The organism is Cellulomonas endometrii, assembly GCF_949769265.1.
GTDB classification, from domain to species: Bacteria; Actinomycetota; Actinomycetes; order Actinomycetales; family Cellulomonadaceae; genus Cellulomonas; species Cellulomonas endometrii.
The window spans coordinates 1-57,671 of the sequence record NZ_CATKPC010000018.1 but is presented as its reverse complement, the minus strand read 5'-3'; the positions used below and the strand labels follow the sequence as shown (position 1 = coordinate 57,671).

Below are 57,671 nucleotides of genomic sequence, written 5' to 3'. Positions count from 1 at the left end.
ACCGGGTCGCCGTTCTCGTCCACGACGAAGCAGCGGTCCGCGTCCCCGTCGAACGCGAGGCCGATGTCGGCGCCGTGCTCCACGACGGCCTTCTGCAGGTCGCGCAGGTTCTCCGGCTCGAGGGGGTTCGCCTCGTGGTTCGGGAACGTCCCGTCGAGCTCGAAGTACAGCGGCACGACGTCCAGCGGCAGCTCCGGCAGGCCCGCACCGGTGCCGAGCACCGCGGGGGCCGTGAAGCCGCCCATGCCGTTGCCCGCGTCGACGACGACCTTGAGCGGGTGGATGCCGGACAGGTCCACCAGCCCCCGCAGGAACGACGCGTAGTCGGTGAGCAGGTCCTGGTCGGAGACCTCGCCGACCGACGCGCCCTCCGCCGCGGCCGGGACGCCGCCGCCCAGGTAGCGGGACGCGAGGTCGCGGACCTCCGCGAGGCCGGTGTCCTGGCCGACGGGCCGCGCGCCGGCGCGGCACAGCTTGATGCCGTTGTACTCGGCGGGGTTGTGGCTGGCGGTGAACATCGCACCGGGGACGTCAAGCTTGCCCGACGCGAAGTACAGCCCGTCGGTCGAGCACAGCCCGATCCGGACGACGTCCACGCCGCGCGCGGCGAGCCCCTCGGCGAACGCGCCGACGAGCTCCGGGCCCGACGGGCGCATGTCGTTGCCGACGACCACGCGGGGGCGCGCGCCCTCGGCGGCCTCGGGGATCACGACGACGTCGGCGAACGCCGCGCCGATCGCGCGGGCGACGTCGGCGTTCAGCTGGTCCGGGACGGTGCCCCGGACGTCGTACGCCTTGATCAGGCCGGTCAGGTCGGGCAGGTCGCTCGTCTCGGGCACGGCGTCACGGTATCCCATCGGCGTGTCGCGCAGTCGAGGTGGCGGCCCCGCAGCGCCTCAGCCCCTGCTGGACCGCCGGACGACCTCGTCCCGGCTCAGCGCCGTCCCGTCGCCCGCCACGGGGAACCACGCGCGGTGCTCGCACTCGTGGCACGACACGAACGTCACGTCGGTGCCGTCGGCGAGCGCCAGGTGCAGCCTGGTGAGCCGCTCGGACCCGCACACCTCGCACGTGCTCGTGCCGGGGGCGTGCGTCTGCCCCGTCTGGCTCAGGGACCCCAGGGGCGCTGCCTCCGGCTCGGCCCGGCGGCCCTTGCGGCGTCCCGGTGCGCCGCCCCCCGCGGTCGCCACCGCGCTAGTCCTCGTCGCTGCGCAGGACGCGCAGGTGCCCGCGGCGGCGGGTCTCGGTCTCGGCGAGCTGCGAGGCCGCCGGCAGCCCGTCCGGGACGGCGGCGGCGTGCCTCGGCGCGGGCCGGCCCGCCTCCCGCACGGCGTCCGCGAGGGCGAGCAGGTCGTCGTGGCTGGGGCCGGACTCGACGAACTCCGGGGTCAGCCGGACGACCTCCCACCCGCGGGGGGCGGTGAGGCGCGACGCGTGCTCGGCGCACAGGTCGTAGGAGTGCGGCTCGGCGAGCGTCGCGAGCGGGCCGAGCACGGCGGTCGAGTCCGCGTACACGTACGTCAGGGTGGCGACCGCCGGACGACCGCACGCGGTGCGGGAGCACTGGCGGACTGGTCTCACGGGGTAGACCGTACCGCCGCATCCCCCCGGCGACGCGCGCGACCCGCGTTGTCACCCGGATACAGTGCCCGGATGGCTCTCCGTCGGTCCGTCCCCGCCCTCCCGGGCGACCGTCGCCCCGCCCCGACGGGCTCGGTCCGGCGTCGCGACCGGCGCGGGCGCGGCATCCGCGGGCCGCTGCTGCCGGCGACGCTCCCGGCGCACCGCACGCGGGCGGAGCGGTTCGACGACCTGGTGCTCGACTCCGTCGAGCGGCTGGAGGCCCGCTGGGGCACGTACCTGGACGGCGTGGAGTTCGCCGTGGAGGACGTGCCGCCGTCGAACCCCGCGCCGTGGGAGGGCGGCGGCGTGCCGCTGGGCCGGTACTTCCCCGCCCAGCCCGGGCTGCCGCCGCGGATCGTCGTCTACCGGCGACCGGTCGAGAGCCGCGCCGGCGACGCCGACGAGCTGGCCGACCTGGTGCACGAGGTGGTCGTCGAGCAGGTCGCGCACCTGCTCGGCCGGTCCCCGGACGAGGTGGACCCCGAGGCCGGCGACGGGCGATAACCTGACCCGGCCATGACGATCCCCGCCCCGGACCCGCGCCGCACCGACGCCGACGACCCTGCCGACGCCCCGGCCGCCCGCCCGGCGGTGCGCGTGGTGAGCATCGTGTTCCACCCCGGCGACGAGCTGGCGGACTTCACCCGCTCCCTCGCCGCGGCGACCACCGCGGACGTCGACCTGGTCCTCGTGGACAACGGCACCGACGGCGCGGTCGCGGACCGCCTGGCGGCGGAGGCCGGGGGCCGCGTGGTCCGCACGGGCGAGAACCTGGGGTACGGCGGCGGCGCCAACGCCGGCGCCCGCGGCGCGACCCAGCCGTGGCTGGTCGTGGCCAACCCCGACGTGGTGTGGGAGCCGGGCTCGCTCGACACCCTGCTCGCCGCCGCGGAGCGGTACCCGCGGGCGGGGGCGCTCGGACCGGCGCTGCTGAACGAGGACGGCACCGTGTACCCGTCGGCGCGCGAGCTGCCGTCGCTCACGCAGGGCGTCGGGCACGCGGTGTTCGGCAAGGTGTGGCCCGGCAACCCGTGGACCCGGGCGTACCAGCGCCGGCAGGAGACCGCCGGCCAGGAGCGCCCCGCCGGCTGGCTGTCGGGCGCGTGCCTGCTGCTGCGCCGCGAGGCGTTCGAGGCCGTCGGCGGGTTCGACGAGTCGTACTTCATGTTCTTCGAGGACGTGGACCTGGGCGAGCGGCTGGCGCTCGCCGGCTGGGAGAACGTGTACGTGCCGTCCGCCCGCGTGGTGCACGTCGGCGGCGTGTCGTGGAAGGCCCGGCCGGCCCGGATGATCTCGGCGCACCACGCGTCCGCCGAGCGGTACCTGCACCGGCGCTACCACCGCTGGTACCAGTGGCCGGTGCGCGCGGCGATCTCCGTGGGGCTCAAGGCCCGCGAGGTCGTCGAGCTGCGCGCCGCCCGCTGAGGCCCGCCGGCGCAGCCCGCTGAACGGCCGTCAGCACAGCCCGCTGAAGGGCCGTCAGCCGACCCCGAGCCGGCGCCCCTCGCGGACCTCGGCCTGCGTCACCGCGTCGGCGTCGGTGAGGGGCCCGACGACGGACAGGAAGGCCCCGTCCGGCCGGGACACCGACGCCACCAGCGACCACGCGACGTCGACGGCGTCGTCGTCCGGCGCCAGCACCTCGACCCCGACCACCCCGGTGCCCAGCCGGCGCACGTCGATCGTCACGGTGGAGCCGACGGGTACCTCGACGTCCTGCTCCGCGACCACGCCGGTCGCGCCGTAGGCCCGCACGGTCACCGTCACGGCCGGGCCCTGGGGCTCGGCGGTGGCGGCCGGGTCGGGTCGCTGGCCCTGCGTCGGCTCGGGGGTGGGGGTCGTCGAGGGCGTCGGGGTCGGCGCGGCACCGCCGTCGTCGCCGGTGGGGACGGCCCCGAGCGCGAGCGTCCCGACGGTCCCGGCGGGGGCCGCGGCCCGGCCGCTTGCCCGGCTCGTGCCGGGGGCCCCAGGCGCGCTCGAGCCGCGGCTGCTCGTCGAGCTCGCCGGGGTCGCCCGTCCGCGCGACCATCCCGCCGGCGACGACCGGCGCGGACGGCGCGAGGGCGGCGGGGTGGGGGCGGGCCGCCAGCCCGCCGAGCGACAGGTCCGTCACCTCGCCGGGTGCCAGGTCCACCGCCTCCGCGCCGGGCAGGACGACGTCGCCGTCCGGGCCGAGCAGCCGCACGGACACGGTGGCGGGCTCCTCACCCGGGGCGAGCAGCCGCAGGGCGCCGGCGTCGGCGGCGTCGACCGCGGTGCCCGGCACGGACAGCCCGGGGACGACCTGGGTCGTCGCGGGGGCCGCTCCGCCGGCGACCAGGTCGGTGCCGCGCGGGGTGAAGCCGTCGAGCAGCGAGTCCTGCACGTACGCGGAGACCTGACCGCCGGAGGCAGCGACGTGCACGACCGTCCGGCGCTGCTCCGCGGCGACGCCCGGCAGGACGACGACCTCCTGCGCGCCCGGTGCCACGAGCATCCGGCCGCCGTCCGCGAGCTCGACCCGGCCGGACGGCCCCCACACCTCGACGGTGACGTCGGCGGCGGTCGCCCCGGGGTTCACGACGACCAGGTCCGCGGTGCTCTGCAGCTCGGTGCTGCCGCCGACCAGCCAGACGTCGGCGGTGGGCGGGGCGCAGGACGCGGCCGACAGCCCCCGCAGGTCGCCGTCGGTGACGATCGACGAGGTGGCCCCCGCGACCCGCGCCGGCTCGCCGTCCAGGGGCTCCGCCCGCAGGATCACCGGCGCGGTCGGCGAGGCGAGGCGCCAGGTCCCGGCGTCGAGCGCCACGCCCGCGCCGTCGAGCGGCGTGAGCGACGCCGTGCCGGACGACGCGGTGTCGAACGCGCTGACGGACTCGTTCGGCGCGACCGGGACCCGGTCGAACGCGGAGTCGCCGGACGTCGTGTCGTCAGGCAGCTGCAGCGGGCCGGGGCACACGAGGGTCGTGGCGGCGGCCGGCACGTCGACGGTGCTCGCGGGCACCGGGTCCGTGCCCGCCGGGGGCGCGGCCACCGCCAGGGCGACCACCCCACCGGTCAGGCCCAGCACCAGGACGCCGGACAGCGCGCGCGCCACCCGGCCCGCGCGGGAGCGCCGCGGCGGCGGCGCGCCCGGCTCCTGGTGGTCGCTCGCGTTCACGTCCGCGGTCATCGTCTCCCCGCCCGCCTGCGCCGGACCGGCAGCGCCAGCAGCACCGCGAGCAGCAGCACCACCCCCTGCGCCACCGTCCACATGGTCCGGTCGGGGGTGCTGTGCACGACGACCAGCCGGCCGCCGTCCGCCCCGACCTCGAAGGTCTGCCGCCACCCGTCCGTCACCGCGCGCAGCGGGACGCCGTCGAGCGTGGCGTGCCACCCGGCGTCCGCGCGCTCGGCCAGCACCAGCAGCCGGCCCGCGTCGCCGGCCCCGATCCGGGTGTCGACCCGGCCCACCACGCCCGGCACGGCGGGCACGGCGGTGGCGTCCGCGCCGGCGAGCCCCGCGGCGTCCTGCGCGGCGGTGGCGTCCGGCACCAGGCGCGCCCACGCGGCCACCACGGGGGCCGCGGCGCCGCCCTCCGCGTCCGCGCCGGCGCCCGTCTCGGCGTCCTGCCCGTCCTCGGTGTCGCCGGCGTCCTCGGCGTCGGCCGTGTCGGCGGCGTCGGCGGTGTCCGCGCCGACGGCGGCGCCCGACGGCTGCACCCGCCAGATGACCCCGGCGACGCCCTCCGTGATGCGCTCGAGCCCCGGGGTCGCGTCGAGCCGTCCGACCAGCGCCGTGCGGGCCTGGTCGAGCGCGACGTCGCCCGCCTCCGCCTCGGTCAGCGGCGGGACCAGCACGTCGGCGACGGCCAGCGCCGCGAGGTCGGCGGCCACGTCGGTGCTCGACCCGACCGACAGCGCGCCGACGACGCCCTGCAGCTCCGCGGTCGCGTCGTCGGGGTCCGCGACAGCCGGGTCGGCGAGGGACCCGCGCAGCTCGCGGGTGCGGACCGCCGCGGCGTCCTCGACCACCTGGGGGCCGTTGCCGCGGAGCAGCTGCCAGTCGACGACCTGGCCGGTGGTCGGGACGAGCGCGAGCACGCGCGGCGCGTCCTCGGACTCCTGCGTCTGGCGGCCGATCGCCGGCACCACCGCGCGCGACATCGTCGTGAGGTCGGTCGCGCCGGCACCCCCCGCCCAGCCCGCCCAGGCGGCGAGCGGGAGCAGCACGACGACGAGCGTGACGACGCCCGCCGTCACCTGGCGCCAGCCGAACGACGCGCGGTCGAGCCACGCGCGCAGCCCGCGGGTGCCGGTGACGGCGGCGGCGAGCAGGCCGGCCATCGCGAGCGACACGCCCGACCCGGCCCAGCCGGGCACCAGCGCGCCGTCGTCCTGACCGACGGCCACCCGGCCGGCGACCAGCGCGACGGCCAGCCCGACGGCCCCGGCGCACCAGCCGATCCGCACGACGCGCGCCTGCGGTGCGCCGCGCAGCAGGGCCAGCACCGCGAGGAGCAGCACCGCCCCGCCGGTCGCGGCCGGCCACCAGTCGCCGACCACGTCCGGCACCCAGGACGGCAGCCACGACGGGACCAGGCCCGGGGCGTCGACCGGCACGCCGAGCAGCGTGGCCAGCGGGGAGGCCGGCACGGACGCCAGGGGCGACCCCGGGTCGGCGAGCAGAAGGCGCAGCCCCTGGACGCCGCGGGACCCCGCCTCCGCGAGCGCGGGACCGAGCAGGACGAGCGCGGGGACGGCCGCCAGCACGACCCGCAGCCGCCGGCCCCGCGGGGCGCAGGCGGCCACCAGCAGGAGCAGCACGACGCCCGGGAGCAGCAGGGCGGGCGCGCCCGCGGCGACGGCGGCGAACGCGAGCGACGCGGCGGCGGCCGCGGCGATCGAGCCCGACGGGCGGGCGGGCGCGGCCGGCGCGGGGCCCTCCGGGGTCGGGCTCGCGTCGGCGCCGAGGGGCGTGGCGACGGGCTCCGCGACCGCCGTGGGCGCCTCGACGCCGGACGTCTCCCCGCGGGACGGGTCGCCGCCGCCGGCAGGACCGTCCGCGGCAGGCGCCGCGGCACCATCCGGAGCAGGCTCCGCGGCAGCGTCCGCACCGTCGACCCGGGCGGTGACCGACGTCCGGGCCGGCGGGCTCACGACGGCGCGCGTTCCCCGCACGGGCGTCACGGCGTCGAGCTCGCTGGCCGGCGCGGCAGCCACGTCGCGGTCGCCCGGGAGGCCGTCGCGCGCGTCGTCGCCGTCGGCCCCCGTCGCGCCGTCCGGCGTCGTCGCGGCATCCGGCGTCGCGTCGTCTGGCGTGGTGGCCTCGTCCGGCGTCGTCGCGTCGTCCGGCGTCGCGGCGGCGCGGTCGTCCTCGCCCGCCCGCCGCCGGCGGCGCCCGCGCGGGGCCTCGCCGGCCCGGGCCCACGCCTCGGGGTCGGGCCACTCCTCCGCGCCGGGGTCCCGCACCGCACCGGCGGCGTCGTCCGTGCGCGCGGCGGTCGCGACGCCGGACAGCACCTCGTCCACCTGCTGCACGCCGACCGCCCGGGCGAGCGCCAGCACGAGCCACGGCAGGGCCGCGTGCACGAGCACGGCGCCCGCACGGCCCTGGCCGGCGGCGAGCAGCAGGCTGGGCAGCGCGGCCCACACGATCGCCGCCCACACCCGGACGGTCACGGAGCGGGTGGCGGCACCGGCGGCGAACCACGCGCCGAGCCCGGACAGCAGCATCCCGCCGAGCACGAGGGCGGCGAGCGCGACGCCGAGGCTGCCGCCGGCGACCGCGGTGCCCGGCAGCAGGGCGCTGAGGAAGGCGTCGGCGGGGCCGGGCGCGCCGAGCTCCCCGGAGACCCACCCGCTCGTCGCGGCGTCCCAGAGGTCACGAAGCCCGGCGGCCGCGGGCAGCAGCGCGCCGCCGGCGAGGGTCTCGCCGCTCAGCACCCCGAGCACGAGCGGTCCGAACGCGGCGGCGGTGACGGCGACGAGCGCCACGAGGACGACGGCGAGGCCGGCGCGGCGACGCACCGCCAGCGCCGCGAGCTCCCGCAGCTCCAGCTCCGAGGGCGCGCGGACGACGCGCCGGGCCTCGGCCCGGGTGAGGCGCCGGTCGCGCCACTGCTGCCACACCGTGCGCAGGTCCGCCTGGAGCGGGCGCAGCGTCCGCCGGGGCACCTTCCGCGTGCGGCGGGCCTGGGCCCGGGCGCGCACGACGGCGGCGGGCCGGCCGAGCGCACGCAGCGGCGCGGCGACCTCGGCGGCGGCGAGGGCGGGCTCCTTGGTGGCGATCCGGACGAGCACCCGGACGACGCCCGCGAGCACGGCCATCACGGCGACGAGCGGCAGCAGCGGCAGGGGCGCCCAGACGAGTCGCTGGTGCAGCAGCGCCGTGCGGCGGGCGGCGTACGAGCGGCGGGGCTCCGCGACGTCGGGCTCGCCGTCGGCGTCCAGGTCGACGAACGCGCCGAGGTCCTCGCCGTGGTCCCGCAGCCCGTGGTACGACGCCTGGGCGTGCCGCACGACGGCGGACGGCACCACGACGACGCGGTGCCCCGCGAGGCGGGCGCGGCGCGACAGGTCGAGCCCGTCGCCGAACGGCCCGAGGGCGGGGTCGGTGCCGCGCAGCTCGTCCCAGACGTCGCGCCGGACGAGCGCGCCGACCACGCCGACGCCCAGCACGTCCTCGCGGCCGTCGTGCTGGCCCTGGTCGACCTCGCCGGGCTCGACGTCGGTCATCCGGCGGCCGGAGCGCGACGTGCGGACCCCGACCTCGAGCAGGCGCGCGGGGGCGGTCCAGGTGCGCTGCTTCACGCCGGCCACGCCGACGGACGGGGCGGCCTCGACGGCGCGGACCAGCTCGGCGAGCGCGCCGGGGTCGGGGGCGGAGTCGTCGTGCAGCAGCCACAGCCAGCGCTGGGCGCCGCTGTCGGCCGAGAGGGCGGTGCGCACGGCGTCGCCGAAGGTGCGGGCCCGCGGGGCCGTGAGGAGCGTGGTGGACCCGGCGGGGAGACCCGCGTCGCGCAGCACCGCCGCCAGGGCCGGGTCGGGTCGGTCGCCGACGTCGACGAGCAGCACCCGGGCCGGCGCACGGCGCTGGGCCGCGAGCGCGCGGAGCGTCGTCGGGAGGAAGGGGGTGGCGCCGCGGGCCACCACGACCGCCGTGACGGGGGCCGTGGCGGTCAGGGAGCCGGTGGCGGGCGCGCCGGAGGGCGGGACGTCGGACATGCTCACGACATCATGCGCCCCGGCGGGCGCGACTCAGACCACACGCCGCTTGAGCTTGCGGCGCTCTCGCTCCGACAGTCCGCCCCAGATGCCGAACCGCTCGTCGTTCGCCAGCGCGTACTCCAGGCACTCGGCCCGGACCTCGCAGCCGGTGCAGACCTTCTTGGCCTCGCGCGTCGAGCCGCCCTTCTCGGGGAAGAAGGCCTCGGGGTCGGTCTGGGCGCACAGCGCGCGCTCCTGCCAGCCCATGATGCCGTCGTCCTCGGGCGTGCCGAACATCGGCAGCACGCTCGCGAGACCGTCCTGCTTGGGTGTGTGGGCGTCCGACGGGAAGGATCCCTCGTCGTCGAGCAGACTCCACATGTGTGCCTCCCCCGTCGTGCTCGGTGATGATGGTCCGGTGCTGTGTCAGGCCCCGTGACGAAGCCCTTCTGGGGGAATTACACGCGTGTCGTTCGGCGTAGTCAAGCGGAAGAGTGCTATTGCACCTCCCACCGGGCGATATGTCCGGTTGCCCGTCGGCACGCGGGACGGCGGCCGGGCGACGCCCGCACCTAGGCTGCTCGCGTGCCCCCGACGAACCCCCGCCGTGCCGCCGACCTCTCCCACGTCCTGTCCGCCCTGCTCAGCGAGCCGGGCCGCCCGCGGCTGACCTGGTACGGGCCCGCGGGCGAGCGCATCGAGCTCTCCGGCGCCGTCCTGGACAACTGGGTGAGCAAGACCACCAACCTGCTCGTCGAGGAGCTCGACGCCGGACCGGGCACGCGGGTGCTGCTGGACCTCCCGCCGCACTGGCGGACGGTCGTCTGGGCGCTCGCCGCCTGGCGGGTCGGCGCGACCGTGGTCACCCCGGGCGCGGACCGCTCCGCGGCCGGGGACGTGGACGTCGTCGTGTCGGACCGGCCGGGCGAGCTGGACGTGCCCCGCGGCGCCGGAGTGGTCGCCGTGGCCCTGCCGGCGCTCGCGCGGCGGTTCGACGGCGCCCTGCCACCCGGGGCGCTCGACGCCGCCCAGTCGGTCATGACCTACGGCGACGTGATCGGCTGGGCGCCGGTCCCCGAGCCCGACCGGCCCGCGCTCGGCGACCTGCCGCACGCGGCGCTGCTCGCGGCCGCCGCCGACGCCGCACCGGTGCCCGACGGGTCCCGGACGCTGCTGACCGCCGCCGACGACCGGGCGGCGACGGGTCCGGTGCTGCTCGCGGTGCTGGGCGTGCTCGCCGAGGGCGGCTCGGTCGTGCTGCTGCGGCCCGAGCCCGGCGACGACCCCGCGCGGGTCGAGCGGGTGGTCGCCACCGAGCGGGTCACCGCGCGGCTCTGACGCCGGCAGGCCCGGGTCAGCCCGCCGCGCTCCCCGCCCCGGCCGGCGCGACGGAGCCGTCCGGCTGCACCAGGCCTACCCACACCTCGCTCCACGTGGTGTCCACCGCGGTGGGCGGGCCCGTCAGCGTGCGGCCCAGGGTCGTCGACGCCGTCCCGCCGACCGGCGCCGCGGGCGGGACCCTCCACGGGTAGTCGGTGACGTCGAAGCTCAGCGCCGCGACGGGCTCCCCGCCCCACGCGGCCCGCACCGCCGCGAGGTCGGCGGCGCTCGGCGGCTCGAGGAGCTCGACCACCTCGACGTCGCACACCACTCGCAGCGTCGCGAGGTACCGGAACGGGCTGGAGTGCGTCCACACGACCCGCCGCACCCCGAGGTCCGCGAGCTCGTCGCAGACCGCGTGCGCCTGCGTGGCGCGGCCCGACAGCTCGACGGTGCCGGCGACGGATCCCCACGTCGTGACCGGGAACGCGACCACAGCGGCCGCGAGCCCCGCCGCGGCCGCCCGCCGCACGAGGGTCCACGCCCCGGCTCCCCCGCCGCCGGGCGCGCGGCCCCGCCACGGCCCCGCGAGCGCCGCGAGTGCGCACGCCCCGGCGACGAGCAGACCCGGGAACGTCGCGGGCAGCAGCCGCCGGACCGCCCAGACCTGGTCGGGCGTGATGCTGACCCGCACCAGCGGGAACACCGCCGCGACCCCGACCACCGCGACGAGCACGGTCGCCGCGGGGTCCCGCCGCGCGACGGCCCGCCACGCGAGCAGCGCCAGCCCCGCGAACCCGAGCACGACGGCCGGGACACCGAGGTACCAGGACACCCAGGCGAGGGTCTGCTCGTCGTAGGACCGGGAGGCGTCCAGCGGCTGCCCCGCCGCGGCCTGCAGCACCTGGACCGCGTACCCGAAACCGGAGGCCGGGTCGGTGTGGTGCCCCTCCCACCACAGCGGCCGGCTCGCGAGCACGACCCCGACGAGCAGCGCCGTCCCCGCGGCCGCCCAGCCGAGCGGCCGCGCCCGGCCGTGGACGAGCCGGCGCACCGGGGCCAGCCACGCCGCCGGCACCAGCAGCGCGACCACCGCCAGCACCACCAGCACGCCGGTGACGGTCAGGAGGCTGGTCAGCTGCGAGGTGTGGACGCGCACGTACTCCGGGCTGAGCAGCAGCACGTCGGCCATCCCGAGCGCCGCCATCGCGACCCCCGCGCCGATCGCCGCGAGCGCCGCCCGCACCGCCGCGCGCCGGTCCCGCCGGCCCAGCGGGGACGCCCCGACGAGCACGTAGCCGAGCGCCAGCCCGACCACCACGACCGCCCCGTCGATCCGCGCCGCCGCCACCGCGCCGAGCAGCGCGCCGACCAGCACGTGCGGTCCCACCCCGGCCTCCCGGCGCCACACCCCGTGCGCCACCGCGAGCCCGCCGCACAGGAACGCGACGGTCAGCGGCTCGGTGTACGCCGCGCGGGTGAAGGTGCCGAACGGCAGGCTCAGCGCCAGCGCGGCCGTCGGCACGAGCGCCCACAGCGGCCCCGCGAACCGGCGCGCCGCCGCGAACACCGCCAGGAGCGCGACCACCCCGATCGCGAGGTTCCCGGCGAGCACCGCGCGCTCGCCGCCCAGCCAGCCCTGCACGGCGAGCAGCGCCGGGAGCATCTTGTTGCCCTGCGCGTACAGGTGGCCGTCGTGCAGCCAGAACGCCTCGGTGCCGGCGCTCGCCCCGGCGACCGCGGCGTCGGCCGCCGACCCGACCGGGATCGGCGCCGCGGGGTGGTCGGTGAGCCACAGGGCCTGCAGCGTGAGGAACCCGGGGTCGCGGTTGACGACGACGTACTCGGCGACGGACCGCAGGCCGAGCACGACCCAGCCCGCGCACAGCACCAGCACGGCGGCCAGCGCCCCGGTCTGCGCCGCCGACGCACGCGGGGCGCGCGGCACCCAGCGCCAGGTCGCGGCGGTGAGCACGGCCGCGAGCGCGAGCACCACGACGGGGCGGAACGCGCCCAGCAGCACCGCGACGAGCCCCGACAGCCCGAGCGCCAGCAGCACCACGGGGAGCCGGTCCGGCAGCGCGAGCACTGCGCGGACGACGGCGGGACCGCGCAGTGCTCGCGCTGCCGGACCGGCGTGCCGGGGCGGGCGGGGCCGGCGTGCCCGGGGCGGCGGTCACGGCCGGGCGGGCAAGCGTCAGCACCGCCGACTCCGGGGTACGGCAACGACGGCACCCAGCCGCGGTAGCGGTGCACGGCCAGGCCGGAGCCCGTCAGCGCCGGGGCGTAGCGGGACGCTGGCTGTCGTCCAGCAGCACGATCCCGCCCGGTGCCAGGCGCCGTGCGGCGGCTGCCGGGCGGCGCGCGCGCGGCCGTCGACCACGACGACGTCCAGCTCGCCGGGCACCCGGTCGATGGCGCGCACGTACGCCGCGTAGTCCAGCCCCTCCTCGCCGCGCCGCCCGGAGGGCACCACCGGCGCGCGGGACTCCCCGGGCGCGACCTCCAGGAGCTCCAGCCGGTCCGCCACGCCGGCGTCGCGGGCGAGGTCCCGGACCAGCGCGGCGAACCCGGCGTGGTGCTCGACGCTCGTCACCCGCGCGGCGCGCCGGGCCAGCCAGACCGACGACGCCCCGGAGCCGTACTCGAACACCCGCGCGGACCCGCCCAGCTCGGCGAGGCGCTCCTCGACGCGCGCCGCGGCGCCGTACGTCCACCAGGGCACGTCGAGGGCCACGAGGTCGGCGGCGTCGTGGATCGCGAACAGCGACCGCGCGTGGGCCGCCAGGCCGCCCGGGTGCGCCCGGCCCCGCCGGTCGAGGGCGCCGAGGGCACCGGTCGCCTGCGCGGCCCGCCGGGCCGACCGCCACAGCCCCACGTACGCGGCGCGGCCGATCGAGCCGGCGGTCACGGCAGGTCCTCCCGGGCGTCGTACTGCAGGCGCTTGATCCGCTCCAGCTGCTCCTCCAGCAGCACCCGGTTGGTGCGCAGCAGGTCCGACAGCACCCCGAGCGCCGCCGACAGCAGGCACGCGACGGCCATGATCGCCCCGAAGATCAGCGACTGGACGTTCCCCGCCTGCCCGTTCGCCGCCCAGAGCACCAGGAACCGCACCATCGGGACGAGCGCCAGCACGCCGAACACCGCGGCGAGCGTCGCGAACACCACGTACGGCTTGTACATCAGGTACGACCGCACGATGGCCGACGCGGACCGGGCCATGTGGTGGAACACGCTGCGGAACAGGCGGGACTCGCGCGTCTTCGCGTGGGTGACCACCGGGATGCTGACGATCCGCAGCCGCTTGTGGCCCGCCTGGATGATCGTCTCCATCGCGTACGAGAAGTCGGTCAGCACGTTGAGCCGCAGCAGCGCGCCCCGGGAGTACGCCCGGAACCCGCTGGCCGCGTCCGGCAGCCGGGTGTCGGCCGCGCCGTTCACGACCGCGCTGCCGAACCGCTGCATCCGCTTCTTGAACCAGGAGAACTCCGCGATCGTCGCCGTCTGCCGGTCGGCGATCACCACGTCCGCCACCCCCTCCAGGACCGGCCGCACCAGGTCGCCGATCCGGTCCTGCGGGTACTGGTCGTCGCCGTCGGTGTTCACCACGACGTCCGCCCCGTGCGCGAGCGCCCAGTCGACGCCGTCCCGGAACGAGCGCGCGAGCCCCATCGTCCGCGCGTGCCGCACCACCGCGGCGCCGTGCTCCCGGGCGATCTGCGCGGTGCGGTCGGTGGACCCGTCGTCGACGACCACGACCGCGATCTCGTCCACGCCGTCGATGTGCCGCGGGATCGAGGACAGCACCGCGCCGAGCGTCGCCTCCTCGTCGAGGCACGGGACCTGCACGACGACCTTCATGCGCTGCTCACACCCGCTCACGACCGTTCGCCGGACCGCCCCGCACCGGCCGGCCGCGGGTCGTCGGTAGCCTAGCCACCAGGGCCGACGTGCAGAGCCGCTGCGCCGCGCCCCCGACGGAACCGGAGACCACATGGCACGCGCACTCATCACGGGCATCACCGGCCAGGACGGCCTGTACCTCGCCGAGCTGCTGCTCGCGAAGGGGTACGAGGTGTTCGGGCTGGTGCGGGGGCAGAACAACCCGAAGATCGCCCTGGTGCGCGAGGCCGTCCCGGAGGTCCACGTCCTGACGGGCGACCTGACCGACATGTCGAGCCTGATGGGGGCGCTGGCCGTCGCCCGCCCCGACGAGGTCTACAACCTGGGCGCGATCTCCTACGTCGCCTACTCCTGGCAGAACGCCCGCATCACGACCGACGTCACCGCCGCCGGCGTCCTCAACATGCTCGAGGCGGTGCGGCTGCACTGCGCGGACGACCCGCGCCGCGTGCGGTTCTACCAGGCGTCGTCCTCCGAGATGTTCGGCAAGGTGCAGGAGGTCCCCCAGCGCGAGACCACGCTGCTGTGGCCCCGGTCGCCGTACGGCGTGGCCAAGGTGTTCGGCCACTACATGACGATCAACTACCGCGAGTCGTACGGGATGCACGCCTCGTCGGGGATCCTGTTCAACCACGAGTCCCCCCGCCGCGGCCCGGAGTTCGTCACCCGGAAGGTGTCCCGGGCGGTCGCCCGCATCTCGCTCGGCCTGCAGGACGAGCTGGTGCTCGGCAACCTCGAGGCCCGCCGCGACTGGGGCTTCGCCGGCGACTACGTCGAGGCGATGTGGCGGATGCTGCAGCAGGACGAGCCCGACGACTACGTGGTCGCGACCGGCGCGACGCACTCCATCCGGGACCTGCTGGACGCGGCGTTCGCGCACGTCGGCATCGACGACTGGTCGCACCTGGTGCGCACCGACCCGGAGTTCGTCCGGCCGGCCGAGGTGGACCTGCTGGTCGGGGACGCGTCGAAGGCCCGCGAGGTGCTCGGCTGGCAGCCGACCGTCGACTTCCCGGCCCTGGTCGCCATGATGGTCGAGCACGACCTGGCCGAGCAGCGGGCCCTCGTCGGGTGACCGTCGCACTGGTCACCGGCGCGACCGGGCAGGACGGGTCGTACCTGGTCGAGCGGCTGCTGGCCGAGGGCGCCGACGTGCACGGGGTGGTCCGCCCCGGGGACGGGGTGCCGCCGGGCACGGCGTGGACCGCGCACAGCGTGGACCTCGCCGACCGCGCCGCCCTGCGGGCGCTGGTGCTCCAGGTCGCCCCGGACGAGGTCTACAACCTCGGCGGCATCAGCTCGGTGGCGCTGTCCTGGCGCGAGCCCGAGGCGACCGCCGAGCTCTCCGGCCTCGCGCCGCTCACCGTGCTCGACGCGGCGCTGGCCGTCCAGGACGCGGCCGGCAGGCCGGTGCGGGTGGTGCAGGCGTCGTCGGCGGAGATCTTCGGGCACCCGGACCGCGTCCCCCAGGACGAGTCGACACCCGTCGCGCCGCGGAACCCGTACGGGGCCGCGAAGGCGTTCGCGCACCACCTGGCCGCCGTCTACCGCGAGCGCGGCCTGCACGTCGCGTCCTGCGTGCTGTTCAACCACGAGTCCCCGCGCCGCCCGGAAACCTTCGTGACCCGCAAGATCACGCGCGGCGCGGCGCGGATCGCGCTCGGGCTGGACGACCGGCTGACGCTGGGCAACCTCGACGCCCGCCGGGACTGGGGGTGGGCGCCGGACTACGTGGACGCGATGGTCCGCGCGGCGCGGCACACCGCGGGGGGCGACTGGGTGGTCGCGACCGGCGAGGCGCACTCGGTCGAGGACTTCGTGCGCGCCGCCTTCGCCCGGGCGGGCGTCGAGGACTGGGAGCGGCACGTCGAGGTGGACGCCGCGCTGCTGCGCCCCGGCGACGCGCCCGAGCTGGTCGGCGACCCCGGGCGGGCGGAGCGCGAGCTCGGCTGGCGGCGCACGCACGACTTCGACGCGCTGGTCGGCGCGATGGTCGACCACGACCTGACGCTCGCGCGGGGCTGAGCGGGGCCCCGGGCGGGGCCGGGCGCGACCCCGCGCCCGGCAGGGCCGGTCAGGGCACGTCGGCCTGGACCAGACGGGCCTTGCCCTGGACCTCGAGCGGCCCGTCGGAGGCCGGCACGAACGCGGCGTCCCCCCGGCCGAGGTCCAGCGCGGCGCCCGAGGCGGCCCGGACCCTGGCCGAGCCGTCGAGGCAGAGCAGCACCCGCGGGCCGCGGCCGGGCAGCGGGTGCGCACCCGCGTCCTCGACGACGGTGATCGACAGCTCGAAGTCATCCACCGGCGCGTAGAACACCCGGGTTGCGCCGTGGAACCGCTCAGGCGCGATCCGGATCGGTGGCGCTGCGACGTAGTCCACGTTGCGCAGCAGCTCGGCGACGTCCACGTGCTTCGGGGTCAGGCCCGCGCGGAGCACGTTGTCGGACGAGGCCATGATCTCGATGCCCACGCCGCGCAGGTACGCGTGCACGCCGCCCGCCGGGACGAACAGGGCGTCGCCCGGGTGCAGGGTGACGGGATTGAGTAGGAGCGAGGTGGCGACCCCGGGGTCACCCGGGTACGCCTCGGCGAGCTGCACCACCGTGCGGTCGGCGCGCGGGGACGGCGACCCGTCAGCCAGCCGCCGGGCGCAGGCGTCCACGACCTCCTGGACCTCCTCCGGTCCCGGGCGGGTGGCGGGGTCGAGCAGCTGGGTGAACGCCTCCTGGATCCCCCGGGCGTCGGGCTGGCCGGCAAGCAGGTCGTGCAGCTCTTTCGCGAGCGGCGCGTCCAACGTGACGAGGAGCTCGGCCGCGCGTCGCGGGGCGCGGAACCCGCACACGGCCTCGAACCGGGTCAGCGCGAACACCAGCTCAGGCTTGTGGTTCCGGTCGCGGTAGGAGCGGTGCGGGGCGTCGATCGGGATCCCTGCCGCCTCCTCGCGGTCGTAGCCCGCCCCAGCTGCCGCGATGTGCGGGTGGACCTGGAGCGAGAGGGGGCTGTCCGCTGCGATGACCTTGAGCAGGTACGGCAGATGCGGGCCGAACCGCGCCACCACGTCGTCCCCGAGGGCGCCGCGCGGGTCACGCGCGATGGTGTCCGCCAGCGTCGCTCCGTCCAGGCCCGCCGCCACGACGGTGGACGGCGCCGCGCGGTGGGCGCCGAACCACGCCTCGGCAACGGGCGCGTCGCCGGCGGCCGACCCGAGCAACTCCGGGATCGCGGTGCGGGACCCCCAGGCGTATCGCAACTCGGCGCTCCGGATCCGGATCATCGCTCTCCTCGGGCTGGAATCAGGACAGACTGGCACAAGTCGGACACCAAGGCGACGACCTCACCCGTCCAGCCGAGTCAGGCGGCCCTCTCCGGGAGCGCCCTGGATGCGCCACACTGTATGACCATGCGAGGAATCATCCTGGCCGGCGGGTCCGGCACGCGACTGCACCCCATCACCCTGGGCGCGAGCAAGCAGCTCGTTCCGGTCTACGACAAGCCGATGATCTACTACCCGCTGTCGACGCTGATCCTGGCGGGCATCAAGGACGTGCTCATCGTCACGACGCCGCACGACGCGGAGCAGTTCCACCGCCTGCTCGGCGACGGCTCGCAGTTCGGTGTGTCGATCAGCTACGCGGTGCAGGCCGAGCCGAACGGGCTCGCGCAGGCCTTCGTCATCGGAGCGGACTTCGTCGGGGACGACTCGGTCGCGCTGGTCCTCGGCGACAACATCTTCTACGGGCCTGGCCTCGGCTCCCGCCTGCAGCGGTTCGCGTCGATCGACGGGGCCGCCGTCTTCGCCTACCGGGTCGCGGACCCGAGCGCGTACGGCGTGGTGGAGTTCGACGACTCCGGCCGCGCCCTGTCGCTCGAGGAGAAGCCCGCGCAGCCGCGGTCCAACTACGCCGTCCCCGGCCTGTACTTCTACGACAACGACGTAGTCGCGATTGCCCGCGACCTGCGGCCCTCCGCCCGCGGCGAGTACGAGATCACCGACGTGAACCGGACGTACCTCGAGCAGGGCAGGCTCCAGGTGGAGGTCCTCCCGCGCGGCACCGCCTGGCTGGACACGGGCACGTTCAACTCACTCCTTGAGGCCAGCGATTACGTGCGGACCATCGAGCACCGCCAGGGGCTCAAGGTCGGCTCGCCGGAAGAGGTCGCCTGGCGGCGCGGCTTCCTGTCCGACGACGAGCTGAGGCAGCGCGCCGAGCGGCTGGTGAAGTCCGGCTACGGCACCTACCTGCTAGGGCTGCTCGACTCCGAGCGCTGACCCCCGCCCCGGGCCGTCCCGTCACGCGACGGTCCGGGGCAGCGCGCGGTCCCACTGCTGATTGACACCGCCGTGGCACGACCAGAGCTGGACGGCGGCCCCGCGCTGCGCGTCCGGCCCGGCCACGTCGAGGCAGCGACCCGACTGCGGGTTGCGGACGATGCCCCCGGGGCCTGGCAGCCACCGCTGCGCCCCGGAGCCGTTACACGGCCAGAGCTGCACGGTGGCTCCGTCCCGCACCTGCCCGCCACGCACGTCGACGCAGCGCCCCGACGCGGGGTTGACGAGGCTGCCGTCGGCTCCGGGGACCCAGCGCTGGGCCCAGGTCCCGTTGCACGCCCAGGCCTGGAGCGTGGTCCCGTCCCCGCCGCGGCCGCCCGGGACGTCGAGGCACCCGCCGTGCTGCGCGTTCACGGCGGCGCCGGGGCCCTCCGCCCAGACCTGCGCCGGCGAGCCGTTGCACGACCAGAGCTGCACGGGCGCTCCGTCCACCGCGCTGCCGTCACGCACGTCGACGCAGCGCCCGGACGCCGGGTTCACGAGGGTGTGAGTCCCGGAGGGGAGCCACTGCTGCGCGCCGGTGCCGTTGCAATGCCACAGCTGCAGCCGAGTCCCGTCCGTCCTGCTCCCGCCTGCGGCGTCGAGGCACTTGCCGAGGGCCGTGAGCGTGCCCCCCGTCGCGGCCCACGACTGCGCGGCCGAGCCGTTGCACGTCCAGAGCTGGACGGCCGTCCCGTCCGCGCTGCCGCCGCCCGCGACGTCGAGGCACCGGTCGGACAGACCCGTCCGCTGCGCGGGCGCCCCGTCCCCGAGGTCGGCGACCCGGACGTCGCGCAGCGCCACCCCGGTTCCCGTGGCCGCCAGTGCGATTCGGCCCCGGACTGCGCCCGCGGCCCCTCCCAGCCCCAGGTCGTTCACGACCACGCCGTTCAGGACGACCCGCATCCGGGAGCCGTCCACCCGGACCTCCGAGGTGCTCCACGACCCCGGGCTGTCCCGGGGCGCGCCGACCGACGGCGCGTGCACTTGACCGTTCGCGAGACGGACCGCACCGGTGTCGAGCGACACCTCGACCCCGCCCACCCCCGCGGCGTCGGCACCCCAGCGCAGCATCGGCACGGCCGTCCCGTCGGCCCTCCATCCCAGCTTGACCGAGCCCGGTCCGAGCGGGCGGTCCGCCAGCACCAGGGCCCCCGACCCGGCGCGCGAGGACCAGGTCCCGTCCTCGGGCGCGAACCCGCCGTCGCCGACCTGCCGCCACCCGTCCGGCAGCCGGTCGAGGACGCGGACATACCCGCTCTCGGGCGCGCAGTCCGCCGGGGCACGCCCGGTCGCGTAGCGGATGCCGCCGAGGAGGTGCCGCCGCTGGCCGGCGTCGGCGAAGCCCTCCGCGGTGTGCCCCAACCCGGTGTAGAACGACCGGCCTCCGTCCACGGGGTGGCACCAGGCGATCGGGTGGTCCGCGCCCATGGCACCTCCGGCGAAGCTCCCGGGGTCCAGCCGGAGGAGGACGTGCGCCCCCGCCCGCGGGTCGGTGCGGAACGAGTACCACTCGTCCGTCCGGCGCCACTCGGGCCCGAGGGCGGCGGTCGCGGGATGCACCCGGTCCTCGACGACCAGCCGTGCGGGCTGCACCGCGGGGTGCGAGGCGAACCAGCCGCCCACGAGCTCCCCGTAGAACGGCCACTCGTACTCCGTGTCCGCCGCCGCGTGCACACCGACGAACCCGCCGCCGCCCCGCACCCAGGACTCGAACGCCCGCTGCTCCGCAGGACCGAGCACATCGCCTGTCGTGTTGAGGAACACGACGGCCCCGACGAGCGCCAGGGTTCCGTCCGTGAACACGCGAGGGTCCTCGGTGACCGTCACCCCGAAGCCCTCGGCGGCGCCGAGCTCGCGGACCGACCGGACCCCCGCCTCGATCGAGTCGTGGCGGAAGCCGCTTGTCCGGGTGAAGACCAGCACGTCGGGCGGCCCGGTCCCGACCGAAGCGGCCGCCTGCGGAACTGGCCCCCCGCTCCCGGCGGGCGTCGCGGCGTCCGCGGACGCCATCGGCAGCTGCTCCCCGGAACCGCTCGGGGACGTGGCGACCGAGCCGGGGGCCGCGGCCCCGAGCACGAGCACGAGCACGAGCACGAGCACGAGCACGAGGGCGAGCCCGAGCGCGAGGCTCGCGTGCGGCCAGCCGGCGCGGGGACGGCGGGCGGTCGTCGTCGACGCCATGGGGCCATGCTAGTTCCCCCCTGCGGGACGTTCGCCGCTCCGCCGGGGCGGGTTGCCGCTGCTAGTGTCAGCCCGGTCCGCGGCGCTGGACTGCGCCGGCCCACCGAGTGCAGGAGTCCGAGCGTGCGGTCAGATGCCCAGGTGAGGGATCAGCCGGGTCAGCCGGCGCTCGTCGCGCTCGTGTGCCCCCAGGGCCGTCCGGGCCGGTGGGCGCAGTCGATCGCCTCCCTGCGTGCTGCGGGGCTGCCCGTGGTCGTCCTCACGCCCGGCGCCGACGACGAGACCGGGACGGTCGCGGCCGGGGCCGCCATCGACCCGCGCCCGCTCGCGGAGGTGTGCAAGGAGCTCGCCGCGGGGGGCGTCGAGGCCGTTTTGGTGGTGACGAGCCCGGTGCTGGTCCCGCAGGGCGCGACGGAGCCCGGCCTCGCGCTGGCACGCGAGGACATCCGGACCGCGACGGTGTCGTTCCTGTCGAACGACGCAGGCTACCTGAGCTTCCCGGGTCGCTCCGACCCCCGGCCCGACGTCGTGGAGGGCCACGACGAGCACTCGCTCACGGCAGCGCTGCGTGCCGTCGAGGGCGGGGAGCGCGTCGTACCGGTGCCCGTCCCCGCGGGCGCCGCCGTGCTCGTGCCGACGGTGGCACTGCGCGCCCTCGGCGGACTCGACCCGATGTCACCGCGACCCGACGTGGCCGTGACAGACCTTGCGCTGCGCGGGGTGGCCCGCGGCTTCCGCAACCTCGTCGACCCCACGACGTTCCTCGCCCGGTACCGCGCCGACGGCGAGCCGCCGGACGCGGGCGAGGACGAGGGCGTGCGGGCGTGGCTCGCCCGTCGCCACCCGTTCCACCCAGTGCTGCACGACCAGGAACGCTACGCGCCGGACACGCCGGTCTCGGACGCGCTCGCGCTACGGGAGGCGGCGGTGCTCGGGCTGCGCATCCTCTTCGACGGTTCCTGCCTGGGACCGCACGAGATGGGCACGCAGGTCGCCACGCTCGCCCAGATCCAGGCGCTCGCCCGGCACCCCCGCGTCCGCGAGGTGGTCGTCGGCACGCCGGGTGGTGCGGTCCCGACGTACGCGACGTCGGCGCTGCTGCAGCCGGGGGTGCGCACCACGGACGTGGGCGACGCGGTCGGCTTCCCCGGGGCCGGCCGCGCGGACGTGGTGCACCGGCCGTTCCAGCCGGACGGCGAGCTGCCTTTCGAGCGGTGGCGGGAGCTCGCGCACCGGACCGTCATCACGATCCAGGACCTCATCGCCTACGACAACGGCAGCTACTTCCCGACCCACTACAACTGGCTCTTCTACCGCCACTCCATGCAGGAGGCGGCCCGCCGGGCGGACGCCACGATCGTGATCTCGCACGACACCGAGCGTGCCGTGCGCCAGAGCCGCCTGGGGGTCGCGGCCGGGGCGTTGCACGTGGTCGCGAACGGCACCGACCACCTGGCGGCGGCCGAGAGCCGGCCGCGGCCCCCGGTCGAGCTCGTGGAGCGAGGCGTCGCCGCCGACCGCTTCCTGCTCGTACTCGGAGCGAGCTACGCGCACAAGAACCGCGACCTGGCCATCCGGGCGTGGCACGAGCTACGGGCCCGGGGCCACGACCTCCAGCTCGTCCTCGCGGGCTTCGAGGTGCCGGTCGGCTCCTCGTCCGAGCACGAGGCGCTCGCGGTCGCCCGGGGCCCGTGGCCCATCGTGCTGGCCGACGTCGCGACCGAGGAACGCGACTGGCTCCTGGAGCACGCCGCCGTGGTGCTGTACCCGACCTCGGCGGAGGGCTTCGGCCTCATCCCGTTCGAGGCGGCGACGTTCGGCTCCCCGTCCGTCTTCATCGGGTTCGGCCCCCTCGACGAGGTGCTGCCCGATGTGCCCGTGGCCGCCCGGGAGTGGACGGCGGCAGCCGTCGCGGACGCCGTCGACACCCTCGTCTCCGACCCCCGCGCCGCCCGCGAGCAGGTGGAGGCGGTGCAGCGCGCCGGGAAGGCGTACACGTGGCGCCGTTACGCCGACCGGCTCGTGGACGTCTACCTGCAGACGCTGACGCGACCGGCGCGTCGCTAGGACCCAGACCCACGACCGAAGGGAAGTCAGCCGTGGCCGACGCCGCACACCCCCAGGAACGCCCCCGCCCCGACGGGCTCGGCGCCGCGCCCCTGGACTCGCTGAACCTCGAGCAGGCCCTGACCGACCTCGAGCTGGCCCATGCGCGGGTGGTCGACCTGACCGGCCGCGTCACCTCGCTCTCCGAGGAGGTGCTCCACCTGCGCGCCGAGGTGGGCAACCTCCAGCTCGCGCTGGCGCAGGAGCACGCGGAGGCCGACCGGCAGCGGTCCGAGACGACCGCCGCGCAGGCCGAGCTCCGTGCGCACCAGGCGTCCCGGGCCTACGCGTTCACGCGGCGTGTGAGCAGCGTCGTGAACCGGTTGACGCGACGATGACCGACGGGATCCTGATCGGGGTCGTGGTCACCTCGCTCGTACCGGCCGCGCTCGAGGCGGTGCGCGACCAGCGCCTGTCGGACGGGGACATCGACGTGCTCGTCCTCGACGAGACCCCGGACGTCGTCCGCTCGGGCGAGCTCGCCGACGCCTGCGAGGAGCTCGGGCTGCAGCGCTACCGCTCGCCCCGTCCACTGGGCGCCACTCGCGCGATGAACCTCGTCCTGCGCGCCGCCGCCGCAGCACGCCACCGGGACGCGGTGCTGACGACCGGCGCCGACGTGCTCGCCCGGGGCACCGTCGACCGGCTCCGCAGAGCTGCGCGGGCCAATCGTTCCGCCGTGGTGCTCGCGTGGTCGGACGAGCTGGACGAGTACACGCTTGAGTGCACCCAAGCGGACGCGCTCGTCCGCGACCGCGAGCTCGTCGACGCCGTGGCGGCGTCCCTCGACGACAACTTCGGGGACGTCGTGTTCGAGGTGCCATTCGCCGGGGACGGGTGCGTGCTGCTGCCGACCGAGGCGGTGGAGCACGTCGGTCTGCTCGACCCCGTGCTGGAGGACCGGGCAGCGGCGCTGACCGACTGGTCGCTGCGGGCGAAGTCGCACGGCCGCCGGGTCTCGCTCGTCCCCGGGACCTTCGTGGCACGCCCCGCCGCGCGCACCGACCCGCCCGCGGCCGCCGCGGCCCGGGAACGGCTCGGCCAGGCGGTCATCGACCTGCGCTTCCCGCAGTTCCGGGACCAGCTCGTCGCCTTCCGCGCGTCCGGCCTCGTCGCCGACGCCCGGGTCGGCGCCGCGCGTCGCCTCGTCGTGGACGGAGCCCGTCGCGACGGCTACGCGCTCGAGGTCGGGTGGCTCGCCCCGGCGTCGAACGGGGCCCCGATGGTCCGGTGCCACGTCCCGCCCGAGCCGGGTGAGACCGTACGGTGCACGTACCGCGGGTTCATCTTCACGCTCGGACTGGGCCGGGAGGAGGAGCCGGTGGGCGCGCTCGCCGCGCTGCTCGGCGGCCCGCCGCGGGTCGTCAACCTCTACGACCGCGGCCGTGCTGCCGAAGAGATCGCCGCCCGGACCGGCCTCGGCACCGACCACTACGCGTACCCGACCCGTGTCTGAGCGCGAGGGTAGCCCGGTGCTCGAGAGGGGCACGGAGGAGCGCTGCGACGGAGAGCCGAAGCTCACCCTGATCGAGAGCGACGCCGGGCCGCTGTGGCTGCACGCCGACGACGGCATGATCCTGCCGTTCCTCCGCGGCACCGGGACCTGGGAACCCGAGGAGGGCGGCCTGCTGCGGCGCATCGTGCGCGACGGGGCGACCTTCGTCGACGTCGGTGCGAATGTCGGCTACTTCTCCCGGCTCATCGCCCGGCACTGCCGCCCGGCACGCATCATCGCCTTCGAGCCTCACCCGCTCCTCGTGCCGGTGCTGCGGCGGAACGTCGCCGGGGCGCAGCCGCCGGTCGAGGTGCACGCGCTCGCCCTGGGAGACGCCCCGGCGACGGTCGAGCTGCGCTCGGCGCCGCACAACATCGGCGACACCCGGGTCGCGCGGACGACGACCGAGCCGACGCAGGACGCCGTCACCGCCCGGATGTCCACCTTCGACGACGAGGTCCGCGGCCGGGTCGACGTCGTGAAGATCGACGTCCAGGGGTACGAGCTCGACGTCCTGCGGGGCATGCGGCGCGTGATCGCGGAGAACCCCCAGCTCGTCGTCGTCGCGGAGTTCTGGCCGGGCGCGCTCGAGGAGCGTGGCCTGCGGCCGGCGGCCGTCCTCGCCGAGTACCGCGCGATGGGCTTCGAGACCGCCATGCTGCGCTGGGGCGGCCCTGTCCACGCCGATGACGGGGAGATCTTCGCGTTCGCGCGCAGCGCGGGTCCGGACGGTCAGGCGAACCTGGTGCTGCGCCGCCCGCTGTGACCCCGGTGGTGCGGCCCCGGCCGGGCCGCACCACCGCGCGGATCAGCGGCGCGGGCGGCGGCGCGCGGCCGCCTCGTAGGCGGCCAGGTGCTGCTCGGCCGAGCGACGCCAGGTGAACTCCGCCGCCCGCTCGGCGGCCGCAGCCCCGAGCGTGGCCCTGCGGCGCGGGTGGGCGAGCAGCGCACGCAGTCCCGCCTCGATCTCCTCGGAGCCGGTGCCGCAGTACGCGACCGCCTCGCCCCCGACCTCGGGAAGGGACAGCTCCCGCGTGGTCAGCACGCAGGCGCCGCAGGCCATGGCCTCCAGCACCGGCAGCCCGAAGCCCTCCCCGAGCGACGGGTACGCCACCACCTCGGCACCGCCGAGCAGAGGCGCGAGCTGCTCGATCGGCAGATACCCGGGGACGACAAGCCGCAGGTGCGCCGGCACCTCCGCCCGCACGCGTTCGATCTCGTGGTCCCACCCGCGCGCCCCGGCCAGCACGAGCGCCGGGTGCTCCGGCATGTCGCCGGCCGTGCGGATCCAGGCGCGCACAAGGGCGGGCACGTTCTTGCGCGGCTCCAGCGTGCCGAGGAACGCGACGTAACGCCGGCCCTCGAGACCGAGCTCGCGTGCGACGGCGGCACGCTCCTGCGCCGTGGTCGCCCGGAACGTGCCCCGGTCCACTCCGTGGTACGCGACGTGGAAACGCTCAGGGTCGCCGCCCGCGTGCGCGAGCACCTCGTCGCGTGTGGCGGCCGACGGCGTCACCAGGGCGTCGGCCGTCCGGACCGCCGCGCGCGTCGCGGTGCGGAAGAAGCGCGCCTTCACCGGGTCGTGCAGCTCGGGGTGGCTGAAGAACGTCGCGTCGTGCAGCGTGACGACCGACGCCGCCGGGGCCAGCAGCGGGCGCGTGTAGTGCGGGCTGTGCAGCACGTGCGCACGGGTGCGGGCCGCGAGGCGAGGCAGCTCCGTCTGCTCCCACACTAGGCGGACGGGACGCCGCGCCACCTGCGCCGGGACGACGAACGGGCGGGCCCCCGTGGCCGCCACCCGCTCGGCGTCGCGCGGCAGGCACGCCGCGCCCACTTGGACCTGCTGCGTGGCGAGCGCCGTCAGCAGCTCGTCCACGTAGCGCCCGACTCCACCGCGGTCGGCGGGTACGGCAGTGGCATCGACGAGCACGCGCAGGGTCATGGCCGTCGATTCTTCCACCGTCCGGAGCGACCCGTGACCAGCCTCTAGGCTGACCGGGTGCCCACGACCACACCCCTGCGGGCGGCGCTCGTCGTCGAACAGCTCTGGCAGTCCGTCCCGGGCGGGTCGGGGACCTACATCCGGGAGCTCGCTGGCGCGCTGTCCCGCCGCCAGGACGTCCGCCCGGTCGGCCTCGCCGCCCGGCACCCGGCCGGGCCGACCGCCGACTGGCGCGTGGACATCCCCGTGAGGCAGGTCCCGCTGCCCCGCCGGGTGCTGTACGCCGTCTGGCAGCGCGGGGCGCTGCGCGCCGAGGTCGTGCTCCCCGGCGCCGACGTGGTCCACGCGACGACGTGGGCGATCCCCCCGACCCGCCGCCCGCTCGTCGTCACCGTGCACGACCTCGCGTTTCTCCGGGAGCCGGCGCATTTCACCGCGCACGGCAACGCGTTCTTCCGACGAGCCCTCGCCGCCGTCCGGGACCGCGCGCACGCCGTCGTCGTCCCGTCCTGGGCGACCGCCGACGAGTGCGTCGCCGCCGGTCTCGACCCGCAGCTGGTCCACGTCGTCCCGCACGGCGTGGACGTGCCCGACGTCACGGCAGCTCAGGTCGCGGCCGCGCGCCGCCGCCACGATCTCCCCGAGCGCTACGTCATGTGGGCCGGCACCGTCGAACCGCGCAAGAACGTGCCGACGCTGCTCGACGCCTACGCCCGGCTCGGGGACGCCCCGGATCTCGTCCTCGTGGGGCCCCGCGGCTGGGGCGAGGTGCCGGAGGTGCCCGCCGCGCTCCGCCGGCGGGTGCACACGACGGGCCGCGTGACCCGGGAGGACCTGCACGCGCTGTACGCGGGCGCGGACGCCTTCGTGTTCCCGTCGCTCGCCGAGGGCTTCGGTCTGCCCGTGCTCGAGGCGATGGCCCACGGCGTCCCCGTGGTCACGTCGCGCGGGACCGCGTGCGCCGAGGTCCTGGGTACGGCCGGTGTGCTCGTCGACCCGGAGGACCCCGCCGACGTGGCCCGCGGCATCGACATGGCCCTCGGCGACCGCTCGGCCGATCTCGCGCAGGCCGGCGCCCGGCGCGCTGCGACCTTCAGCTGGGACGCGGCGGCCGAGGCCACCCTGGCGGCGTACCGCGCCGCCCAGGACCGCTCCGCCCAGGACCGCAACGCGGGCTGAGCGGTCGGCGCCGGGTGGATCGGTCCCGGGCGCCGTCCGCCGCGCCGAGCGTGGGCCGCGTCAGGCCCAGCTGCCTGCCAGGCGCACCAGGCCGCCGCCGGTCTCGCCCTCGGCCGCGTGCACCACGACGGACGCGGCATCCGTCAGCCGGTCCACCGGTCGCCCGCCGCCGGGACGCTCCAGCGCGACGTCCAGCACGAAGTTCCCGGCCGCGGTCGGCCACTGCGGTACGGCGAGCTCCATCGCGGCACCGCCCGCGCCCGAGGGCAGCGGAGCGCGGTCCACGGACGAGCGCGACACCGCGACGGTGATCCCGTCGGGGGTCCGGACCGTGAGCACGAGCTCGGCGGCGCCGAGCGGCCGCGCCGCGGTCCATGCGACGCGGACGTGCGCCGGGCTGCCGGACCGCAGCTCGGACGTCGGACGGCCGTCGACGAGAACCGCCACGTCCGTGACCCGGGCCTCGTGGCTCGGCTCCTCCGGCGCGGGGGCAGGGGCGCCCGTCGAACCGGAGTAGCGGCCGATGATCTCGTTCGCCTCGCCGACGCCGAGGACCCGCCCGTGGTCGAGCCACGCGACCTCGTCGCACATGCTGCGCAGCGAGCCCATCGCGTGGCTCACGACGACGATGGTGCGGCCGGCGTCGCGGAACTCCTGGAACTTCTCCGCGCTCCGGCGCTGGAACGACTCGTCACCGACGGCCAGCACCTCGTCGACGAGCAGGATGTCCGGCTCGACGTTGATCGCGACCGAGAAGCCGAGGCGGACATACATGCCGGAGGAGTAGTTCTTCACCGGGGTGTCGATGAACTGCTCGAGGCCCGCGAAACCGACGATGTCGTCGAAACGCGCGTCGATGTCTCGCTTGGACAGCCCGAGGATCGAGCCGTTCAGGTAGACGTTGTCCCGGCCGGAGAGCTCGCCGTGGAACCCGGCGCCGAGCTCCAGCAGTGCGGAGACGCGGCCGTGGGTGGTCACGGTGCCGGAGTCGGGCACGAGGATGCGCGCGAGGCACTTGAGCAGAGTGCTCTTCCCCGACCCGTTGTGGCCGACGAGGCCGAACGTCTTGCCCTGGGGAATCTCGAGGTCCACGTCCCGCAGGGCCCAGAACTCCTCGTACTTCGCCCGTCCACGGCGCATGAGCGCGCTCTTCATAGACTGGTTGCGCTCGTGGTAGATCCTGAACCGCTTCGACACGTCCTCGACGCGCATGGCGTGGTCCATCACAGCTCCTCTGCCAGTCGGGGCTCCAGGCGGCGGAACACGAGGTTGCCCAGCAGGAGCGCGAGCACGGCCCAGCCCACGGCGAGGAGCAGGAACCGCGCCTCGGGCCACGTGCCGCTGTAGAACATGTCCCGGATCGGCTCGATGAAGGCCACCGTGGGGTTGAGCTCGTACAGCGTCGTGAGCGGCACGTTCGCCGCCCAGCTGTCGCCGTTCTCGAGGCCCTGGACATAAGTGATCGGGTACACGATCGGCGTCGCGTAGAACCAGATCTGCATGAAGATCCCGACGAAGTGCGCCACGTCGCGGAAGTAGACGTTGGCCACGGAGAGCGCCAGCGCGATGCCCAGCCCGAAGACCGCGAGCAGCACCATGATCACCAGCGTCAGCGGGATCCATGGCAGGACGTTCACCCCGAACATCCCGAAGACCGCCACCAGCACGCCCATCTCGACCAGGAACGTCACGAAGGACGATCCCACGTGCGACAGCAGGAGCAGCCGCCGGGGGAAGTAGGTCTTCTTGATGAGGTTCGCGTTGTCGAGCAACGACGTCTGGCCGCCCTGGATCACGATCGCGAGGAAGTTCCACGGCAGCAGTCCGCACAGCAGGAACAGCGCGAAGTTGTGCAGGCCGCCCACGCCGACCGGCGGGTTCACCCGCATGACCACGCCGAACACCGCCGAGTAGACCAGCGTGCTCGCAAGCGGGTTGATCAGCGACCACGCCCAGCCGAGTGCCGTGCCCTTGTACCGGCTGCGGAGCTCGCGGCGCGCCAGGTTGCCCAGCAGCTCCCGAGACCCGACGACGTCCCGTACCTCGTCCGCCAGCCTCATGCCGCGCTCCCCTCGTCGATCCAGGCGCACAGCCCGCGCACCCCGTCGGCCACGTCGACCGTCGGCCGCCAGCCCCAGAGCCCCGCCGCCGCGGACGGGTCGGCGCAGGCGTAGCGCACGTCGCCGTCCCGGAACTGACCGGTGACCACGGGATCGGGCGCCCCGTAGTAGCCGGCCACCGTCCGGGCCAGCTCGAGCACCGTGGTCGGCACGCCGGAGCCGATGTCGACCGGGCCGTCCGGCAGCGCTCCGCCCGTGGTCATGGCGTCGACCGCGGCGGCGACGGCCGCCGCGACGTCGGTGACGTGCACGAAGTCGCGGACGATGGCGCCGTCCTCGTAGACCGGGACGACCTTCCCGTCGCGGGCCGTCCGAGCGAACAGCGGCACGATGCCCGTGTACGGGTTCGTGAGCGACTGCCCGGGGCCGTAGACGTTCTGCAGGCGCAGCACCACAGGCGTGACGCCCATGGCGAGCGCCCATGCGCCGAGCACATGCTCCTGCGCGAGTTTGGTGGCGCCGTAGACGCTGGTGGGGCGGGGCTGGACGAGGTCCGCGCGGTGGGGGCGCGGCTCCGCATCGGCCGGCTGCCACTCCTGCCGCTCGAGCTGCGCACGGCTCCGCTGGCCCACGACCAGGGGGACGCCGTCGCGGACCCAGGCACCCTCGCCGTACACCGCACGACTGGATGTGAGCACCACCGCCGACGGCAGGGCGTCGTGCCGGACGAGAGCGTCGAGCATCTGCGCGGTCCCGACGACGTTCACGTGAGCATGCCGGGTCGCCTCGGTCAACGAGACGCCCGTGCCGGTCTCGGCGGCCAGGTGCAGCACGACGTCCGGGCGCGCGTCCGCCAGCAACGCGTCCCACGCCCCGGCGTCCGTGACGTCACCGGTCCGCAGCTCGACGCGCGGGTCGAGCGCCGCGGGGCGCTGCGCGACGGCGTGCACCGCGGGGTGCAGCACGTCGAGCGCGACGACCCGGTCGAAGCGGTCGGCCAGCAGCGAGGACGTCGCACAGCCGATGAAACCGGCACCGCCGGTCACGATGCACGTGGTCATTCTTCTCCTCCGGCTGATGGTGGGGTGGCGGCTGGCACGCAGGCCGAGCCCACCGGCGGTACAGGATATCCGCTGCGTCCGGGTGCCAGGACGCAGGCCGTCGGCACGCGACACAGGGGACGTGTCGTCAGCGGGCCGCCTCGGCCGCGAGCACGGAGCGGATCTTCGTGGCGTCTCCCCAGACGGCGGGCGAGTCGTACGGCCGGTCCGGGAAGGCGCCGTACTCGAGCTCGAGGTCCAACCCGTGCTCCGCGATGAAGCGCTCGACGCGGTCCTTGAGGGCGACGGGCTCGCCCGAACTGCAGTTGATGATGCCGGTGATCTCGGTCTGGTCGACGACGGCGGCGATCTGCGCGCCCAGGTCGTCCACGTCGATGAAGTCGTACTGGTTGAGGCCGGAGTTGAAGGGGAATGTCCGCTTCCCTTCACGGGCCGCCTCGACGACCTTGGCGAACACCGACCGGCTCCGCTCGTCGTCGCCCGTGATGTAGTAGCAGCGCAGCCACTGCAGGACCGTGTCCGCCCCGGCCAGCCGCACCTGCAGCGCCTCGCGCAGCGCATTCTTCGCGACGCCATACAGCGACCGCGGTCGCGTCGGGGTGTGCTCGTCGATCGCGCCCTCGTGGTAGCCGACCTCGTGCATGGTGCCGAGCACGGCGACCTGCCGGACACCCGCCGCCACCGCCGCGTCGAGGAACCGGTAGTGGTCCGAGAGCCGGAGCATGTGGACCGGGTCGTTGTGCACGAACCCGGCCTCCCACGCCATGTGGAGCAGCACGTCCACGCGGCCCGCCGCGTCCAGGACATCCGCCGGCTCAAAGATGTCCGCCTCGAGCCACGTCACGGCTGGGTCGGACGCGTGGGCGGCGAGCCCCGGCCGCTGCACCGCCACCACGTCGAAGCCCTTGCGCACCAGGGCGGGGACGACGTGCGCCCCGATGTAGCCACCTGCGCCGGTCACGAGAATCCGCTTCACGGGGGCCAGTCTGCCTCACACGACGGACACCGGGTGCGCACGACCGTCGGCTAGTCTGTCCCGGGCCCGGCCACCCGGTGCACCGCACCACAGGAGGCGACATGACGGCTGCGAAGGACCGCCGCAGGGGCGCGCGGCTTCGCGCGCTGCTGCGTGACGTCGTCCGGTTCGGGGCCGTCGGTGCCGTCGGCTACGTCGTCGACGTCGGGCTCTTCAACCTGCTCGCCTACGGCGGTCCGCACCTGGACCCGACGCTCTCGAAACTGCTCTCGGTCGCCGCCGCCACCGTCGTGACCTGGTTGGGCAACCGCTACTTCGTGTTCCACGAGCGGCGCAGCCGCACCCCCGGGCGCGAGGCGGCACTGTTCCTGCTGTTCTCGCTGCTGAGCATGGTGATCGCCGTGGCCCCGCTGTGGGTCTCGCGGGAGGTGCTCGGCCTCAGGTCGCCTCTCGCCGACAACATCGCGGCGAACGTCGTCGGGTTCGGCCTCGCCACGGTCTTCCGGTTCGTGGCGTACCGCTCCGTCGTGTTCGGCGGCCGGCCGGACGCGCTCGGCAACGTGCAAGGCCCGGGCACCGCCGCCGAGGACTCCGCTCTCCCCCGCTGACCACCCCGAGAGGGCGGCGGGGTGGTGGCGTCCGCCACCCCGCCCCCTGGCGTCAGCGTCGGGCGGCCTTGCGCGCCATCCGGTACGCCACGCGCGCCCCCTTGTACAGCGGACGCAGGGCGCGGCTCAGGCGCGGCGAGCGCTGGTCGAGACCGACCTTGAGCCAGCCGAGCAGCGTCTGCTCCTGCATCCGCGTCAGGTAGTCCACCTGCTCCTGCGTGTACGCCGGCAGCATGGAGCTGATGCGCTGGAGCTTGTACTCCAGGAAGCCGTAGTTGATGCCCGCCCAGTCGCGGTTGATGATCGCCCGCACGTGGTACCCGGCGTTCATGGCGGCGTACGCCAGGAGCCGCTCCTGGACGTGCGCGAGGCCGCCGTCGGTGTGACCCGGCTCGGCCGGGTAGTCGTCCCAGCGCCAGTCGTGGTCCGTCAGGTCACGCACGGCGTCCGGACGGAACCAGAACATCGTCCCGTACGGCGCGATCGGCGTGGACCGGTCGAACTGCGTCGTAATGCCGACCTTCTCGGCCCACTCGGCCGCCACCCCGCGGTTGGTGAACCAGGCGTGCCCGAGCGTCGGGAACCCGATGTTGACCACCGGGGGGAACGCCATGCCGAGCGTCGGGTTCTCCTCGAAGAGCCGCAGGACGTGCGCGACGTAGCCGGGCGTGCCGAGGAGGTTGTCGAAGAGGTGCTGCTTGAACAGCCGCCCGTTGTTGAAGTCGTTCTGCGGCGACTTCTTGGAGTGCACGCGGCACAGCACGTCGTAGCCGCCGCCCTGCAGGACGTCCCGGAACGTGATGAACAACGCGCTCATGTCGCGCCCGCGGTTCTGCTCCACGACCCGGACCTCGACGCGCTGCACGTCGTACGCGGCCAGCGCCTGCTCGATCTGCGCCTTGCGCTCCTGCGTGCTGGTCGACACGTAGAGGTCGTACGGCACGGGGATGCGCGACACCTGGGTCATGAGCTCGTCGACCATGTCGGCGTAGAACATGTGAGCGACGACGCCGACCCGGCGGGACGGGTCCGGGCGCCAGCCGTCGTCCTCCTCCGAGAGGACCTCGACCAGCGACAGGTTGGTGTGCAGTGTCCGGGGCTCGCTGGTGCGGACCACGTTCTGCCAGACGAGCTCCGTCGGGTAGTCGCTGGCCTCGAGCCGCTCCATGAGCCGCTTCGCGATGATCGCCCGGCGGTCCAGGTACGTGGGCTCGTGGAAGAAGATCCGGCGCTTGACGATCGGGCAGCGGTCGTCGAGCAGGAGGTCGAAGTTCTCGAAGATCGGGTGGTCGTCCGGGTAGTCGGACGGCGGGAAGAGGACCTCGTGCCGGAAGCCCCGGTCCGCGAAGTGCTGCGTGAACCGTGACTCGTGCGTCAGGATCGAGTCCTGGTACGAGGTGATCATCGGCATCTCGTCCCAGTACTGCTGGAACTCGCGCGACGTGAACATGGAACGGCGGACCGCGATCCAGTGGGACTGGATGTGCTCCGGGAGCACCTCGGGGCCGGCCTGGTACGGGTTCGGGTCGACCGCCTTGTGGGCCGTCACGCCCCAGAAGTCGACGTCGGCCGCGTCCGCACGGGCGAACAGCTCCTGGAACGGGAACACCGGGCCGAAGATCGTGTAGTTCATCAGCACGATCTCGTCGTACTCCGCCAGTCGCTCGCGACCGAAGGCCTCCATCGCCTGCTTGTAGCCCCAAACGTCGAAGCCCGTGTTCTCGCGCACCCACACGGTGTCCGCGACGCCGTGGAGCTTCGCTCGCGACTCCGGGGTCAGCGACGAGTTCGACACCACGAAGATGTGGTCGGCGTGCGGCCGGAGACTGCTGAGCATGTAGGAGACGTAGTCGTCCACCACGCCCTGCGCGTCGAAGAACAGATAGAACACCACTCGGCGCACGGACAAGTCCACTCCCTCGACAGCTCTCACGGCACGGCAGCAGCGGGACCGCTTGCGGTCCGGCAGCTGCCTCCCGGCCCCCACCGCCGAACGGGCAACGCGAGCACGGCTGCGCCACCCTATCAACCGGACGCGGACCTCCACGGCAGGCGGCGACACCCCGGGTAGCCTGCCCCCATGACCGCTTCGTGGTTGCCGACGCACCCGCCCGCGCCGTCCCGCCCCGCCCGGACGGCGCTCGTCGCGCTGCTCGCCCTGGTGCTCGCCTGCGCGGTGCTGCCCTTCGGCGTACCGGCCGCCCGGGCCGCCGATGCGTCCCAGTTCCGGGCAGGCTCGATCATATCGGACGCGGTCTTCTACGACTCGACCGCGATGAGCCGGGACGAGATCGCTTCGTTCCTGACGTGGATGGGTCAGTCGTGCCGCCCAGGCAGCACCGGCACCCCGTGCCTCAAGGACTTCCGGCAAGACACCTGGACCCGCACGGCGTCTGGGTGCGCCGGTACCTACGAGGGCCGCCCGTCGGAGTCGGCGGCGGACATCATCGCCAAGGTCTCGGTAGCCTGCGGGATCAACCCCCGGGTGCTGCTCGTGCTGCTGCAGAAGGAGCAGAGCCTGGTGACCGCCTCCGGCGCAGGGCTCACCCCGCGCCGGTATCAGATTGCAACCGGCTACGGGTGCCCCGACACGGCCCCGTGCGAGGCGCAGTACTACGGCTTTTACAATCAGGTATTCCTCGCGGCACGACAGTTTCAGCTGTACACGCAGAACCCGACCCGATACACGTACCGGGCCGACCGAGCGAACACCATCCAGTTCCACCCCAACGCCAGCTGCGGCTCGTCGTCGGTCACCATCCAGAACTCCGCGACGGCGGCGCTGTACAACTACACGCCGTACCAGCCGAACGCCGCAGTCCTGCGGGGCGCGCCGGACGGCTGCTCCTCGTACGGCAACCTCAACTTCTGGTCCATGTTCACCGACTGGTTCGGCACGACGCAGTGGCGGTACGCGGTGACCGGCACGTTCGGCGAACTCTGGGCGCGGATCGGCTACAGCGGGTCGCTCCTCGGCGTCCCCACGTCGCCCCAGGTCGCCCTGCGCGAGGGCGGCACCTACCAGAACTTCTCCGGCGGAGCGATCTACTCCTCCCCGGCGACCGGGACCCACTGGGTCACCACAGCGTTCACGCGACCGTGGTCCGCCGCGGGCTGGGAGACGGGCACCCTCGGGTACCCCGTGTCGGACCCCGTCTTCGGGCTGCTGCCGTCCAACGGCGTCTACCAGAACTTCGCCGGCGGTGTGATCTACTCCTCGCCCGCGACGGGCGCGCACTACGTGACGAACGCCTTCGTCCCCGCCTGGTCCGCCCTCGGCTGGGAGCGAGGCGCGCTGGGTTACCCGACGTCTGACCCGGTGTCCGGCCTCCTGGGCGGTGGCAGCTACCAGAACTTCTCGGGCGGGGCGATCTACAGTTCACCCGCCACCGGCACGTTCGGCGTGACGACCGCCGTCGCCCAGGCGTGGGGCAGCACGGGCTGGGAGCGCGGCCCGCTCGGCTACCCGACCTCGGCGGCAACCACGGACGCTTCGGGCACGGTCACGCAGCAGTTCCGGGGCGGCGTCGTCTCGGTGCCGCGGCCCGGCGGAACCGCCTACGCGATGACCACCGCCGTACGGACTTTGTGGGAGTCACTCGGCGGTACGTCCGGTGTGCTGGGCGCCCCGACCTCCGGCACGGTGACCGGGCTCCGCGACGGCGGCTCCTACCAGAATTTCGCCGGCGGAGCCGTCCACGCCTCGGCGAGTACGGGAGCGCACGCCACCGTGGGCTCGTTCTACGCCACGTGGTCCGCCGCGGGCTGGGAGGGCGGCCCGTTCCTCGGGTACCCGACGGCGGAGGCCGTCGCCGACCCGGCGACGGGCGCGATCTCCCAGACGTTCCAGGGCGGAACGATCACCGCGACGTCGGCGTCAGCGACTCCGCAGTCGATGTCCACCGGCATCCGCGCCGCGTGGGACCGCGCCGGCGGTGCGTCGGGACAGCTTGGGCGTCCGACCTCGGGAACCGTCACGGGGCTGCGCGACCAGGGGTCGTTCCAGAACTTCACGGGCGGCGCGGTGCACGCCTCGCGCTCCACTGGGGCGCACTGGACCTCGGGCACGGTCTACGTCCTGTGGTCGAGCACCGGTTGGGAGGGCGGGAGGCTCGGCTACCCCACCTCTGACCCCGTCGACGGTCTAAGAGGCGGCGGGACGTACCAGAACTTCGCGGGCGGGGCGATCTACGCCTCCCCCGCCAGCGGCACGCACTCGAGCGACACCGTCCTCATGCAGGCGTGGGCACGCGTCGGCTGGGAGAACGGCATCCTGGGCTACCCGACCTCCGAGCCCGTGAGCGGGCTGCGGGACGGCGGGCGCTACCAGAACTTCGTCGGAGGGTCGATCCACTACTCCCCGGCGACCGGGGCGCACGCGACCTCGGGTGCCGTCCGGGCGGCTTGGGCGGCCGCCGGCTGGGAGACCGGGCCGTACGGCTATCCCGTCGGGGACGCCGTGACGTCCGGGGGAACCGTCTCCCAGCAGTTCCAGAGCGGGACGATCACCGTCCCAGCGTCGTAGTCCTGGTCGGCACGGTAGGGGCGGGGAGCGTGGCGGCGGCGTCGGCAGCGTCCCGGCCTGGCAGAGCGACGGTGGGCGCGTCCTGCGCCGCGGGTGCGGGCAGGCGCAGGTACGACAGCCGCATCGCCTCCCGGCGCGACTTCAGGACACCGTCGAGCACGAGGCCGATCGTCACGGCGAGGCAACCGAGCACGGCGAACGACGAGGCGAGGATCGCCGTCGGAAACCGCGGCACCAGGCCCGTCTCCGCGTAGTCGAGCACCACTGGGATCCCCAGCAGTAGGCTCACGAGGAAGGTGAGCGCCGCGAAGACGCCGTAGAACTGGATCGGCCGCTCGTGGCGGAGCAGCTGCGCGATCAGCCAGAGGATGCGCATGCCGTCGTGGTAGGTGCGCAGCTTGCTCTCGCTGCCGGCCGGGCGGTCCTTGAATCCCACCTCGACCTCGACCTGAGGAACCCGCATGCTCATCGCGTGCACGGTGAGCTCGGTCTCGATCTCGAACTCCTGGGACAGCGCAGGGAAGGACTTGACGAAGCGCCGGGAAAAGACGCGATAGCCACTGAGCATGTCGGTCACCTGCTCGCCGAAGAGCCACCCGACGAGCCGGTTGAAGACGCGATTGCCGGTTTCATGCCCGGGCCGGTAAGCGCTCTCGGTACCCTCGGCCTGCCGCCGCACGCCCAACACGTGGTCCAGCGGCCCCGCGAGCAGGGTGTCGATCATCCGCCGGGCTGCTCCGGCGTCGTAGGTGTCGTCCCCGTCGACCAGGAGGTAGACGTCCGCGTCCACGTCGCCGAACGCCCTTCGGACGACGTTGCCCTTGCCACGACGGGTCTCGGAGCGCACGACCGCGCCGGCCTCTCTCGCGATCTGCGCCGTCCGGTCCGTGCTGTTGTTGTCATACACGTACACGACCATCTCCGGGACGGCAGCCCGGAGATCCTCGACCACGGTCCGGATCGAGGCTTCCTCGTTGTAGCACGGGACAATCGCCGCGATCCGCAGCGTCTGGGTGGTCACGGTCGTTCCCCTTGCGGCAGGTGGCCCGGCAGAGCCACGGTTCAGTGGTGGCAGACGGGACGCCGTCACCGACGGCGCCGTCCTAGGAGCACGGGCCAGGGTACTCGACCGGTCACTCCGGGCGGTCCCCCTCGAGGGGTCGGCGGGTGACCCGCCAGGCGAGCACCAAGACGCCGGCCCACAGCAGCGCCTGCACCACGAGCCACAGCACAGGGCCGCCGGGCGGGGTCCACGACTCGGAGGTCACGGTGAACCAGCTTCCGTTCACGCCGTTCACGTTCCGGTGGAGGTTCACGGCGACCGCCGTCACCTGCACGACGGCGACGACCGCCACTACCGCCCGCAGCAGCGGGCGTGCGACGGCGGCCGTCATGGGTTCCCTCTCGGCGCCGAAACCCGCGATCAGCAGTGCCCCGATGGCGAGCGGCATCACGTACTTGCCCTGCCAGACCATGCCCGTCTCGCGGAACGACTGCAGCTGCACGACGATGGGGAGCAAGAAAGTGGCGACGACGACAGCGCCCACTGCAAGTCGCTCCCGTAGCGTCCCGAAGGCGAGCCCGACGAGCAGCACGAGCAGCACGACACTGCCGGCGAGCAGCAACGTCCACAGCGACAGGTGCGTGTCCCCCCATCCGAAGACGCCCAAAAGCTGCTCGAGGTACGCGCTGGTGTTGCCGAGCATCGTGCGCACGACGCCGCGCGCGGTGAGCGTCTCGTCCGGAAGCACGATGCCGAGCGCGAGAGAACCCGACGCGAGGGTGTAGACGACGCCCGCAACGGCGAGCGCCGCGCACGCGGCGATCTGCGGCCAGATCCGGCTATTGCGCACCAGGTCGAGCACCACCGCCGGGCGGGGCGCCGCGAGGACCACCGCCGCGATCACGAGCAGGAGGTAGGCCGGGCTCAGACCGCGGGCGATGACGAACAACCCTGACGCCACCACGAGCCGCCACATCCGTTGGGTCAGCAGGGCGTCGTCCGGCTCGCGGGTCAGGGCGAGGAGGAGCAGCCACGTGACCGCGGCACCGGCGATCTCCGGACCCTGCGGGGTGAGCGAGCTGAACACGAAGAACGTCATAGGCGTGAGGGAGGCGACGAGAGCGGCGGCGGGCCAGTGCCACCGGCGGAGCTCTGCCACCGTGCGCGCGGCGAGCGCGACCAGCAACGCGTTCAGCGCCGCGCCGACGAGCCGCATCGCGTAGAGCGTCACCTCACTCGACCCGGCAAGGCTCGGGAGCCCGACGAGCGCGTAGTAGACCGGGTTGTACCGCGCGACGTGCGAGGTGCTCTCCGAAGGCCGCGCGAGGTCGCCGTCGAACCCGGTGAAGCAGCTCGCCGCGGTCTCCGGCTGGAAGCCGAAGCACGGCACCTGCCAGATCTGCGCGAAAAGAGCGGGGACCTCGAAGGTACCCCGCCCCGGGTTGTACTCGCTCTCGTCGGCGGAGAACTGCAGCCGAACCGTTGCCGCGGCCTTCACCGCGTGCGCCGGCTCGTCCGGCGCCGCCATCAGCGGATTCGAGATCGACCAGCCGCCGATGACGAGGAACGCCCCAACGAAAACGGTCCATAACACACGGCGGGCCACCGCCTGCCTGCCGGGTTGGTCACCGACGAGGGGACGGGCGGCGGTCATGCAGGTTTCACCTTCCGGTTCGGGACGGAGCGCGGCACGGCGCGGCGCACCGTGGCGGCGGTCAGGGTATCTCAACCCGGCTGAGCGGAGACGTCCCCTCGGTCGCCGGCGACGTGTACGTCACTCTGACATCCCAGGTCCCCGACGTGAGCCGTGGGTCCTGCAGCTCGATCTGGCCGCAGCTCGTCGACGTCGCGTCCGGCACCGCGTCGACCTCGGTCTTGAGTACGACGCCGTCGCGGGAGGCGGCGAGCGTGCACACGGCGCCGTCCTCGACCACCGCGGTGGCGGCCGCCGCGACCTGGAGCGACCGCGACGTCCCGTCCCAGCCCGAGCGGGAGACGGTGACCGGCGTACCGCTGCCTCCTTCGGGCACGGTGGGCGGTCCCGGGTCGGGCGGCGGAGTGGCCGCGGGCGCCGGGCTGCGCTCGGGCCCCGTGGTGACGGGCGCCATCTCCCCCGGGCGGGGTGTCTCGGTCGGCTCGGCGCCCGGCGGCGCCGCTGACGGCGTCGCGTCCCGTGTCGCCGACCGTGACGGCGCGGTTTCGGCACCAGACGGCCCCGACCGCCACGACAGCGCGACAGCCGTCCCGGCACCTAGGACGACGACCAGCACCGCGGCCGCCACCACCCACCGCTTTCGCCACAAACGGCCCGTCACGTGCGAACCCCTTCCACCGGCCACCTGCGGTGGCGATCACCCGAGAGCCTACGGCGCCTACGGGGCAGGCGGGGGCGGCTCCGCGTTGCGGTGGGACGTCAGAGGTCGTCTGTCTCCGTCTCCTGCACCGGCGCTGGCCGCACCTCTGAGACACCGAGCGCCGCCTCCACACCGGCGATAACCACGTCCAGGTGCTGGGTGTCGAACCGGAAGTCGGGAGCCACTCCCTCGCGCGGCACGTCGTACCCGAGTGCGACGAGCTCCTCCTCGGCAGCCACCAGCACGCGCTCGTACGGGACCCCGGTGCGCCGTGCCACGTCTTCCGCCACCTCGCGCATGGTCGTCATGGGGCCAGCATCGCTCGTCCGTGGGTGACGCACACACGCTCGGGACGCCACCGCCGCGCGGGCCCATATCCTGGCCCAGACCGAGTCACCTGACCTGGAGGATTCCTGTGGAGTACCGACAGCTCGCCGTGCCGGGTGCGTGGGAGATCACGCCCCGGCAGTTCGCCGACCCCCGGGGGGTCTTCCTCGAGTGGTTCTCCCAGGCGGCGTTCGCCCCCGTGGTGGGCCACCGTCTCACCCTCGAGCAGGCCAACTGCTCGGTGTCGGCGGCCGGCGTCCTGCGGGGCATCCATTTTGCGGACGTCCCGCCCGGCCAGGCCAAGTACGTGACGTGCACCCGCGGCGCCGTGCTGGACGTCGCCGTCGACATCCGCGTGGGCTCGTCCACGTTCGGCCGGTGGGACAGCGTGCTGCTCGACGACGAGTCACGCCGCGGCATCTACCTGTCCGAGGGGCTCGGACACGCGTTCCTCGCCCTCGAGGACGACTCCGCCGTGAGTTACCTGTGCTCGACCGGCTACGCGCCGGGCCGCGAGCACGGCATCCACCCACTGGACCCCGCGCTCGGGATCGAGTGGCCGACGACGGACCGGTCGGGAGCGCCCCTAACCCCGCTGCTGTCCGAGAAGGACCAAGCGGCGCCGACCCTCGCCCAGGCCCAGGAGCAGGGTCTGCTGCCGAGGGCGGCCGACGTCGTGGCCTACGTCCGCTCGCTGGGCGGCGCCTGACCACTCCCGGCGTGCGTCCCGCATCCGGTCAGGAGGCGGGACGCACGCTCAGGGACGTGAGTTCCGCAGCCGCAGAGCCGGCCCCGAGCTCGAGCGTCACCGATTGCGCGCCGGCGGCGACGGGGATCTCGGCGAACAGGACGTTCGAGTCGCGCGCGACCCGCAGCGAGCGAGCAGTCCCGTCGTCCGCTCTGACGGTCATGGTGCCGGGGCCGGATGCGAGCAGGGACACCCGCAGCACCGCGGTGCCCGCCGTGGGGGCGTCCCAGCGGACCGTCGAGCTGGTGCCGGTGCCCAGCGCGCCCTCGACTGACAGGGTCGCGGCAGCCGGGTCGCTCGAGGTCCACGACGACCCTGCACCGGCGTCGGCGCGGTCGTAGGCGTTGGCCGCCGCCCAAGCCTCGCCGTCCGGCAGGCCGGAGTTGAAGTGCCGCTCCGCCATCTCCACCAGCACGAGGTCCGGCTGCACGAGGTCGACCATCGCCGCGAGGTTCGGAGCCTCCTGCGGCGAGTCGATGTTGTGCCGGACCTGCACCGTGGTGCCGAACGCCGCTTGGATGTATGGCGAGAGCGCGTCACCCATCGAGTCGCGCAGGACGAGGACGGTCAGGTCGTTGCCGGCGTCGGGGTTGGTCGTGGTACGCGGCAGGTCGAGCAGATTCGTCACCTGGTCACCGGAGAGCGTCACCGCGGTGCCGTCTCCCTGAGGGACCTGGTAGTCCGGCAGCGGCTGCGCGAGTTCGGGGGTCGTCCACGGGTTCGGCGCGCGCACGCCCATCATCGCGTCGAATTCGTTCGGTCCGTCGTCGGAAGTCGTCACCGACTCCAGCGCCGAGGCGTGGGCGTCGACCCCCGGGAGCCGCTGCTCGATGGCGTCGGCGATCCCCTGCCACCCGACGTACGCACCGTAGTCCGTCCAGTGGCTGTTGAGCTTGGAGTAGGTGTCGGCGGTGTCGCGCGCCTCGCGCAGCCCCGGCCGCAGGTCCACCACGCCGAGGTCCGGCCGGGCGGCCAGGATCTGGTCGAAGATCGTCTCCTCGCGCACGTCGTCAGTCCAGGCCGGGAGCTGGTCCGGGTAGACGGACCACTTGGCCGGGCCCACGGCGAAGACCATCGGAATGCCGCGCGCGGCCAGCCACTCCCGCTGGTCGTCCACGACCGAGGCCCACGCGTCGATCTCCTGCTGCGTGTACTGCCGGCGGCCAATCGCCTGCGAGAAGTTCGCGTTCTGCACGTCGCCGAGGAACATCCAGCCGTCCCGCCCGACCACGCCGACGCCCTCGTTGGACGAGGTGCCGAGGTCGTACAGGAGCGTGGAGTACGCGGACACCGCGTTGTCCCACAGCGGCGTTGCCGCGCGCAGCCGGTTGGACTGCGCCTGCCACTCCCCCGGGTTGCCGGCGACGACCGCGACCGTCTCCCGAACGTGGTTGGAGAAGCCGACCGCGATCAGCGGCGCGAGCAACGCCCCCATGAACACCGCGACGGTTGCCTTGCGACCCCAGGAGGTCCAGCGCATCTGAGTGCGTCCCATCGTCAGAACCGGAAGTACAGGAACGGGCTGTACGCCCCGGCAAGCACCTTGGCGCTGGCGAGCACGAACAGCAACGAGAAGAACAGCCAGCCAGCGACGAGGCGCGGCATGCGGGGCAGCCGCTCCTTGATCCACCTGTACACCGGGAAGCTGAGGACGAGGCCGGCGACGACGGCGACGGCGAGCGCGGAGGTCCAGAACTCGCCGAACGGCCGGGCGCCCACGGCTCCGTCCCCGATGCCGACTAGCAGGCCGAGCATGTGCATCGCCTTGTCGAACGACTCGGCTCGGAACAGCACCCAGCCGACGAGCACGACGCCCATCGTCCCCGCCCATCGGAGCACGGACGGGATGCGGCGGCTGTCCAGGTCAATCAGCCGTTCGAGCACGATGAAGAGGCCATGCCAGAGTCCCCAGACGACGAAGGTCCACGCCGCACCGTGCCACAGGCCGGTGAGGGAGAAGACGATCAGGGAGTTCACGTACGTGCGCACCTTCCCCGCCCGGCTGCCGCCGAGCGGGATGTAGACGTAGTCCCGGAACCAGCTGGACAGCGTCATGTGCCACCGGCGCCAGAACTCGCGGATCGAGCGTGAGGTGTACGGGTAGTTGAAGTTCTCCGGGAACCTGAAGCCCATCATCAGCGCCATGCCGATCGCCATGTCGGAGTACGCCGAGAAGTCGAAGTAGATCTGGAGTGTGTACGCGATCGTGCCGAGCCAGGCGGTCGACGTGCTGAGCTGGTCCTGCGGCAGGGCGAAGATCGCGTCGGCGGTGAGCGCGAACGTGTCGGCCAGCAGCACCTTCTTGGTGAAGCCGATCACGAAGCGGACGACGCCCTGGAAGACCATCGACTCGGTGACCGCGCGGTGATCCAGCGCGTCGGCGATGTCACGGTAGCGCACAATCGGGCCGGCGATCAGCTGCGGGAACAGCGACTTGTACGCCCCGAAGACGACGAAGTTCCGGGTGGGTGCAATCGTGCCGCGGTAGACGTCGACCAGGTAGCTAATGCCCTGGAACACGAAGAAGCTGATCCCGAGCGGCAGGGCGACGTCGAGCACGGGCAGCGGGTTGCCGAGGCCCAACCTCTCGGCGACGGCGTCGACCGACGAGGTGAAGAAGCCCGCGTACTTGTACCAGCCGAGGACGGCCAGGTTCAGTGCGACGCCGAACCACATCCACCGGAGTCGCCAGCTGCGGGAGCGCGTCCGGCGTCCCGCCCAGCTCGGCGTCGCCGCGTCTGCGGTCGGGCCCATGCCCAGGCCGACTCCGTAGTTCAGGACGATCGCACCGACCAGCGCGACGATGCCGTCCTTGTCTCCGACGTAGTAGAAGAACAGGCTCGCGAGCAGGATCAGGGCGTTGCGGAACCGGGGACGCAGCAAGTAGTAGGCGATCAGGAAGGCCGGGAGGAACCCGAACACGAACGTGTAGGAACTGAAGACCACCCTGTGACCGTCCTCGAGATGCGTACCGGCTGCGTACTGACCCTGCGCCGCGCCCTAGGCAGCGCACGGGGCACACGGGACGGCGGGCACACCCTACCGGGCGTCACCCGCCCTCCGGCCGAGGGCGACCGCCGCGTCCGGGCGACCCGGCTCCGTGAGATCATGCCGCGGTGAGGTTCACGCTCGACGCCACCCCTTTGCTCGGGAACCGGACCGGCATCGGGCGCTACGTCGCCGAGCTGCTGGCCGCGACCGCCGCCGAGCTGTCCGGCTCGGACGACCGGGTCGACGTCTCCACGTGGTCGGCACGGGGCGGGCGCGTCGCCGACCTGCCGCCGGGGGTGCGGCAGACCGGCCCGCGGGTCCCGGCCCGCCTCCTGCGCGCCGGCTGGACGCGCGGTTCCTGGCCGCCCGTGGAGCTGCTGGTGGGGCGCACCGACGTCTTCCACGGGACCAACTTCGTGTCACCGCCCACCCGCGGTGCGGCGGAGGTCGTCACCGTGCACGACCTCACCTACGTGGACCACCCTGGCACCGTCTCCGCCGACTCGCTCGCGTACCGCGACCTCGTGCAGCGGGCGCTCGACCGGGGGGCGCACGTCGTCACCCCGAGCGAGACCGTCGCCGCGGCGGTGAGGGAGCGGTACGGCCTGGACGCCTCCCGCGTGACGCCGACGCCCCTCGGGGTGGACCCCGCCTGGTCGGCGCCCCCGCGGCCGCTCTCGACCGCCGCGCCATGGGTGCCGCCCGAGTACGTGGTGTTCGTGGGGTCGCTCGACCCCCGCAAGAATCTCCCCCGGCTGCTCGAGGCGCACGCCGCTCTACGCGCCTCTCGCCCCGGGACGCCCGACCTCGTGCTCGCCGGGCCGGCGGGCCGCGAGACCGCGTCGACCGCCCGGCCCGGGGTCGTGCCCACGGGGTGGCTCGCTGAGAACGACCTGCGGGCCCTGGTGGCAGGTGCCCGCGCACTGGTCCTGCCCTCGCTGGACGAGGGGTTCGGCCTGCCGGTGCTCGAGGCGCTCGCCGCCGGGCGGCCGGTGCTCGCCGCGGACATCCCCGCGCTGCGGGAGGTGGCGGGCGGCCACGCGCAGCTCGCCGACCCCGTCGACGTCGACGCGCTTGCCGACGGCCTGGCCCGGGCGCTCGACGCACCCGACGACGAGGCGGCGCGGGCGTCCCGTCGCGCGTGGGCCTCCGGCTTCACGTGGCAGGAGTGCGCGCGGCGCACCCTGTCCGTCTACCGGCGGGCGGCACGCCTGTGACGGCCGCCGCCGACGTCACGGTGGTCACTGTGACGTACCAGGCGCGCGACCTCGTGCTCGCGTGCCTGGACAGCCTCGCCCGCCAGGACCTGGGACCGGTGCGGATGCACGTGGTCGTCGTGGACAACGCGTCGACCGACGGCACGCCGGAGGTCGTTGCGCGGGCCCACCCCGAGGTCGAGCTCGTGCGGTCGCCGCGCAACCTCGGCTTCGCCGGCGGGAACAACCTCGCGCTGCGGGACGTGCGCAGCCGGTACGCCCTGCTGCTGAACAACGACGCCACCGCCGAGCCCGACGCCGTGCGCCGACTCGTCGAGGCCATGGACGCCGCCGGTCCCGACGTCGCCGCCCTCGCGGCGACGGTCCTGCTCGCCGGGACGTTCCGCGCGGCTGGACCGCAGGACGAGGGCCGCCCGGACGTGGTCCACGGCCCGGACGGCGCCTGGGTGCCCGATTCCGCGGGGACCGCGCGCCTGGTGAACTCGACGGGCAACCAGGTGCGGGCCGACGGCTTCGGCAGCGACAGGGGCTGGCTGGCCGAGGCGAGCGCGCACCGTCCGCCAGCGGGCGTGTTCGGGTTCAGCGGCGCGGCGGTCCTGTTGCGCGTGTCCGCTCTGGAGGATGCTGGGCTGTTCGACGAGCGCTACTTCATGTACTACGAGGACACGGACCTGTCGTGGCGGCTGCGGCTCCGGGGCTATCGCGTGCAGCACTGCCCGGGAGCCGTCGTGCACCACCTGCACTCGGCGTCGGCAGGCGAGGGCAGCGAACTGGCCCGGTTCCACGACGTGCGCAACCGCATGGCGACGGTGTTGAAGGACGCGTCCGCCCCACTTGCCGCCCGGGTCATCGGCGCCCACCTGCTGACGACCGCCTCGCTGCTGCTGCGACGGCGGCAGCCCTGGCCGCTGGTCCGCACGCGGCTGCGAGCCCAGGCCTCGTTCCTCCGTCTGGCGCCGTCGCTGCTGCGCTCGCGTGCGGCGATCGGGCGGTCCGCTCACACGCCCCGGCGCGAGGTCGAGCGCCTGCTCGTCGCGCCCAGGACACCGCTCGGGCCGTACCGGGCGGACGGGACCGGATCCCGCGCGTAGGGCGGGCGAGGGCCACCGCCACGGCTGGCCTTGGGTATCGTGGACCGGTCCATCCCTTCCACCGCAGGAGCACCTCGTGCGCATGCTCGTCACCGGCGGAGCCGGTTTCATCGGCTCCAACTTCGTCCACCAGGTGGTGCGCGAGCACCCCGAGGTGCAGGTGACCGTCCTCGACGCCCTGACGTACGCGGGTGACGAGAAGAGCCTCGCCCCCGTCTGGGAGCAGGTGACGTTCGCGAAGGGCAGCATCACCGACCACGACATCGTCGACGACCTCGTGAAGAACAGCGACGTGGTGGTCCACTTCGCCGCCGAGTCGCACAACGACAACTCGCTGCACGACCCGTGGCCGTTCGTGCACACCAACGTGATCGGCACGTACACGCTGCTCGAGGCGGTGCGCCGGTACGACGTGCGCTACCACCACATCTCGACCGACGAGGTCTACGGCGACCTCGAGCTGGACGACCCGGCCAAGTTCACGCCGGACACCCCCTACAACCCGTCGAGCCCGTACTCCTCGACCAAGGCGTCCTCCGACCTGCTGGTCCGGGCCTGGGCGCGGTCGTTCGGCGTGCGCGCGACCATCTCGAACTGCTCGAACAACTACGGGCCGTACCAGCACGTCGAGAAGTTCATCCCGCGCCAGATCACGAACGTGGTCGACGGCATCCGCCCGAAGCTCTACGGCACGGGCGAGAACGTGCGCGACTGGATCCACGTTGAGGACCACAACAGCGCGGTGTGGGACATCATCACCAAGGGCCGCACCGGCGAGACCTACCTGATCGGCGCCGAGGGCGAGGAGAACAACAAGACCGTCGTCGAGCTGATCCTCGAGCTCATGGGCCAGTCGCCCGACGCGTACGACTTGGTGAGCGACCGCCCGGGCCACGACCTGCGGTACGCGATCGACGCCACGAAGCTGCGCACGGAGCTCGGCTGGGAGCCCCGGTACACGACGTTCCGCGACGGCCTCGCCGCGACGATCGACTGGTACCGCGCCAACGAGGCGTGGTGGCGGCCGCAGAAGGACGCCACCGAGGCGAAGTACGCGCAGCTCGGTCGCTGACGCCCGACTGGGCACCGACCTCCCACGCACCCGCACGCCGGCTGCCCTGCACAACGCGGGTCGGCCGGCGTCGCACTCCTCCGGCGCGCTCATCTGCACGAATCCTCCACGGCGCGCGCCCCGGTGATCCGCTGTGGGCCGAGGCGCGGCTCTTATGCTCTCCCCCGTGAGTTCCCGCCACGCCGCCCCCGCACGCCCTCGTGCCGTCCGCCACGGGCGTCCTCGCCGGTCCCACGCGGTGCTGCGCGGCGTGGCGCTGGTCGCCGTCGCGGTCCTGTGCTTCGGCGGGTCCGGCGCAGCGGCGCTGTACGTCCGGCTGAACAGCAACATCAACGCGATCGACGCCTCGGATCTCATCGACACCCTGCCGGAGCCGCAACCGTCCGCGTCCGCGACCGGCCCGGCGGACCCGGACGACCCGAACGCCGGCCAGCCGGTGAACATCCTGCTGATGGGCTCCGACGAGCGCGACGGCGAGAACGAGGCGATCGGCGGGTACGTCGGCGGCATGCGCTCGGACACGACGATCCTGGCGCACATCTCCGCGGACCGGACCCGCGTCGAGCTGATCTCGATCCCCCGCGACTCCCTCGTGGACATCCCGTCCTGCACGATGAGCGACGGCTCCACGACCGGGTCGCAGCGCAACGCGATCTTCAACTCCGCCTTCTCGATCGGCGCCGACAACGGCGGGGACATCGCGTCCGCCGCCGCCTGCACCATCAACACGGTGCAGGCCAACACCAACGTGCCGATCCACCACTTCGTCGTCGTGGACTTCGCCGGCTTCATCAAGATGGTCGACTCCATCGGCGGCGTCTCGCTCTGCGTGCCGAACGACATGGACGCCCCGAAGGCCGGCCTGCACCTGACCGCCGGCAACCAGACCCTGGACGGCACCACCGCGCTGGCGTTCGCGCGCGCCCGCACCGGCACCGGCGTGGGCGACGGCTCGGACACCAACCGCCTCGGCCGCCAGCAGCGGCTGCTCGCCGCGGTCGTCAGCACGGTGCTCAGCAAGAACATGCTGACCGACATCACGCAGCTGATCCGGTTCCTGGACTCCGCGACCGAGTCCCTGTCGATCGACAGCGGGTTCAGCTCGATCACCGACATGGCCGGCCTCGCCTACAGCCTGCGGAGCACCCCGGCTGGGAACATCTCCTTCATGACCATCCCGTTCGCGACGGCGCCGAACGACCCGAACCGGGTGGTGTGGACCGACGAGGCCGACACCATCTGGGCGAACGTCGCCGCCGACCAGCCGATGCTGACGGGCACCAGCCAGGACCCGGCGGCCGACGCGGGCACCGGCACGACCGACGGCAGCACGGACGCCGGCACCGCGGCACCCGGCAGCGGGGCGACCGCCCCGCAGACCACGGCGCCCGCCACCCCGGCGACACCGGACCCCGCCGAGACGCGGGAGGCCGGCAAGGAGGCGTTCTCCGCCGACGACGTCACGGCGGTCTGCTGACCGTGGCGCGCCCCGACGACCGCTCCCCGCGGGACCCGTCCCGCGGCACCCCGCCGAGCTTCTCGCCCGCCGGCGGTGGCCGTCGCCCCTCCGCCGACGGCGCCGTCCCGGTCGGGGACCCGCCTGCTGCGGGCGCCGCCCCCGGCCGCACGACGCGTCCCAGCCGGCCCGCCGCACCTGCCCGGCCCGCAGCGCCCGCCCGGCCCGCCGCACCCGCCCGCCCGGCCGTGGCCCGGACCAGCGCGCGGCCCGCAGCCGGCGCGCAGGGCACGGGTCCCGGCCAGCCGCAGGCACCGGGACCGGCGCAGACCCCGCCGCAGGCCCCCGCGAGCATCGCGCCCTCCGCCGGGGCGCGCCCCGCGCAGCCCGGCGAGGGCCCGCGCCCGACGCGCGTCTCCGGCCGGACCGGCACGCCGGCGCGCGAGGGCTCCACCGCCACGCCCGCGGGACCCGGGACCCGGCCCGCCCGGCAGAGCGCGCCGACGGGACCCGGGCGCGGCCGTCCGACCGGGCCCGCCGCCCGCCCCGGTGGCCCGGGTGGTCCCGGCGTCCCCGGACGCCCGGACCCCGACGCCTCCCCGCCGCTCCCCGCCGTCGGCGGCGGCGCGCCCGGGTCGTCGCCGTCGTCGTCGCGCTCCTGCTGGTCGCCGTGATCGCTTGGCCCGTCGGGCTGGTCATGTGGGCGAACGGGAAGGTCCAGCACGTCGCCGCGCTCTCCGGCGCCGCGGACACCCCTGGCACGACCTACCTGCTCGCCGGATCGGACTCGCGCGAGGACGGCGTCATCGAGGACTCCGAGACGGTCGGCGCCCGCACGGACACGATCCTGCTGCTGCAGGTGCCGGAGTCCGGCCCGGCGGCCCTCATCTCGCTGCCCCGCGACACGTACACGGAGATCCCCGGTCAGGAGCCGAGCAAGCTCAACGCCGCGTTCTCCTGGGGCGGCGCGCCGCTCCTCGTGCAGACCGTCGAGGGCCTGACCGGCATGACCGTCGACCACTACGTCGAGGTGGGGTTCGGGGGCGTCGAGCAGATCGTCGACTCCCTGGGCGGCGTCGATCTGTGCCTCGACGAGAGCACCGGCATCCAGTTCCCGGTGAACGAGCCGAAGTCCGGCCTGATCTGGGACACCCCCGGCTGCAAGACGGTCGACGGCGTGCAGGCGCTGGCGTTCTCGCGGATGCGCTACGCCGATCCCTCGGGCGACATCGGCCGCGGCCTGCGCCAGCGCCAGCTCATCTCCGCCGTCGCGCAGAAGGCCGAGAACCCGTCGCTGCTGTTCCAGCCGGGCAAGCAGGTGTCGCTGATCAGCTCGGGCACGGGTGCGCTCACCGCGAGCGACGGCACGGACATCGTCGATCTCGGGAAGCTCGCGCTGGCGTTCCGCGCCGCGACCGGACCCGACGGCATCACCGGCACCCCGCCGATCATCGACATGGACTACCGGCCGGGCGGTGCGGGCTCCACGGTGCGGCTGGACCCGGACCAGACGCCGACGTTCTTCGCGGCCGTCCGGGACGGCACCCTGCCCCCCGGCGTCGTCGGCGGCGTCCCGGCCTCGTAGCGCTCCCGCACGGTCCGCACCGCGCGGGCCGCGCCGTCGCGCAGCCGCTCGCACCCCTCGCGGGTCGCGCGGCGCAGGCGGGGCCCGAACGGCCGCTCGACGAACCGGTGCACCAGCCACGCGAGCACGAGCGAGAACGCCACGGCCGCGGTCAGCACCGCCCACACCGGCAGGCGCCCGGTGAGCAGGTGCACGACCCACAGACCCCAGTACTCGTGGGTGAGGTACAGCGGGTAGGTGAGCGCGCCGACGGTGGTCAGGCCCGCCCAGCGCCACCGCGACAGGGGTGTGAGGGCGACCAGCGCGACGAGCCCGACGCAGCCGAGCAGCGCCGCCGTGAGCAGCGCGGGCCGCGGCGCGACGACGGAGTTCTCGCCGAGCGAGTCCATGCGCGCCGGCACGAGCGCCGCGGTGGCCAGCGCGGCGTTGCCCGCCACGAGCAGCCAGGGCAGGACGCGGTGCCCGGTCCGGTGGATCACGTACAGCGCCATGCCGGCGGCGAACAGCGGGGCGTACGGGGCGACGAGCCAGGTGACGGCATCCGTCATCCCGAGCGTCCGGGCCAGCATCGCCGCGGCGGGCCACAGGGCGGCGAACCACAGCACGCGTGCCCGGGTGATCCCGACGGCTGCGAACACCGCGACCAGCAGGTAGAACCGCAGCTCCACCCAGAGCGTCCAGTACACGCCGTCGACGTGGTCGACGTCGAACAGGCTCTGCAGCAGCGTGAGGTTCACCAGGACCTGGTCGCCGGTGATCTCCTTGCCCGGCCAGACCAGGAGCAGCAGCGCGCCGGTCGCCAGCACGCCCACCCAGTAGGCCGGGAACAGCCGGCCGACCCGCGACCCGACGATGTCCGGGACGGAGCGGCCCCACGCGGTCATGAGGATGACGAAGCCGCTGATCACGAAGAACAGCTCGGGGCCCAGCGACGTGTACACGGCCCACGGCGCGACGGCGGGCGCGACCTCGGCGAGGTCCCGGCCCCAGGCGTCGGTCTGCCGGGCGGTGAAGTGGTACGCGAGGACCCCGAGGGCGGCGAGGAACCGCAGGCCGTCGAGGGCCGCGAGCCGCGGGGCACGGGCCCCCGGCGGCGCGGGGGCGGCGGTCGCTGCGGCGTCGGGGCCGGGCGCGGTCCGGGGCGGCGCGAGGGTCGTCACCCGATCGACGGTAGGTCGGCCCGCGGCGCCTCGCCCGTCGAGCGGGCGGCCTCGACGAGTCCTTCACGCGTCCCGGCCCGAGGTCGTCACACGATGCCGAGGTCGCCCGTCCTGCGGGACGACCCCGTGCCGCACTGACGACCTCGCGGCCGCGCAGCGCCTCAGCCACCGCGCCGCGCAGCGCCTCAGCCACCGCGCCGCGCAGCGCCTCAGCCACCGCGCCGCGCAGCGCCTCAGCCACCGCGCCGCGCAGCGCCTCAGCCACCGCGCCGCGCCGCGCCCTCAGGCACCCGCGCAGCGCAGCGCCCTCAGGCGCCGAAGCCGACGCCCTGCCGGCGGCCGTCCCCGTGCTGCGCGCGCAGCCGCTCCCCCTTGGCGTCCGCCTGGGCCCGCAGGTCGTCCTGGAACGCCCGCATCGCCGCGGCGACCCGGCGCGCGGTGTCGTCGGTCCCCGCCCCGAGGATCCGCGCGGCGAGCAGCCCGGCGTTCCGGGCCCCGCCGATCGACACGGTGGCGACCGGCACCCCGGCGGGCATCTGCACGATGGACAGCAGCGAGTCCAGGCCGTCGAGCCGCGCGAGCGGCACGGGCACCCCGACGACGGGCAGCGGCGTGACGGCCGCGAGCATGCCCGGCAGGTGCGCCGCTCCCCCGGCACCCGCGACGATCACGCGCAGCCCCCGGTCGGCGGCGGTGCGCCCGTACTCGACCATCTTGTCCGGCTGGCGGTGCGCCGAGACGACGTCGACCTCGACGGGCACGTCGAACTCGGCGAGCGCCTGGGCGGCGGCCTCCATCACGGGCCAGTCCGAGTCGGAGCCCATCACGATGCCGACGAGCGGTCCCTGCGCAGCCATGTGTTCCTCCGGGTCGTTGCGGGTCACGCGACGGGCTCGCCGCGCAGCACGGCGGCGGCCGCGACGGCCCGGCGGCGGACGTCGGCGAGGTCGTCGCCGCTGACGGTCACGTGCCCGAGCTTGCGGCCGGGGCGGACGCCCTTGCCGTACAGGTGCACCTTGGCGCCGGGGTCCAGCGCCGCGACCTCGGCGAGGCCGTCGGCCAGCTCCGCGCGGGTGCTGCCCAGGACGTTGGCCATCACCGTCCACGGCGCGCGGGCCCCGGTGGCGCCGAGCGGCAGGTCGAGGACGGCGCGCAGGTGCTGCTCGAACTGGCTGGTCACGGAGCCGTCGATGGTCCAGTGCCCGGAGTTGTGCGGGCGCATCGCGAGCTCGTTCACCAGGACCCGCGGGGCTCCGCCGTCCGGGTCGGCCACCTCGAACAGCTCGACCGCGAGCACGCCGGTGACGCCCAGACCCTCCACCACGGTCCGCGCGATGCCCTCGGCGGCGGCGGCGGTGCGCGGGTCGAGGTCCGGCGCGGGCGCCACGACCTCGGAGCACACCCCGTCGCGCTGCACGGACTCCACGACCGGCCACGTGCGCACCTCGCCGGAGGGGGTGCGCGCGACCAGCGCGGCGAGCTCGCGGGTGAACGGCACGCGCTCCTCGGCCAGCAGCGGGGCGCCGGTGCCGTCGGCCGCGGCGGCCAGCCAGTCGCCGGCCTCGTCCGCGGACCGCACGACGCGCACGCCCTTGCCGTCGTAGCCGCCGCGGGCGGTCTTCACCACGGCGGTGCCGTCGCCGGCCGCGAGGAAAGCCGTCAGCTCGCCGGCCGAGGCGACGGGCGCCCAGCGCGGGCACGGGACGCCGAGCGCGGTGAGCCGGGTGCGCATGACGATCTTGTCCTGCGCGTGCACCAGCGCGTCCGGGCCGGGACGCACGGCGACCCCGCGGTCGACCAGCTCGGTGAGCAACCCGTTCGGCACGTGCTCGTGCTCGAAGGTCAGCGCGTCGGCGCCGGCCACCAGCGCCTCGACCGCCACGGGGTCCGCAGCGGCGCCGACCGGCGCGTCGACGACCACCTGCGCCGCCGAGGACGCGGGGTCCTCCACCAGCACCCGCAGACGGATGCCCAGCGCGGTCGCCGCGGGCGCCATCATGCGGGCGAGCTGCCCACCACCGACCACTGCCACCACGGGTGCTGCCACGGTCGACGAGCCTAACCGACCTCGCACAGCACTCCCCCAGCGGGTAGGGATATCGTCTCCCGGTGCTCTCCTCCTCCCGCGCGCCCGGCCTCGCCGCCGCGCCGGGACCCGCCCGCGAGGCCCGTCCCGGCCGGCTCAGCGCCGCCCTGCGCGCCCGCGCCCTCGAGCTCGCCCGGTTCGGCTCGGTCGGCACCGTCGCGTTCGTCGTGGACCTCGGCACGTACAACCTGCTGCGGTTCGGGCCGGTGGACGCGCTGCACGGCAAGCCCCTGACCGCCCGGATCATCGCGGTCGTGCTCGCGACGCTGGTGTCGTGGCTGGGCAGCCGGCACTGGACCTTCGCGGACCAGCGCACGCACGGCCGCGGTCGCGAGCTCGCGCTGTTCGCGGTGATCAACGCCCTGGGCATCGGGATCACCGTCGGGACGCTGTGGTTCTCCCACTACGTGCTGGACATGCGGGGTCCGTTCGCGGACAACGTGGCGAACGTGATCGGCATCGGGCTCGGCACGGTGCTGCGGTACGTCGGGTACAAGCTGTTCGTGTTCACCGGCACGTCGAAGCCCCCGGTCGCGCTCGCCGCCGTCGGGCACGAGGCCCGCGCCCACGGCGCCAGCGGTGCCACAGGTGCCACCGGTGCCGTCCCCCGGCCCCGTCCGGGGGAGACCGCCTGACACCGGCCCGACGCGCCGCCCGACGCATCGCCTAGCGACGCCGGCGCGGCCGCTCGACCCGCGGCGAGATGATCGACCCACGCGGCAGGACCACGTCGGGCGCCATCGCCGCGGGGACGCCCGTGAGGAACAGCGCGAACACCGCCGGGCGCCGCTGCGCGAGCTCCAGGCGCGCCCCGTCGGCCGACGCGAGGTCCCGGGCGAGCGAGAGGCCCAGGCCGGTGCCCTTGCCGGACGTGACCTCGCGCTCGAAGATCCGCGGCGCCAGGTCGTCCGGCACGCCCTCGCCCTCGTCGGCCACCTCGACGACGACCGCGCGCGACGCACCCGGCCGGGACCGCACCGTCGTGGTGCCGCCGCCGTGCCGCAGGGAGTTCTCGATCAGCGTGGCGAGCACCTGGGCGAGGGCGCCCGGGGTCGCCAACACCTGGGCCTTCCGATCGACGTCGACCACCAGCCGGCGACCCGCCGCCTCGAACGTCGGCCGCCACTCCTCCTCCTGCTGGTGCACCACGTCGATCAGCCGGACGGCCTCGGTGGTGCCGCCCTGCGCGCGCCGGGACCGGGTCAGCAGGTCGTCGACCACGGTGACGAGCCGCTCGACCTGCTCCAGGGAGATCCGCGCCTCCTCGCGCACGGCGGCGTCGTCCGAGGCCAGCATGATCTCCTCGAGCCGCATGCTCAGCGCGGTCAGCGGGGTCCGGAGCTGGTGGGAGGCGTCGGACGCGAACTGCCGCTCGGCCGCGAGCCGCCCCGCCATCCGGTCGGCGCTGCGCGCGAGCTCCGCGGCCACGAGGTCGATCTCCTCGACGCCGGACGCCTCCAGCTGCGGGCGCACCTGCCCGGAGCCGAGCTGCTCGGCGGACGCGGCGAGGTACACCAGCGGGGCGGCCAGCCGGTTGGCCTGCCAGATCGCCATCGCGATGCCGGCGGCGAACGCCACCACGGCGGCCGCCACCACCAGGCCCATGATCTGCGCGCTCATGAGGAACACGTCCCACCACGGGGCGTACATCGTGATGCGCGCGCCGGTCGTCGACGTCTCCGCGATCGTCACGGACCGCTCCGGGACCTCCGGGCCGGCCTGGTAGCGGGCGCCGTCCTGCGCGACCACGAAGATGCTGACCTCGATGCCGCCGCCGCGGTCGACGTACGGCTCCAGCATGTCGTCGGACAGCGGGGTGCCCTCCTGGACACGGCTGTCGATCTGCTGCGCGAGGTCGGACGCCCGGGTCTCCAGCGACCCGATCTCGTTGTCGCGGACGTACTGGGCGCCGAGGAAGGCGAGGGGGAAGCCGAGCAGCACGACCGCGACGGTCACGGCCGCGATGGTGGCCTGGAGGACGCGGCGGCGCACGGGTCAGCCCCGCGTGCCCTCACCGGACTCGAACCGGAACCCCATGCCGCGCACCGTGCTGATGTAGCGGGGCGCGCTGGCGTCGTCGCCGAGCTTGCGGCGCAGCCACGACACGTGCATGTCGAGCGTCTTGGTGGACCCGGTGGGGTCCGAGCCCCAGACCTCGCGCATGAGCGTCTCGCGCGCGACCACGGTGCCCGCCGCGCCGACGAGCACACGCAGCAGGTCGAACTCCTTGGCGGTGAGGTGCAGCTCGCGCTCGCCCTGGAAGGCGCGGTGCGCGGCGACGTCGACGCGGACGTCCTGGCTGCGCAGCTCGTCCTCCTCGGGGGTGTCCCCGCCGGTGCGCCGCAGGAGGGCCCGCACGCGGGCGAGCAGCTCGGCCAGGCGGAACGGCTTGGTCACGTAGTCGTCGGCGCCGGCGTCGAGCCCGACGACCAGGTCGACCTCGTCCGCGCGGGCGGTCAGCACCAGCACCGGGGTGGTGAGCCCCTGGTTGCGGATGGCGCGGGCCACGTCGAGGCCGTCCATGTCGGGCAGCCCCAGGTCCAGGACCACCAGGTCGGCCTCGCTGGCGCGGTCGATGGCGCCCTGGCCGGTGCCCTGCACGCGGACGTCGTAGCCCTCGCGACCCAGGGCCCGAGCCAACGGCTCGGCAATGGCGGGATCGTCCTCGGCCAGCAGCACCTGGGTCATTGCGCCATGTTAGGTCATGGGAGGGTCTGGTACACGGTGCGCCCGGGTATCGGTCCGGTGAAGATGTCCCCGATCCGCCTCCGGTCCTCCCCAGGGCGGACCCGGCCGGGACCTCGGTCCGTCCCCGGGGGCACGACCCGGCCCCGCGGCCGCACCTAGGCTGGCGCGATGACGTGGTGGGAACGCCTCACGCGGTGGGAGGAGCGCCACCAGCTCGGCATCGACTCGACCCTGACCGTGCTCACGGGGTTGCTCGTGGTGCCGATCTCCGTCGCCGCCGGCACGGAGTGGGGCCCCGGCCCCCTGCTCGCGGCGCTGTGGGCCGTCGGGACCTGGGCGCCGCTGGCCTGGCGCCGCCGCAACCCGGTCGCCTCCGTGGTCACGGTGTACGCGTTCGCACTTGCCCACCTGGCGTTCGGGACGCCGACGTTCATGCCGGCGGACGTGGCGGTGCTCATCGCGCTGTACTCCGTCACGGTGCACGGCCCCCGCTGGGCGCACCGCACCGCGATCCTGTCCGCGGTGGTGGGCAGCCTGCTGCTCAGCGCGATGCTCGGCTACCAGGCGGTGCTCGGTGCCACGAGGCCCGTGGACGTCGCCGCCACGGTCGTCCTGCTCTGGGTGTTCTGCTCGGCGTGCGCCGTCGCCACCTGGGCGTTCGGCCTGATGCGCCGCTCCCGGCGCGAGACGATCGCCGCGCTGCGGGACCGCGCCGAGCGGCTGGAGGTGGAGCGCGACCAGCAGGCCCAGATCGCGACCGCCGCGGAGCGCACCCGCATCGCCCGCGAGATGCACGACATCGTGGCCCACTCCCTGTCCGTCGTGGTCGCCCAGGCGGACGGCGGGCGGTACGCCGCCGCGGCCGACCCCGACGCCGCGACCCGTGCGCTCGGCACCATCGCGGAGACCGGCCGCGCCGCGCTCGCCGACATGCGGCGGCTGCTCGGGGTGCTGCGCGAGCCCGACGCCGCCGAGAGGTCCGCGACGACCCCGTACACCCCGCAGCCGGCGGAGCAGGACCTCGAGGGCCTCGTCGAGCAGGTCCGCGCGTCGGGTGTGCGGGCGTCGCTGGTCCGGATGGGCACCGCGCGGCAGCTGCCGCCCGGCGTCGGGCTCACGGTCTACCGGATCTGCCAGGAGGCGCTGACCAACGTGCTCAAGCACGCCGGTCCCGACCCGGCGGTCACCGTGCTGGTGCAGTGGCGGGCCGCCCCCCCCCCCGCGCGGGGCGCCGGCCGGCGGCCGGGGGGGGGGGCGGCGGCCCCCCGCGCGCGCCCCCCGCCCCGGCCGCCGGCCCCCCCGCCGCCCCCCCCGCCGGCGTCACCGTCCGCTGGCTCCCGCGCGACGGAGCCGCCCACGGTGCCCGCCTGGTCCCCGCGGTCCAGGCCGCCTGCGCCCGGCTCATGCCCGGCGAGGCGCCCCTGCCCGACGGCAT

48 protein-coding genes and 1 pseudogene (1 of these 49 running past the window's edge) are annotated in these 57,671 nt (G+C 74.7%); 21 read left to right on the top strand and 28 right to left on the bottom strand.

Annotation, left to right across the window (positions count from 1 at the left end; translation table 11 throughout):
• The 3 genes in view from QNH85_RS16430 to QNH85_RS16420 are tightly spaced (at most 57 nt apart) and all read right to left on the bottom strand, a layout consistent with a single transcriptional unit that may run on beyond the window.
• On the bottom strand, positions 1–839 hold the 5' portion of the coding sequence (locus QNH85_RS16430) for a phosphomannomutase/phosphoglucomutase (RefSeq protein WP_282948133.1). 628 nt of this gene lie to the left of the window's left edge; 839 of the gene's 1,467 nt are visible here — the first part of the coding sequence; its start codon is at positions 837–839; the stop codon falls past the left edge of the window.
• A 57-nt stretch (positions 840–896) separates the two neighbouring features.
• Complete coding sequence (locus tag QNH85_RS16425) at positions 897–1,190, bottom strand: hypothetical protein (protein ID WP_282948131.1); 294 nt, start codon at positions 1,188–1,190, stop codon at positions 897–899.
• Positions 1,191–1,194: 4 nt separating this feature from the next.
• Positions 1,195–1,581, bottom strand: a complete 387-nt coding sequence (locus QNH85_RS16420) for a DUF3499 domain-containing protein (RefSeq protein ID WP_213284031.1) — start codon at positions 1,579–1,581, stop codon at positions 1,195–1,197.
• A gap of 72 nt (positions 1,582–1,653) precedes the next feature.
• On the opposite strand from QNH85_RS16420, the gene QNH85_RS16415 reads away from it, so the two are divergent.
• Positions 1,654–2,127 carry a metallopeptidase family protein gene (locus QNH85_RS16415; RefSeq protein ID WP_282948129.1) on the top strand — a complete coding sequence of 158 codons (474 nt, stop codon included), beginning with the start codon at positions 1,654–1,656 and terminating at the stop codon, positions 2,125–2,127.
• Positions 2,128–2,139: 12 nt separating this feature from the next.
• Positions 2,140–3,048, top strand: coding sequence for a glycosyltransferase family 2 protein (locus tag QNH85_RS16410; RefSeq protein ID WP_282948127.1), 909 nt, complete (start codon positions 2,140–2,142; stop codon positions 3,046–3,048).
• On the opposite strand, the gene QNH85_RS16405 is transcribed toward QNH85_RS16410, so the two are convergent.
• From QNH85_RS16405 to QNH85_RS16395, 3 genes are read right to left on the bottom strand one after another with little or no spacing between them, the layout of a single operon-like run.
• Positions 3,008–4,774 (bottom strand): DUF5719 family protein, encoded by a 1,767-nt coding sequence (locus QNH85_RS16405; RefSeq protein WP_282948125.1) that lies wholly within the window; start codon positions 4,772–4,774, stop codon positions 3,008–3,010. The two genes, QNH85_RS16410 and QNH85_RS16405, sit on opposite strands and share 41 nt — an antisense overlap.
• Positions 4,771–8,808, bottom strand: a complete 4,038-nt coding sequence (locus tag QNH85_RS16400) for a glycosyltransferase family 2 protein (RefSeq protein ID WP_282948177.1) — start codon at positions 8,806–8,808, stop codon at positions 4,771–4,773. Before QNH85_RS16400 ends, QNH85_RS16405 begins: the two co-directional genes overlap by 4 nt.
• Before the next feature lie 33 nt (positions 8,809–8,841).
• Positions 8,842–9,087 (bottom strand): WhiB family transcriptional regulator, encoded by a 246-nt coding sequence (locus QNH85_RS16395; RefSeq protein WP_282948175.1) that lies wholly within the window; start codon positions 9,085–9,087, stop codon positions 8,842–8,844.
• Positions 9,088–9,375: 288 nt separating this feature from the next.
• On the opposite strand from QNH85_RS16395, the gene QNH85_RS16390 reads away from it, so the two are divergent.
• Complete coding sequence (locus QNH85_RS16390) at positions 9,376–10,128, top strand: TIGR03089 family protein (RefSeq protein WP_282948124.1); 753 nt, start codon at positions 9,376–9,378, stop codon at positions 10,126–10,128.
• A 16-nt stretch (positions 10,129–10,144) separates the two neighbouring features.
• Here QNH85_RS16390 and QNH85_RS16385 read toward each other — a convergent pair whose 3' ends face one another.
• The 3 genes from QNH85_RS16385 to QNH85_RS16375 all read right to left on the bottom strand — a co-directional run bounded on the left by QNH85_RS16385 (position 10,145) and on the right by QNH85_RS16375 (position 13,971).
• Positions 10,145–12,199: a hypothetical protein gene (locus QNH85_RS16385; protein ID WP_282948122.1), complete on the bottom strand. Its 2,055-nt coding sequence runs from the start codon at positions 12,197–12,199 to the stop codon at positions 10,145–10,147.
• A gap of 108 nt (positions 12,200–12,307) precedes the next feature.
• The gene (locus QNH85_RS16380) at positions 12,308–13,021 is read right to left on the bottom strand and encodes an O-methyltransferase (RefSeq protein ID WP_282948120.1); all 714 of its coding nucleotides are present in this window, start codon (positions 13,019–13,021) and stop codon (positions 12,308–12,310) included.
• Positions 13,018–13,971: a glycosyltransferase family 2 protein gene (locus QNH85_RS16375; protein WP_282948118.1), complete on the bottom strand. Its 954-nt coding sequence runs from the start codon at positions 13,969–13,971 to the stop codon at positions 13,018–13,020. Before QNH85_RS16375 ends, QNH85_RS16380 begins: the two co-directional genes overlap by 4 nt.
• A gap of 133 nt (positions 13,972–14,104) precedes the next feature.
• Here QNH85_RS16375 and QNH85_RS16370 point away from each other — a divergent pair, with 133 nt between their 5' ends.
• On the top strand, positions 14,105–15,088 hold the full coding sequence (locus tag QNH85_RS16370) for a GDP-mannose 4,6-dehydratase (protein ID WP_282948117.1): 984 nt from the start codon (positions 14,105–14,107) through the stop codon (positions 15,086–15,088).
• Positions 15,085–16,038 (top strand): GDP-mannose 4,6-dehydratase, encoded by a 954-nt coding sequence (locus QNH85_RS16365; protein WP_282948116.1) that lies wholly within the window; start codon positions 15,085–15,087, stop codon positions 16,036–16,038. Before QNH85_RS16370 ends, QNH85_RS16365 begins: the two co-directional genes overlap by 4 nt.
• Before the next feature lie 49 nt (positions 16,039–16,087).
• Here the strand turns inward: QNH85_RS16365 and manA are convergent, their stop codons facing one another.
• Entirely contained in the window at positions 16,088–17,287 is a 1,200-nt protein-coding gene (gene manA / locus QNH85_RS16360; RefSeq protein ID WP_282948115.1) for a mannose-6-phosphate isomerase, class I, read from the bottom strand.
• Positions 17,288–17,413: 126 nt separating this feature from the next.
• On the opposite strand from manA, the gene rfbA reads away from it, so the two are divergent.
• Positions 17,414–18,283, top strand: coding sequence for a glucose-1-phosphate thymidylyltransferase RfbA (gene rfbA, locus QNH85_RS16355; RefSeq protein WP_282948114.1), 870 nt, complete (start codon positions 17,414–17,416; stop codon positions 18,281–18,283).
• Between the two features lie 21 nt (positions 18,284–18,304).
• On the opposite strand, the gene QNH85_RS16350 is transcribed toward rfbA, so the two are convergent.
• A complete protein-coding gene (locus tag QNH85_RS16350; protein WP_282948112.1) occupies positions 18,305–20,506 on the bottom strand; it encodes a ThuA domain-containing protein in 2,202 nt (733 codons plus the stop codon).
• 141 nt (positions 20,507–20,647) lie between these two features.
• Here QNH85_RS16350 and QNH85_RS16345 point away from each other — a divergent pair, with 141 nt between their 5' ends.
• Genes QNH85_RS16345 through QNH85_RS16330 form a run of 4 tightly spaced genes read left to right on the top strand, consistent with a single transcriptional unit; the run spans position 20,648 to position 24,873 of the window.
• Entirely contained in the window at positions 20,648–22,573 is a 1,926-nt protein-coding gene (locus QNH85_RS16345; RefSeq protein ID WP_282948110.1) for a glycosyltransferase, read from the top strand.
• 32 nt (positions 22,574–22,605) lie between these two features.
• Entirely contained in the window at positions 22,606–22,950 is a 345-nt protein-coding gene (locus QNH85_RS16340) for a hypothetical protein (protein ID WP_282948108.1), read from the top strand.
• Positions 22,947–24,068, top strand: a complete 1,122-nt coding sequence (locus tag QNH85_RS16335; protein ID WP_282948106.1) for a glycosyltransferase family 2 protein — start codon at positions 22,947–22,949, stop codon at positions 24,066–24,068. The genes QNH85_RS16340 and QNH85_RS16335 overlap by 4 nt, the downstream gene beginning before the upstream one ends.
• Positions 24,069–24,084: 16 nt before the next feature.
• Positions 24,085–24,873 carry an FkbM family methyltransferase gene (locus tag QNH85_RS16330; RefSeq protein ID WP_282948104.1) on the top strand — a complete coding sequence of 263 codons (789 nt, stop codon included), beginning with the start codon at positions 24,085–24,087 and terminating at the stop codon, positions 24,871–24,873.
• Positions 24,874–24,915: 42 nt separating this feature from the next.
• On the opposite strand, the gene QNH85_RS16325 is transcribed toward QNH85_RS16330, so the two are convergent.
• Positions 24,916–26,049, bottom strand: a complete 1,134-nt coding sequence (locus QNH85_RS16325; RefSeq protein ID WP_282948103.1) for a glycosyltransferase family 4 protein — start codon at positions 26,047–26,049, stop codon at positions 24,916–24,918.
• Positions 26,050–26,106: 57 nt separating this feature from the next.
• Between QNH85_RS16325 and QNH85_RS16320 the strand changes: the two genes are divergently transcribed.
• Positions 26,107–27,228, top strand: coding sequence for a glycosyltransferase family 4 protein (locus QNH85_RS16320; protein WP_282948102.1), 1,122 nt, complete (start codon positions 26,107–26,109; stop codon positions 27,226–27,228).
• Between the two features lie 60 nt (positions 27,229–27,288).
• On the opposite strand, the gene QNH85_RS16315 is transcribed toward QNH85_RS16320, so the two are convergent.
• The 4 genes from QNH85_RS16315 to QNH85_RS16300 form a co-directional block, all read right to left on the bottom strand.
• The gene (locus tag QNH85_RS16315; RefSeq protein WP_282948100.1) at positions 27,289–28,452 is read right to left on the bottom strand and encodes an ABC transporter ATP-binding protein; all 1,164 of its coding nucleotides are present in this window, start codon (positions 28,450–28,452) and stop codon (positions 27,289–27,291) included.
• Entirely contained in the window at positions 28,452–29,288 is an 837-nt protein-coding gene (locus tag QNH85_RS16310) for an ABC transporter permease (RefSeq protein WP_282948098.1), read from the bottom strand. Before QNH85_RS16310 ends, QNH85_RS16315 begins: the two co-directional genes overlap by 1 nt.
• The gene (locus QNH85_RS16305; RefSeq protein WP_282948096.1) at positions 29,285–30,349 is read right to left on the bottom strand and encodes an NAD-dependent epimerase/dehydratase family protein; all 1,065 of its coding nucleotides are present in this window, start codon (positions 30,347–30,349) and stop codon (positions 29,285–29,287) included. The genes QNH85_RS16310 and QNH85_RS16305 overlap by 4 nt, the downstream gene beginning before the upstream one ends.
• A 127-nt stretch (positions 30,350–30,476) precedes the next feature.
• Positions 30,477–31,325: an NAD-dependent epimerase/dehydratase family protein gene (locus tag QNH85_RS16300; protein WP_282948094.1), complete on the bottom strand. Its 849-nt coding sequence runs from the start codon at positions 31,323–31,325 to the stop codon at positions 30,477–30,479.
• Positions 31,326–31,426: 101 nt separating this feature from the next.
• On the opposite strand from QNH85_RS16300, the gene QNH85_RS16295 reads away from it, so the two are divergent.
• Positions 31,427–31,933 carry a GtrA family protein gene (locus tag QNH85_RS16295; protein WP_282948092.1) on the top strand — a complete coding sequence of 169 codons (507 nt, stop codon included), beginning with the start codon at positions 31,427–31,429 and terminating at the stop codon, positions 31,931–31,933.
• Positions 31,934–31,985: 52 nt separating this feature from the next.
• Here the strand turns inward: QNH85_RS16295 and QNH85_RS16290 are convergent, their stop codons facing one another.
• Positions 31,986–33,836, bottom strand: a complete 1,851-nt coding sequence (locus QNH85_RS16290; protein WP_282948173.1) for a rhamnan synthesis F family protein — start codon at positions 33,834–33,836, stop codon at positions 31,986–31,988.
• 177 nt (positions 33,837–34,013) lie between these two features.
• Here QNH85_RS16290 and QNH85_RS16285 point away from each other — a divergent pair, with 177 nt between their 5' ends.
• Positions 34,014–36,458 (top strand): LGFP repeat-containing protein, encoded by a 2,445-nt coding sequence (locus QNH85_RS16285; protein ID WP_282948091.1) that lies wholly within the window; start codon positions 34,014–34,016, stop codon positions 36,456–36,458.
• On the opposite strand, the gene QNH85_RS16280 is transcribed toward QNH85_RS16285, so the two are convergent.
• The 4 genes from QNH85_RS16280 to QNH85_RS16265 all read right to left on the bottom strand — a co-directional run bounded on the left by QNH85_RS16280 (position 36,439) and on the right by QNH85_RS16265 (position 40,123).
• Positions 36,439–37,479, bottom strand: a complete 1,041-nt coding sequence (locus QNH85_RS16280) for a glycosyltransferase (RefSeq protein ID WP_282948090.1) — start codon at positions 37,477–37,479, stop codon at positions 36,439–36,441. The genes QNH85_RS16285 and QNH85_RS16280 overlap by 20 nt on opposite strands.
• Before the next feature lie 112 nt (positions 37,480–37,591).
• Positions 37,592–39,115: a DUF2142 domain-containing protein gene (locus tag QNH85_RS16275; RefSeq protein WP_282948089.1), complete on the bottom strand. Its 1,524-nt coding sequence runs from the start codon at positions 39,113–39,115 to the stop codon at positions 37,592–37,594.
• 61 nt (positions 39,116–39,176) lie between these two features.
• Positions 39,177–39,377 (bottom strand): hypothetical protein, encoded by a 201-nt coding sequence (locus tag QNH85_RS16270; protein ID WP_282948088.1) that lies wholly within the window; start codon positions 39,375–39,377, stop codon positions 39,177–39,179.
• Between the two features lie 497 nt (positions 39,378–39,874).
• Entirely contained in the window at positions 39,875–40,123 is a 249-nt protein-coding gene (locus QNH85_RS16265; RefSeq protein ID WP_282948087.1) for a hypothetical protein, read from the bottom strand.
• 107 nt (positions 40,124–40,230) lie between these two features.
• Here QNH85_RS16265 and rfbC point away from each other — a divergent pair, with 107 nt between their 5' ends.
• Positions 40,231–40,851, top strand: coding sequence for a dTDP-4-dehydrorhamnose 3,5-epimerase (gene rfbC, locus QNH85_RS16260; protein ID WP_282948086.1), 621 nt, complete (start codon positions 40,231–40,233; stop codon positions 40,849–40,851).
• A gap of 28 nt (positions 40,852–40,879) precedes the next feature.
• Here rfbC and QNH85_RS16255 read toward each other — a convergent pair whose 3' ends face one another.
• Positions 40,880–42,385, bottom strand: coding sequence for an alginate O-acetyltransferase AlgX-related protein (locus QNH85_RS16255; RefSeq protein WP_282948085.1), 1,506 nt, complete (start codon positions 42,383–42,385; stop codon positions 40,880–40,882).
• A 2-nt stretch (positions 42,386–42,387) separates the two neighbouring features.
• Positions 42,388–43,836: an MBOAT family O-acyltransferase gene (locus QNH85_RS16250; RefSeq protein WP_282948084.1), complete on the bottom strand. Its 1,449-nt coding sequence runs from the start codon at positions 43,834–43,836 to the stop codon at positions 42,388–42,390.
• A gap of 170 nt (positions 43,837–44,006) precedes the next feature.
• Here QNH85_RS16250 and QNH85_RS16245 point away from each other — a divergent pair, with 170 nt between their 5' ends.
• From QNH85_RS16245 to QNH85_RS16225, 5 genes are all read left to right on the top strand, one after another.
• Positions 44,007–45,098 carry a glycosyltransferase family 4 protein gene (locus tag QNH85_RS16245; protein ID WP_282948083.1) on the top strand — a complete coding sequence of 364 codons (1,092 nt, stop codon included), beginning with the start codon at positions 44,007–44,009 and terminating at the stop codon, positions 45,096–45,098.
• Positions 45,023–46,189, top strand: coding sequence for a glycosyltransferase family 2 protein (locus QNH85_RS16240; RefSeq protein ID WP_346016335.1), 1,167 nt, complete (start codon positions 45,023–45,025; stop codon positions 46,187–46,189). Before QNH85_RS16245 ends, QNH85_RS16240 begins: the two co-directional genes overlap by 76 nt.
• Before the next feature lie 76 nt (positions 46,190–46,265).
• Positions 46,266–47,261 carry a dTDP-glucose 4,6-dehydratase gene (gene rfbB, locus QNH85_RS16235; RefSeq protein ID WP_213284071.1) on the top strand — a complete coding sequence of 332 codons (996 nt, stop codon included), beginning with the start codon at positions 46,266–46,268 and terminating at the stop codon, positions 47,259–47,261.
• Between the two features lie 166 nt (positions 47,262–47,427).
• The gene (locus QNH85_RS16230) at positions 47,428–48,738 is read left to right on the top strand and encodes an LCP family protein (RefSeq protein WP_282948082.1); all 1,311 of its coding nucleotides are present in this window, start codon (positions 47,428–47,430) and stop codon (positions 48,736–48,738) included.
• 649 nt (positions 48,739–49,387) lie between these two features.
• Complete coding sequence (locus QNH85_RS16225; protein WP_282948081.1) at positions 49,388–50,302, top strand: LCP family protein; 915 nt, start codon at positions 49,388–49,390, stop codon at positions 50,300–50,302.
• 119 nt (positions 50,303–50,421) lie between these two features.
• Here the strand turns inward: QNH85_RS16225 and QNH85_RS16220 are convergent.
• The 3 genes and pseudogenes from QNH85_RS16220 to QNH85_RS16210 all read right to left on the bottom strand — a co-directional run.
• A pseudogene (locus QNH85_RS16220) lies at positions 50,422–51,462 on the bottom strand (acyltransferase family protein); the annotation flags it as partial.
• A gap of 308 nt (positions 51,463–51,770) precedes the next feature.
• On the bottom strand, positions 51,771–52,319 hold the full coding sequence (gene purE, locus QNH85_RS16215) for a 5-(carboxyamino)imidazole ribonucleotide mutase (RefSeq protein WP_282948080.1): 549 nt from the start codon (positions 52,317–52,319) through the stop codon (positions 51,771–51,773).
• Between the two features lie 23 nt (positions 52,320–52,342).
• Positions 52,343–53,509 (bottom strand): 5-(carboxyamino)imidazole ribonucleotide synthase, encoded by a 1,167-nt coding sequence (locus QNH85_RS16210; RefSeq protein ID WP_282948079.1) that lies wholly within the window; start codon positions 53,507–53,509, stop codon positions 52,343–52,345.
• 62 nt (positions 53,510–53,571) lie between these two features.
• Here QNH85_RS16210 and QNH85_RS16205 point away from each other — a divergent pair, with 62 nt between their 5' ends.
• Positions 53,572–54,183: a GtrA family protein gene (locus tag QNH85_RS16205; RefSeq protein ID WP_282948078.1), complete on the top strand. Its 612-nt coding sequence runs from the start codon at positions 53,572–53,574 to the stop codon at positions 54,181–54,183.
• A gap of 31 nt (positions 54,184–54,214) precedes the next feature.
• Here the strand turns inward: QNH85_RS16205 and QNH85_RS16200 are convergent, their stop codons facing one another.
• Together QNH85_RS16200 and QNH85_RS16195 are read right to left on the bottom strand one after the other, a co-directional pair.
• A complete protein-coding gene (locus QNH85_RS16200) occupies positions 54,215–55,540 on the bottom strand; it encodes an ATP-binding protein (RefSeq protein WP_282948077.1) in 1,326 nt (441 codons plus the stop codon).
• A gap of 3 nt (positions 55,541–55,543) precedes the next feature.
• Positions 55,544–56,236: a response regulator transcription factor gene (locus tag QNH85_RS16195; protein WP_213284077.1), complete on the bottom strand. Its 693-nt coding sequence runs from the start codon at positions 56,234–56,236 to the stop codon at positions 55,544–55,546.
• A gap of 168 nt (positions 56,237–56,404) precedes the next feature.
• On the opposite strand from QNH85_RS16195, the gene QNH85_RS16190 reads away from it, so the two are divergent.
• Positions 56,405–57,671 (top strand): sensor histidine kinase (locus QNH85_RS16190; protein ID WP_282948076.1); only part of this gene is annotated, 1,267 nt, incomplete at its 3' end.

What these genes read in the sequence shown, in the direction of transcription:
- QNH85_RS16410 (WP_282948127.1), top strand. Translation starts at nt 2,140, where the DNA reads ATGACGATCCCCGCCCCGGACCCGCGCCGCACCGACGCCGACGACCCT.
- QNH85_RS16325 (WP_282948103.1), bottom strand. Translation starts at nt 26,049, where the DNA reads ATGACCCTGCGCGTGCTCGTCGATGCCACTGCCGTACCCGCCGACCGC.
- QNH85_RS16255 (WP_282948085.1), bottom strand. Translation starts at nt 42,385, where the DNA reads ATGGGACGCACTCAGATGCGCTGGACCTCCTGGGGTCGCAAGGCAACC.
- QNH85_RS16285 (WP_282948091.1), top strand. Translation starts at nt 34,014, where the DNA reads ATGACCGCTTCGTGGTTGCCGACGCACCCGCCCGCGCCGTCCCGCCCC.
- QNH85_RS16415 (WP_282948129.1), top strand. Translation starts at nt 1,654, where the DNA reads ATGGCTCTCCGTCGGTCCGTCCCCGCCCTCCCGGGCGACCGTCGCCCC.
- QNH85_RS16400 (WP_282948177.1), bottom strand. Translation starts at nt 8,808, where the DNA reads ATGTCCGACGTCCCGCCCTCCGGCGCGCCCGCCACCGGCTCCCTGACC.
- QNH85_RS16370 (WP_282948117.1), top strand. Translation starts at nt 14,105, where the DNA reads ATGGCACGCGCACTCATCACGGGCATCACCGGCCAGGACGGCCTGTAC.
- QNH85_RS16335 (WP_282948106.1), top strand. Translation starts at nt 22,947, where the DNA reads ATGACCGACGGGATCCTGATCGGGGTCGTGGTCACCTCGCTCGTACCG.
- QNH85_RS16265 (WP_282948087.1), bottom strand. Translation starts at nt 40,123, where the DNA reads ATGACGACCATGCGCGAGGTGGCGGAAGACGTGGCACGGCGCACCGGG.
- QNH85_RS16375 (WP_282948118.1), bottom strand. Translation starts at nt 13,971, where the DNA reads ATGAAGGTCGTCGTGCAGGTCCCGTGCCTCGACGAGGAGGCGACGCTC.
- purE (WP_282948080.1), bottom strand. Translation starts at nt 52,319, where the DNA reads ATGGCTGCGCAGGGACCGCTCGTCGGCATCGTGATGGGCTCCGACTCG.
- QNH85_RS16350 (WP_282948112.1), bottom strand. Translation starts at nt 20,506, where the DNA reads ATGGCGTCGACGACGACCGCCCGCCGTCCCCGCGCCGGCTGGCCGCAC.
- QNH85_RS16295 (WP_282948092.1), top strand. Translation starts at nt 31,427, where the DNA reads ATGACGGCTGCGAAGGACCGCCGCAGGGGCGCGCGGCTTCGCGCGCTG.
- QNH85_RS16315 (WP_282948100.1), bottom strand. Translation starts at nt 28,452, where the DNA reads ATGGACCACGCCATGCGCGTCGAGGACGTGTCGAAGCGGTTCAGGATC.
- QNH85_RS16305 (WP_282948096.1), bottom strand. Translation starts at nt 30,349, where the DNA reads ATGACCACGTGCATCGTGACCGGCGGTGCCGGTTTCATCGGCTGTGCG.
- manA (WP_282948115.1), bottom strand. Translation starts at nt 17,287, where the DNA reads ATGATCCGGATCCGGAGCGCCGAGTTGCGATACGCCTGGGGGTCCCGC.
- QNH85_RS16310 (WP_282948098.1), bottom strand. Translation starts at nt 29,288, where the DNA reads ATGAGGCTGGCGGACGAGGTACGGGACGTCGTCGGGTCTCGGGAGCTG.
- QNH85_RS16195 (WP_213284077.1), bottom strand. Translation starts at nt 56,236, where the DNA reads ATGACCCAGGTGCTGCTGGCCGAGGACGATCCCGCCATTGCCGAGCCG.
- QNH85_RS16395 (WP_282948175.1), bottom strand. Translation starts at nt 9,087, where the DNA reads ATGTTCGGCACGCCCGAGGACGACGGCATCATGGGCTGGCAGGAGCGC.
- QNH85_RS16275 (WP_282948089.1), bottom strand. Translation starts at nt 39,115, where the DNA reads ATGACCGCCGCCCGTCCCCTCGTCGGTGACCAACCCGGCAGGCAGGCG.
- QNH85_RS16405 (WP_282948125.1), bottom strand. Translation starts at nt 4,774, where the DNA reads ATGACCGCGGACGTGAACGCGAGCGACCACCAGGAGCCGGGCGCGCCG.
- rfbA (WP_282948114.1), top strand. Translation starts at nt 17,414, where the DNA reads ATGCGAGGAATCATCCTGGCCGGCGGGTCCGGCACGCGACTGCACCCC.